Genomic DNA, 57,671 nt, shown 5'->3' with positions numbered 1-57,671 from the left:
CGGCTTTAAATGCGGTAAACGAGTATGGGAGACCAGAGATCATTCGTTTAGCCGTGCTGGTAGATAGAGGTCATCGGGAGTTACCAATTCATCCAGATTTTGTTGGTAAGCAATTACCCACTGCTAAAGAAGAGATTGTCAAAGTTTACTTAGACAATTGGGATAGACGTGATGCAGTGGAGTTAATTGGAGATTAGTTCCTTATCTTTCCTATCACTCCTTCAGCGCATAATTGGACTGGCGTGATGATGCACAAGATACCACTTACCACCTAGAAGCTCAAACATATTCGTCGCAATTGATTGTGCTTCTAGTCTTCTCTGACCGTTAATAATTTGAAGAACATTTTCTACAAGTACAACATAGGCGATGTGATCACGCACAACTGTCGTCACTATCTCCGTATTTATCTCAATGTAAGCAGTATTTTTGAAAATGTTAACCCAGGAGGAGCGAATCTCCTTCCAACCGCGCAGTACATTCCATCCGGGATGAACACAAAAACTACCAGTTCCTTGAGACCAGACAGTACTCATTGCCTCGATATCTTTTTTTTCAAAAGCTCGATAAAAAGCTGCGTTGACGGCTAAAACTTCAGAAGATTGGTTGCTCATTATTCTTCGTGGAGATTGGGAATAGCAAATGTTGTTTATTAATTGTTAGTAGTGACTAACTACTAACAATTAACGATTTCCCTTATTTTAATTCCCACTTTTGACAGCACTAATAGTCTGTAATAACTGCTTTGCGGTATACGGTTTAGATAAAAAGGCTTTAACACCCATGTTATTGACTGTATTCACCTTTTCACTAGAAGCGAGTCCACTAACGGCAATAATTTTGACTGCAGGATTCATTTTTTTTAAGGTCCGGATTGTGGTTATTCCATCCATAGAAGGCATAACCATATCTGTTAAGACCACAGAGATTTCATCCTGGTGTTCTGCATAAAGAGCGATCGCCTCAATGCCATCGCTAGCAATTATTGCTTTGTAATTATAGCTTTCTAGCGATGTTTTCGTAACATCTCGAATTGAATCTTCATCATCCACAACCAAAATGAGTTCTCCATTACCGTTTGGTAATTCCAAATCTTGTTCTTCTGGAGTTTCCGTAGCTTCTTGTGCTGGTAAAAACACCTTAAATCGGGTGCCTTTTCCTACCTCACTATACACATTCACAAAACCACCGTGGCTTTTAACAATCCCAAGTACAGTAGAAAGACCAAGTCCTGTTCCTTTGCCTAGGTCTTTCGTTGTAAAAAATGGTTCAAAAATGCGGTCTATAATTTCCTGTGGAATACCAATTCCAGTATCAGTAACAGTAATGACAACATAGGAACCAACTTGAGCATCAATATACATCTTGGCGTAATTTTTATCAATCATGAAATTTTCCGCCAAAATTGTCAATTGACCGCCATGAGGCATTGCGTCACGAGCATTAACGCACAAATTTATTAGGACTTGATGCAATTGAGTTGCATCACCTGAAACTGTCCAAAGGGTTTGGTCTTGTGAAGTAAAAACTTCAATAGATTTGGGAAACGTTTCTTTAACAATTTGCTGAATTTCTCTTATTAAGTGCTTTAATTGCAAGAGAGTGCGCTCGCCCTCAATCCCGCGAGTAAATGAAAGCACTTGTTTAACTAAACTTGCTCCTCGTTTCGCGTTAGATATTAATATTGGCAGCAGTCGTTTACTCCGCTGGTCATTCAGCTGCGATTCTAAAAGTTGAGCGGTCATTAAAATGGGTGCAAGAACATTATTGAGGTCGTGGGCAATACCGCTTGCTAAAGTTCCAATACTTTCCAAACGCTGAGCACGAAAAAATTGTGCTTCTAATTCTTTTTTTTCTGTAATATTAGTATTAACAACAAGAATTGATTGTCCCTGTTTATCAAACTCGCGCACAAGTGTCCAGCGACTTTCAACAATAATTTCTTTCTTCAATTTTGTTATCTGATGCAGCTCGCCTTCCCAGGAACCATTTTTCAATAAAGTTGCAAGAGCTTCTTGAAATTGTACTATATCTTTCTCATGCCAAAGTTCTGATGTATTCTTGCCAATCGCTTCAGTTGCTTTCCAACCATATAGTTGCTCGGCTGATTTATTCCAAAATAAAATTCTCTTGTTTAAATCGCGTACAAAAATGGCATCAGTCGCAACATCAAGGAGTGCGGCGTGTTCGCGAATCTTTTGTTCTGCTCGCTTGCGCTCAACTGCGTAACGAATAGAACGTTCAAGCATTGGAGCAGTCAACTGACTTTTTTCTAAATAATCTGCTGCACCTGCTTTCATTGCTTCAATGTCTATTTCCCTATCTCCTTTTCCTGTGAGTAAAATGATTGGGGAAGAGCAGCCTTGATGAATTGCTTCACGCAACAAATCTAGTCCGTTACTGGCACCCAAACGATAATCTACAAGACAGACATCGTATTGATTCTTAACAATTGCATCCATTGCTGCCTGATAACTATTTTTCCATTCCAATTCGCCACAAGCGACTTGAAATTCACCAAACCAATCACGAGTTAAAACGTAATCATCTTCATCATCATCAACAAGAAGAACTTTGAATGGACTTTCTTTCATTTCTGCCTCCTTTTGCTTATAGTGGCAGTTCCACGATGTTAAACCAGTACTTTCCTAGTGTTTTCATAACTTCCACCAAAGACGTGAAGGTGACAGGTTTGATGATGAATGAGTTGGCACCCAAATCGTAACTGCTATAAACATCTTCTTCTGCCTTGGAGGTCGTCAGAATAACAACGGGAATTTGCCTTAAATGTGGATCAGCTTTAATCTCTTTAAGCGCCTCACGACCATCTTTTTTGGGCATATTTAAATCTAACAAAATTATATGTGGTCGCGGTGCACTGCTTTTGTGGGTATACATACCACGATGATAAAGATAATCCATTAATTCTTCACCATCGTTAACGATGTGTAACTCGTTTGCCAATCGACTTTCTGCCAACGCCTCGCGAGCTAACATACAATCATCCTCATCATCATCAGCCATCAAAATTCTGATGGTTATTTGCCGACCCTTCACTGTGCATTTTCTCCTTTGCGTTGGTTTTAGGATTAATTGATTATTAAATCGCAACAGATGAATGAAGATAGGTTGCCAAATCCTCGACAACCTCTGGGCGTATGATAAAGCCTTTTAAGCAAGAGCATATTATGCAGGAGGATGCATTGGAAGTATGATGACAAATTTCGATCCTTGCCCTAATGTACTTTGTGCCGAGATGCTGCCGTTGTGACGTTCAACAATTTTCCGGCAGATAGCCAAACCTATACCAGTCCCTTCATATTCGCTACGACCATGCAGGCGTTGAAAAACGTTGAAGATGCGGTCAAGATACTTTTCATCAAAACCAATGCCATGATCTTCTACAATAATCTGACACACTTGGACAACATCTTGTTGGTTTAATATCTGGTAAATCTTAACAATAGGTGGTTCTTCTTTACGGCAGAATTTCAGAGCATTGCCGATGAGGTTTTGTAGTAGTTGACGCATCTGGAGCGGATCGGCATGAATGATAGGTAATTCGCCTACCTCCACATACGCCTGGGTTTGTTGGATACGTACTTCCAAATCAGACAAAACTTCTTTCGTAATTTGTGTCAAATTCACTGGGACAAAAGGCTGAGCCCTAGTAGTCACTCGTGAAAGTGTTAACAAATCTTCAACCAAAGCCTGCATTCTACGGGTTGCATTCTGCATCCGTTCTAGGTAATCTAGTCCTTGTTCTGTTAAAAGATGACCACAAGTCGCTTTCAAGCGATCGCCAAATGTTTTGATTTTACGCAATGGCTCTTGCAAATCGTGAGAGGCGACAAAGGCAAATTGTTGCAGCTCGTCATTAGAACGGATGAGTTCTTGGCGTTGACGAGTTTCTTGTTCCAAGAGTTGAGCTTGCGCAAGAGCAATGCCCATTTGATCCGCTAGATGTCGCAAAAGCTCAGTTTCCCAGCTCGTCCATTGACGAGGACGAGTACACTGATGGGCGATGAGCAGCCCCCAAAGTTGATTTTTTAGGAGAATAGGGACAATAAGGTTAGATCTAACATTAAGTTTTTTCAGAAATTCCATATAGCAAGGCTCAACACCACCTCCCTCAATATCGCTAACAGCACTAATCCGTCCATTGCAGTATTTCTGAACATAATCTTCGACAAAGCAAGGGTCATGGAGGTTTTGTCCGAGAACGGTAGGCACACCGGGAACCACAGCTTCTTGCACCACTATTCCAGAACGATCTGGAAGCAAGCGAAAAATGAGGACACGCTCAGCTTGCAGTAGCTTTTGTACCTCTGTGACACTGGTTTGGAGAATTTCATTAATTTGTAAGGACTGACGAATTTTTAAACTGATATTGGCAAACAATTGCGATCGCAAGTTCTGGCGCTGTAGCTCTTGTTGAACCCGCTTGCGTTCAGAAAAGTCTATCATTGCCCCAATCATTCGCACTGACTTGCCTGTGTTGTCATGAACAACATAACCACGCTCAAAAATGTAGGCATAAGAATTGTCAACACGGCGAAAGCGATATTCATTCGACCAGAAATGTTGATTGCTGTTGATCACAGCATGAATGTCAGAAATAATTCTGTTTCTATCATCTGGGTGTATATGCTCATGCCACCAAGTCACTTCACTTTTGACTTGCTCTGTTGAATAACCAAACAGAGTTTGTACGTTGTCATTCCACCACAGTTTATTTGTCAGTAAATCCCAATCCCAGACAGCATCATTCGTAGCACGAGCAAGTATTTGAAAACGCTTTTCGCTTTCTTGTAGTTTTTCGTCTGCCAGCTTACGTTCAGTAATATCTGTATGGGAGCCAGCCATTCGCACAACTGTACCTTCATCATCCCAGAGTGCTTGACCTCGATCCAAAATCCATTTGTAACTACCGTTTTTACACCGGATTCGATACTCACTAATGTAAAAAGAAGTAATTCTTGCAAAGTGGTCTTGAATGACTCGTGTTACCGAAATCATATCATCTGGATGCACGCGGTTCATCCATTCATCAAAATGATTGGGAATCTCATGCTCAGAGTAACCAAGCATTTGCTTCCAGCGAGTCGAGAAGAAGACTTCATTCGTTTTAACATTCCAGTCCCAAATACCATCATTATTGCCCCGCAAAGCTAACTGCCAGCGTTGCTCACTTTCTCTAAGAGCATCTTCGACTTTTTGACGCTCAATGGCTGTAGCTAACATATTAGCTACAGCTTGCAAAAAGTAAATGTCATCTTTGCTGAAGGTACGTTGTGTGGTTGTGTGTGCCCCTAAAACGCCAAAAGGACGCTCTTTGCCATGAATGATGACTGACAAACCGCTGACGACTTGATGCTTATGCAGCAGATGAGGTCCGTTGAATCTCTCTTCTGTGCGGAGATCATCAACAATTACTGGCTCTTGGGAAGACAGGGTATAACCAGCTTGAGAGTCCATTCCAGCACCAACAGTTGCATATCCTACAAGCCCTGGCTCCCAACCCACTCCCGCCCGTAGCAGTAAGGTGTTATTATCGCTACAGAGTTCCAAAACCTTGCAATACTCAACTTTCAGGCATTGAGCTACCAGGGCAACAGTTTCGTCCATCAGCGTGGTTAAGTCCACACCAGCTAGTGCTACTTGAGTGAGTTCTGCTACAAGTGCCTGCCGTTTGGCATAAACTTCTAACGCCTCCTCCGATTGCTTGCGTTTAGTGATGTCCATTCCTATTCCAGTCATCCGCACTGCGACTCCAGAAGAATCACGAAAAACGACACCTTTGCTTGCTACCCAACAAACCATACCGTTGTGCCAAACAACACGAAATTCGATGTCGTATTCTGTGCCTTCTTGGAGAGTCTGCATCACTGAACGGTTGACAAAATCTCGGTCTTGCGGATGAACGCGTTCAATAAAAGCTTCATAAGTAGCACTTTCCAAGCCAAATAGTGGTTTGAGGTTATCCGGCCAAGTTAATTTGTTATTCAGAATGTCCCAGTCCCAAGTAATCATGCTGGCTGCTTCTAATGCCATCACCAGTTGCGCCTCTCGACTCTGCGCCTGTTCCGTTTGCTCTCGCAATTTCTGTATGGCGTGATGAGCTTCCAAAAGACGACGCACTCTTTGACGCAAGACTTGCCACTTAATTGGCTTGGTAATGTAATCAATAGCACCAGAACCCCAAGCGCGTTCCACTGATGCTGATTCGTTGGGATCAGTCATCATTAAAATAGGTATTTCCGTAGCACCAGGAAGTGTTTGCAATTGCTCACAGCAGCTAATGCCATTCATCATTGGCATCATGGCATCCAGCAACACCATGTCTGGCTGTATTTTTATATACAATTCTAAAGCTTGATCAGAATTGATTGCCTCTGCTACTTGATACCCTTCTTTTTGTAGCAAAGTTCGTAGTTGTAACCGCGTCAAAGCGTCATCGTCTACAACCAGAATCAAATTAGTCATTAGATATTTATTATCAGTTATTTGTTATCAGCTATTTGTTATTCTCCCTCATCTTTTCCGACTTCAACAAAAAACGGCTGGAGTCAGCGATCCTTGAGAGTGGACAAGGTAAACGCCAGCCGTTTTAGTCATTAGTTATTAGTTTCGTGATAGATCACAGTCATTAAAAAATTAAAAATCTCAACTCTTTAACAAGGATATTTTCTTGTTTCCTAAGGACACTTGGAGTCATGATTAATGACTTTAAATCTATCGGCTTTTTGTGACTAGAAGCGTAAGGGTTGTTTTCACTTTCATTGTGGGATGAGTTAATTCTTAACTTTATCTAATGACGAGAAATAACCGAATGCAAAGTTTTTAGTAACTCCTGTGCTGTATGGGGCTTGGGTAAAAATGCTATTAACTCAGAGGCTTTGTCTAATACTATCTGTTCGCTTGTTGCTAGTCCACTAACAGCAATGATATGCAGCAGTGGGTTCATTTTGTGCAAGGTATTGATAGTCGTGATTCCATCCATATCTGGCATCATCATATCGACAATTGCCGCACTAATTTTATCTTTCTGCTGGGCATAGAGTGCGACTGCCTCTATACCATCACTGGCAGTCATTGCTTTGTAATTATTCTTTTCTAAAGAAACTTTTGTAATTTCTCTGATCGCAGGTTCGTCATCTACAACCAAAATACATTCTCCGTATCCGGTTGGTATACTTTCTCGATCTTCGGTTAACTGCATCGTAGCTGTCTTGATTGCTGGCAGGTAGACTTGAAATTTTGTGCCCTTGCCGACGCTACTAGATACAATCATGAACCCACCATGACCTTTAATAATACGCATGACAGTTGACAATCCAAGTCCGGTTCCCTGACCAAACTCTTTAGTTGTAAAAAATGGTTCAAAAATTTTATCTAAGAGTTCGTTGGGGATACCAATTCCTGTGTCAGAAACTGTGAGGACAATGTAAGAACCGACTTGAGCATCAAGATGCATTTTGGCAAAGTTTTGATCAATGAAAACATTCTTGGTAGAAATTTGCAAAGTTCCGCCATTTATCATCGCATCACGAGCATTGAGACACAAATTCATTAGCACTTGATAAATTTGTGTGCTATCACCATATAAAGGTAATAAATTTGACTGAATTTTCGTTTGGACGACTATTGATTTGGGAAAAGTTTGTTCAACAACTTGCGTCATTTCTGAAATCAATTCCTTCAATTGAAGTACAGTGCCAGCGCTCGTATACGCCCAGCCAATCGAAGATTGCCTCCCTGAAGGAACTTCAGTGCAGGCATTTCGTGCTTCGCCGCACCTATGGGAGGGACGCTTTGGATAATCACAGCCGACGCGATCGCCGAAGGCGGCTCCCTTCGGAGCATCATCCGTAGAGGGGCTGGATTTTACCCAATTGCCTTCAGTTCCGCTTGCAAATGACAGCACCTGTTTCACTAAATTGGCACCGCGTTTGGCATTATTTTCTACAATGGTTAGCACTTGCTGACTACGCTCATCATCGCAACTCGCTTTGAGCATTGGTACTGACATCAAAATTGGAGACAGCACATTATTTAAATCGTGAGCAATACCACTTGCGAGAGTACCTATACTCTCCAGACGCTGATTGCGTAAAAATTGCTTTTCTAATTGTTTTTTCTCTGTGATATCAGTATCAACTACAAGGATTGATTTCGGTTGAAAATACTCATCACGTACTAGTGTCCAACGACTTTCAACAATAATTTTTTTGCAAGATTTCGTGATTGTTTGTAACTCACCTTGCCATGAGCCAGATTCCAAAACATTTTTAGAAATTTCCCAGTATTGCGGCAAGGGTTCGTTAGAGAAAATTTCCTCTGTTTTTTTACCAAGAGTTTCTTCTGCTTTCCAACCGTAAAGGTTCTCGGCACTTTTATTCCACAGTAAAATTCTATTGCTACTTAAATCACGTACAATAATTGCGTCTGTAACAATATCGAGTAATTCTGCTTGTTCACGAACTTGCTGTTCTGCTAGTTTGCGTACCGTGATATCCTCAAAAATATATAGCTGTGCAAAATATTGGTCATTTTCATCTCGAATACCTTTAGAAAACCGTTTGATAATGCGACCATCATTCAAGAAAATTTCGTCCTCACGTATGCACGTTTGACTTGGAATTAATTGACAGGAAATGAAAGGCGAAACTTCTGTCAATTCGTCGCATTTGTTGATGACATCCTCATGTTTCAATTTGCCGAATTCAATTTGCTCTTTCAGGTGTTGAATGCCTAAAATTTCACCAAAGGATTCATTGACATATAAAATCTTACTAGTACGGTGATCAACAATGTAAAATGCTAGTGGAGAGACCCTAGTCATTGAGCGCAAAAGTGCTTCTTTCCAACACAATTTCTCTTCTGCTTGCTGATATTCTGCTTTTATACTACTTAGCTGAGTTAAATTTCGGCGTAACTCTAGTTGTCTGATCACTAAGCGGCTAATTGCTTTTAGCGACTCCACTTGTTCGGGGCTGATTTTCCTCGGTACGCGATCAACAACACATACAGTCCCTATTGCTTGTTCTTCTGATGTTACTAAAGGAACTCCAGCATAAAATCTCACATAAGGAGCAGACGTTACTATGGGATTAGTAGCAAACCGTTCATCACTCAAAGTATCAGGAATGATTAAAATATCACGTTGTTGGATACAAAGGGGACAAAACCCAATATCCAGAGGCATTTCTTCCACATCCAACCCGACTTTAGCTTTGAACCACTGACGGTTAGTGTCTATCAAATTTATTACTGCAATCGGTGTTGCGCAAGTCTGGGCGGCTAAGAATGCCAAATCGTCAAATGCTTGTTCTGGTGCTGTGTCGAGAATGTCATACTGATGGAGAGCCACAAGCCTTGCTGCTTCATTGTTAGACAATAAAAGATTCATTATATCTTTTCCTATAATATTGAATGATCGCTTGTCTTGATGTGATACAGGGTTCTCCAGATTCTTCAACAAGTGAAGTTTTAAGGTGACGGCATGAATTCAATGTTTACTCTAAGTCGGTTTGCAACTGCCATGTACATTTGCTTTTTAATTTCCAAAAACTAAACATACCTGAGTTGAAAGTTACCAGAGAGGGAGTGAGTGAATGTTAGCGGAGCGACGAGCCGTAGGCTGGGAGAAATATTTTCATATGTTTTGGTGAGGCAGTGCGCGGCTACACTTTCCCGACTTGTAGACGCCCACCGCAAGGCTATCGCAGTGAGACCGGAGGTCTTCCCCGATAGCTTTCTGGCGGGCCGTTCCTACTAAGGTGTACACAGTTCATGACGGCTACTTATACTACTTGCAACTGGTAGCTCGAACTAGGAACTTACCTTTAGGTAAAATTGGTACTTGCTGCACTTGATAGCTCGACGAAGTTACTATCGGATTCTCCATTTAAGTCACTTCATTATAGTAGTATGCCTAAAGGAGGATGACAAACTTTTTTATTTTCAGTGAGATTACGTAAAGTAAACCAAATTTATATAATTGTTGGTATTCTTTTTTAGAATTCAACTTAAAAGAATAAATTCCCCATACAGATAGAAATTATTCAGATGAACTTGGGTCTCGTAGCTTCTGTTACCTCTGCCATTCAGCCGAAAGCTGAAGATAGCTTTGCCGTTAGCTTTGCGCCATTGTCTATTGAAGAGGTTTATGGCAAAGCGGATAACTCAACAAATGGCGCTGTTGTGGTTATGAGTGGGATGGTTCGTAATCAAACAGATGGTAAACCTGTGATTGCTCTAGAATATCAAGCTTATGAACCGATGGCAATGCGGGTGTTTTATCAAATTGCTGCTGATATTCGTCAAAAATGGTCTATTGTGAACCGTGTCGTCATTTATCATCGTGTTGGACGGTTGCAAGTTGGTGAAATCAGCGTTTTAGTTGCCGTGGGTTGTCCTCATCGTTCTGAAGCGTTTGAAGCGTGTCGCTATGCGATAGATACTCTCAAACACAACGCTCCGATTTGGAAAAAAGAACATTGGGCTGATGGTTCAAGTAGCTGGGTGAGTATTGGCGCTTGTGAACACAACCCCTGAGAAAATCCCCGAATGTGTTGCCTATTCACGTGTCAGTTCTCGTGAACAGGCAGAGAATACACCAGCACTCAACCAGCAAATAGCTAGATTAAAAGCATATAGCGTTGAGTTAGTTTTGACAGATGTAGAATCTGGTAGAGAAGATAAAGAGTCTCAACGTCTACAGTTTCAAAAGCTTATGGATTGGGTAAGATTAGGATTAATAAAAAAAGTAATTGTCACTCCTATTAGATAGATTATCCCGTTCTTTACCTAGAAAAAAACATTGGGCAGACGGTTCAAATACCTGGGTGAGTATTGGTGCTTGTGAAGTTCAAGATTGTTAATAAATAACAATTAACAACAAACGACTAACAACAAACTTATAACTTATTTGCACTTATTTACAAAATTGGGAGTTATCTATTTCAGTTTGTAACTATTGGTTTATTCCAAAAGATTATTCCTTTAGACTGATCTCCTATAGATATAGAAAATTTTTGGGATATCAACGCATGCATTCAGTAAATTTAGTTTGTCACGATTTTTTTGTGCTTCTTTCCTTTATCGCTTGCATTACTGGTCTATTGTTACTATGGGAGCGCAAGCAAGAAAATAATGAAGTAGAAGAAACAGAGAAGATTCTGTTTAGAATGAGCTTTTCCTACTGGCTAGTTTACTGTGTTGCTTTCGCTATCCAAAAAATAGTTTTACCTGATTGGGAAACTGTAGTCATGAGTTTAAGGATAACGACGGCACTGTCATATTTCTTAACATTTTCTTGCATCGTCAGCCTTCCGCTACATAAATTTGCAGTCAGTCGTGTTCAGGAATAGTCATTAGTAGAATTAACCATTGGACTTTGGACACAAAGACTAGAAATTACTTTTTCATCGCAAAGGCGATCGCCTCCTCAAGTTGATTTTGATCCAAATTCGTCACAATAAACACCTCTTGCACTGTTTTGCCGTGGCGTGCGATCGCCTTAAACCCACCGCGAATTGGTACTGAAATCCGCAATTGTAAATGAGGGCTATGACCTTTGACTCGCCCAATTTGTCCCGGTGTTACGGTTTGAATCCCATCCTGACGTGTGAGACGTTCTAGGATTGGGATAAGACCACTAATGTGGGTTGAGTGATTCCAAACAAGTCTGCCCTCAGTGGGTTTTGTCATTTTCTTACAGTATTATGCGGCTTCAAGGGGAGCCATCGTCAAACCAGCTCTCGAAAGCTGCTGATGATAGAATTCAGCAGGTTCTTGGGGACCTGTCCAGACAATAGCTTGACCTTCGTTATGCACTTGGTTTGTCAGTTTCCAAGCGCGATCGCTAGTCATACCCGGAATATACTTTACCAAACAATCGTGAACGTGCTGGAAAGTATTAAAATCATCATCCAATACAATCACTTTATAATTTGGATATGGCTTGCGGGTCACTTGACTAGACCGTTCAGGAGCTTTAGTTGGTGCTGTTGCCATCCCGTAAACAGCTGCTGAAAGTCTTGTAACCATAGTACACCTAGCCAAAAAGCTTAACAAAACTAAACTACAATTAACTAGTGTAGTCCATAGTCAATAGTCTAATGACCAATGACTAATGACTAATGACTAATGACTAATTACTTCCAATCATCCCAATTTTGGTTAAAAATCGAGGTATCCGGGAAGGCAGTAGGGTTACCATTTTTCTCCAACAGCTGTTTGAGGAGTTGTAATCGCGGTTCTGGTAAGGGCAATTTATCTACGAGTTGGTAGGGTGCGATGCCATTTTTCAGGGCAAAAGCTGCTGTCGTGCCCGCTGCTGCACCCGCAGACCATTCAAAAGAGTGTACCCTGTATGCTGCTGCTGCGATGTGACTAGTTGCAATGCTTTTACCACCGACGAGTAAATTGTCGATTTTTTGAGGAATCATCGCCCTGAGTGCAATTTGGAAAGGATAAGCTTGCCCAGCACCACGTCTTTCACCGGCACGATCTGTATTTCCGGGCGTTTCTGGAGGGCTTTTGGTCATGCAAGGATGAAAGTCTATGGCGTAGTGACCGATACCCACAGCATCAGGGAAAATAGTGGAACGAGTACGCCGCGCTACCTTATCGGGACTGATCTGCCCTGAAAGAACTGATGCTGCTTCCAAACCTCCTAATGCGGCTTTTAGGCGGCGATACATATCTGGTGGTAGTGTTTTGCGGTAGTACTCGTCATTGTAGTTGCGACGAGAGATATCAATTTCCCAAATAGAAAAGCCTTCGGGTTGTCCCCAGCTAGGGCGTCCAATAATACGTCGTCCTTCTCGCATATATGGATGTTTCGACAAGCCATGCGCTGTCCCCATTGGGGAATCTAAGCCCGATAAAAAGCGGAGATTTGGTTGTGGCTGCTTGACACCATTGCCCAATTGAGAATCTGTATCCCCGGCGCTCAACCAGTAATAGTATCCTAAAGCATTTTCCTCAGCTTTGCGTAAAGATTCTGTTCGCAGTCCACCCATCCAACCTCCTGGCTTCAGTTGCCCACTCGCTTGTAACTGTTGACGAGTGTAAATGAGGTTATCAGCAGAAGTTCCAGGACGGTAATCATTGCCCCAAGTCCAGTTTTGCATTGAGATATCCCCTGGGGTGGGAGCGTTAAACTTGACACCACCAAATTCCATTGGTTGTCCTTTGGTGGGACTCCAAATGCGACGGTAGGTGAAAACCAAGGGAAAACTTGCTAAGCGCTTCAATTCATAACTATAATATGGAGAGTATTGTGGATAAAATGCGGGCATTGTTTGCGGTTGCGGGTCTTTGGTCGCCTCCATTGCAAAGGTGTAGGTAAAGCCCTGAGTACAAAAAGGATCGTTTTGAGGACTGGAAGAAGAAGGTTCCAAATAAGAACGAGCATCAATTCCTAGTCTGTAAGGAACGTCAGCAAGAGCGATAATTTCGCCAGTTTCTGAAGTGTCTACAACATACCAGTTAGGAGCGTTATTGCCAGCTTTACTTTTGGTTTGTTTGGGGGCGAGGCGGACAATAGTTTTGCTAAAGCGGGATGAGTTTTGGTAGGTATAAGTGTCTTCGATGGTTTGAGATAATGGAGTTGTGTTGAGGGGTGGTGCACCTTGAACTGGTTGATGTTGGATGGCGATCGCACTACTAATGAGCTTCCCGTCGCTACTATATTCCAATTCCTTAATCACCGTGTTCGGGAACCATTGCAACTTTCCTTTGCCTTTTTTTTCAGCATCTTTGAGCATTGAAGTCAAAATTTCATGACCATCGCGCGGCAGAAAACACGAGTCACTTACCCAACAGTTACCAGGGTTAATATTACCACGGTATTTGCTCTCAATACGTTTTCGCAGTTCTAAGTAACCGCGAGAGTAGAAGAGTTTGCGACGCTGAGTTGGTCGTTCATCAAGTGCAGCAGTTCCTTGCGAGGAGATTTGTCCTCCCAACCAATCAGTAATTTCGGTCAGGCACACCGTTTCGCCTGCCAATATTGCCTCATAAGCTGTGGCGACACCAGACAGTCCTCCACCTACAACAAGGATGTCACAGTTGACTGTTTTGTCTGGTGTTCTGGGTGGTGCAGCAACGACAGCGTATGGTACGAGAAAAGAGAAAAGAGTCAGTATAGATAGCGATCGCTTAATTCTTAACAAGATCCGTTCAACTCCTAAATCACCTTTTACAGCATTCTTCCCAAATTTCCTGGTGACTTTTTTTTCTTCAGCCAGACAAATTAAACAAATACATTTGCCTTAAGTGCATAAAAATCAAAAGTCACCCATATGAAATATCAGAAGCGGTTTCAATCAATGCCGCCACACAAACAAAAAAGGGAAACTGAAACAATGAACACCAAGATTTTACTTGAACAATGTAAGACAACTAATTTATCACAGAGTAAGCGCTTCACCACCCTCTGAGCTAGACCATTTGTGTTGTGTTGTTGTGCCCGCTAAAAGCGGGCTTTTTTTATTGCGATGACCGCGCATTCGGTGTAATATCATGTCCGGATGAACACTTATAAAAAACGAAGAACCTCAACCGCTTGCGGCACCCTCTGGTGTGGGTTCGCAGGGGTTGGGGTGATACCAATTCAAAATTCAAAGCTTCGACACAACGACAAGCTCAGTGCATCGCTTCGCTCAGCTTTGACGTCGAGCGGTTTACATTGAGCGAAGTCGAAATGAGCCGAGACGTCAAAATCACCGATAGCGTTGCAAGAGCGTGTCCCCTTGGGACGAGCGCGTGCCCGTAAGCGCAGCGTGTCCGTAAGGACTTAGGGCATAGATTTGAGCCTCGCTCCGCGTAGACGCGTAGCGGCTTCTCGTAAGAGTGGAGCTATCGCTTACGCAGGACTTACGCCAACGTGTACTAGTTCATATTTTGCACTTGGCGATTAAAATTGAGGGACACAGAACCCCGACTTCGTAAAAATTGTCGGGGTTTTTGTTTTTCACAAATGATTTAGAACTGCACTATCCCTCTTCTGTCACTTTCCGGGAAGGCGATTGCCCAAAGGGCAGACGCCAGAGGCGTATCGCTAGAAGCCTCATGAGGCAATCAATACAAGCTATGCTATTAGAAAAAAATGGGTCTTGTATTTGTTATTAGAAAAGAATTGCGCAATCGCTTGCTATACAAAAGCTCTAGAATTCAGAAATGGCAAATGTTTTCGGAGAGTGACAGAAGAGGGCTATTACCCTTGGTAAACAATAAAATGAGTTGGTTTGTAAGTGCGAATAAAGTTTGTCATAGTGTCTTTTTCCTCAACAGTTGGTGTGGCAAAACAACCTGCTGTACCACTGTTAGCATTTTGTAGCAAAGCTGATGGATCGTAGTGAATACCTATTTCTGAGCGTTCAGTTTTGAAAGTCGGCGTAACTGGAGACCAAACACCACCAAATTCTCCCCCTTTAAATTCTACTATTCCTGGATAGTTGAAAGTGTAAATTCCAAAAGGTAAAGGCGTTTGAGAACCCGCAATATCAGATGGAGTTTGCTTGTTCGCTCGACCAGAAACACCTCGTACTGTATTCACAACTTGATTTCTGCCATCAATGAGTCGAGTCTGGTATATCCTCAAACCACCACTGATGGTTTTTAACGAGCGATTAGCAACCACTCTCGCTCCTTTGATGATTTTTATAAACTCATTCGCTACCCAACGATTCGCTCCAATTTGTACCCAATTCCTGTTTCCTGCATATACAGGTTCGCTGCTTACAGTTACTTCAGTACCATTAATCAAAGAATCTATTTTTTCCCCGTCAGGAAGCTTGCGAACCGCGAGGGAGTCACCATCTTTTGTTGAAACGTAAGCAATGGAAGGCATTAAATTATATCCTAAAGCTAATTAACAATATTTCATCGAAAAGTTATTTTCGCACTGCTATTAAACTTCAACCCGTCCTGGGAAGATTACGGATATTTTGCCGTTTCACATCAAATCCGTTTGTATCAGAATTATTTCTCCTTCCTTTTTCTCTGGGACGCCAGTTGCTTTACGTTCTTATCGATGGGGTTCTTAATTTTGTTAGCGCAGCCGGGCGTTTGCGTAGCGCCCCTTAGGGGCTAGCAAGTGACTCAGCCATCATGCACAACTACTGAATTTCTCTAAAGGATAGCCGTGCTGTTGGTGCTTTTGGATCTTTACTTGCGAAAGCGCAGTATGCGTTTGGATTCACTTTTCCATAATCCCTGAGGAAGTTCAAACAACTAGAGCGATCACTAAAAGTAGTTACATAAACAACAAATAAATGCTTGTCAACCAAATTTGGATAATCTGGTATCCAAAACACACCTGTTTGAGAATAACCTGCCGCCTGCAAAATTTTCGTTTGCTTGACAGCATTTTGTAAATTTGGGAAGGTAGAGTCTGCTATAAAATGAAATGAACTAGGCAAAGCACCAGTCTCTATATTTTGTTGTTTTAGAATTTGTACCATTTGAGAACTGGGGTTTACAGAAGGAGATAATCTAAAAGGGGCATCTGATCCAGTTGGTTTTGTGACTAATCCAGAGGAGGGTTCTTTCTTATACGCTGTTGGTTGGCGAAAGTTTGTTAACAAAAGACCAATAATTATAGATGTACCGAATAATGCACCTATCATAAAAACGCTACCAATAAATATACTGTTCTGTCTTTTGTTTTCAGCGGCAGGCCTTAGAGTCGTAGGAAGAGTCTGGGTTGGTGGTTGAGTACGCTTACCCACCTGCTCAGATGCAAGAGAACTTGCTATGCTTTGTAAAGCATATATCATTGCTCTAGCGCTGGGATAGCGTTCCCTAATATTGTTGCGAATTGCTTTATCTAGGACTGCTGCTAAACTTGCACTGACTCCATCGCGCTGCCAGATACTCTCCCCAGTGTATAAGTCTGTCGTCATTTGTTGCGGCAATTGTCCTGTGAGCAAATAAATAGCTGTTAGTCCTAAACTATATAGATCACTGGCAAAAACTGGACGCCCTGCTGCTTGTTCATTAGGCATAAAACCCGCTGTACCAACAATAATTGAACTGCTGACAGATCCTTGAGAACTCACCACTGTCCCCATCGTTTCTCGCACTGCACCAAAATCAATCAACACTGGTTTGTGATCTGATGAGCGCAAAATGATGTTATCTGGCTTAATATCCCGATGGATGAGACCTTTGTCATGCACATATTCCAGCACATCTAACAAACAGATCAAAATGGAGACAACCTCGCTTTCGCTTAAACATCCACTTTGTTGGACTTTCTCAAACAGGGTTTGTCCGTCGATCCATTCCTGTACTAAATAGAATTGTCCAAACTTCTGAAAGTAAGCGTACAGAGTGGGAATTTGATGACTAGCAGCTCCAAGATCCTCTAAAGCGATAGCTTCCCGTCGAAATCGCTTTTGTATCTGTTCTTGAATCAGAGGACTGTCGTTGACTGGTTTGAGTTGTTTAATCACACAACGGCGTGCCGAGGGCATTTGGGTGTCTTCTGCTAAGAAAGTGTCGCAAAATCCACCAGATCCAAGTACGCTGATGATATGATAACGCTCACTCAGTAATGCTGGTATCGTTCTTTTTTCTTGATTCATATTAATTTTTGTGTTTTCTAAATGATTGACAAGACAAAATCGTAATTTTTACAAATCCAGTTATTGAGGATGTACAATTTCTGAGTTTTGTCAATGATTTTAATAGAATTTTCATAGAAAATTGTCAATAGCAGAATATTACAAGGAATTCCTACTTTGAGAAACAATTAAATTTTATATCAACTCAAGATTTTAAATTCAAAATAAGTTATTTAATTTTTGTCAACGGAGAATAATTGAAGAAGAAAATTATGAAAAAAGGAAAACTCAGAGAAATTTATATATCCCGAGCCAAATTATTTTGTTTGAGAGTAATTTAAGTTAATTATAACGCTTCTTTATGAGTCAGCAGACATTCTCTAAAAAAAGTGCAAAAATAGTGATGCTTTTAGTGGTATGGAAAGCTTAATCTATATGCATCAAACCACGAAAAAATAAAATTTAATCCATCATATACCTTGAGGTTAAGCTGATGCTTCAGGAAGATTTAGTTATCAGTAGTAGCCATGACTCACGGCTTGTAACGTTTTCCATTATCATTGCAGTTTTTGCATCATACACTGCTCTTGATTTAGCTGGGCGGGTCACGGCAGCCAAGGCATCGGCGAGAATGGCTTGGCTGATTGGCGGCGGGATTGTAATGGGAATCGGTATCTGGTCGATGCATTTTGTCGCGATGCTTGCCTTCAGTTTGCCGATACCGATGTTCTACGACATGTGGACTGTGGTGGTGTCAATACTGCCTGCCATCATTGCCTCGCTTGGCGCACTTTTTCTTGCCAGTCGCCGAGTGTTGAATCTCTGGCAATTGCTGATTGGTGGTACCCTCATGGGTATTGGTATTGCGTCGATGCACTACATTGGAATGTACGCGATGCGAATGGAAGCAACCACTGAGTATAACCCACTGCTGTTTATGCTTTCTGTGCTGATCGCCATTGGTGCGTCGATCATCGCACTATGGATTGCGTTTCAATTACGCATGCAGACGAGTAGCGTGGGGTGGACAAAGCTTGGCAGTGCAGTCGTCATGGGAGTAGCAATTGCTGGGATGCACTACACAGGAATGGCAGCGGCTCATTTTAAAGCCAGCAATTTACAAGTATTTACGAATTCCCAAGCAATAACTAACTCCCTAAGTTGGCTGGCTATTGGCATTGGTGTCGCCACTGTTGTTATCTTGGGTTTTGCATTGCTAACTTCGTTTGTCGATCAGCGTTTAGCAGCCTCAGGGAAGCTTTTGGAACAACAAGAAGTCGAAACGATACGTTCCCAGCAATTTATAGAAATTACTCTAGGCATCCGGCGATCGCTCAAATTAGATGATATTTTCGGTACAACCGTTAATGAAATTCGTCAAGCATTAACAACAGATCGTGTTGTGATTTATCACTTCAATTCTGACTGGAGTGGTACTATTATCGCGGAGTCAGTTGCAGAGGGTTTGGTGAAAACTTTAGGACAAAAAGTCAATGATTCATTTCGCGAAGATGAGATTGAAATGTACAAAAGTGGTAGAGTTCGAGCCACTAGCAACATTTATAAAGCAGATTTTACAGATAGTCAGAAAAATCTTTTAGAAAGTTTTCAAATTAAGGCAAATTTAGTTGCACCTATTTTAAAAAATTATCAGCTGACAGGTTTATTATGTGCCCATGAATGCTTAAGACCTCGAAAATGGCAAAAGTCTGAAATTGATTTATTTAGACAACTCGCAATTCAAGTTGGAATTGCCTTAGAACAAGCCAGTCTTTTTGATGAACTTCAACAGGCACAAAAAGTATTGCTGCTTCGTGATCGAGCAATTGCAGCTGCTAGTAACGCCATCTTTATTACCGACTCGCACCAAAGCGACAATCCGATCATTTTTTGCAACCCCGCTTTTGAAACAATCACAGGTTATTCACAAGAAGATGTGCTTGGATGCAACTACCGCTTTTTACTGGGAACCGACACAAATCAAACGACTGTTGAACAAATACGCGACGCTATGCGTGACTCGAGTGAATACCAAATTATTGTCAGGAGTTACCGCAAAGATAGCACCCCATTTTGGTGTGAATTAACAGTTTCTCCAGTACGAGACGCATTTGGACGCGTCACAAATTTTATTGGAGTGCTATCTGACATTACTTTACGCAAGCAAGCGGAAGAAGGATTTCGGCAGACTAAAGAAGTTCTTCAAAGGCAGCTTTTAGAACTTATTGGTGATGTTAAAGAAGCAACTCATGGTGATTTAACAGTTCGAGCTAAAATTTCAGTTGGTGAAATTGGTGTAGTGGCTGATTTTTTAAATACTATTATCGACAGTTTCCAGCGGATTGTAACTCAAGTCAAAACAGCTGCTGACCAACTGAGTGTTGCTATGGAGCCAAACTCTAGTGCTATCCAACACTTAGCAGATGAAGCACTCATACAGGTTAACGAAATTAACCACAGTCTTGAAGAAATGGATAACATGAGTGTGTCGATCCAAACAGTCGCACAGATTGCTCACCAAGCGACAGAAGTTATTGAAGCGACTTCTGATAAAGCACAGACGGCTGGTAAAGCAATGGATTTTACGCTCGATACTATTTGGAATTTACAACAAATTGTTGTGGAAACTGCGAACAGAGTCAAGTGTGTGGGCGAAACTTCTCAAAAAATTTCCTCCTTTGTATCCTTGATGAAGCAAATTGATATGCAAGTCAACTTGTTAGCTGTCAATGCTGGTGTTGAGGCTGCGTGGATGGGTGGAAATCCAATCTTTATCAAATTAGCAGAAGAAATTTCTCAATTGGTTGCGAAGTCTGCTGAAGTAACCAAAGAAATTTCACAAATTTTCGACAACATTCAATCGCAAACCAGGGAAGTTGTCAGAGGCATAGAACAAGGAACAACTCAGATGGTGGGTGGAGTAAAAGTTGTTGAAAATGCCAAGTATAATCTCAATCAGATTATAGACGTGTCCCGCCAGATTGATTCTTGCTTAGAGTTAATTCTTACAGAAACAGTTTCTCAGACAAAAACATCTCAAACAGTTGTGTCGTCCATAAAAGAGGTTGCTGAAGCTTGTGAACGTACTGCCGATTCGTCTGGTATAGTGTCTCATTCTCTGCAGCAAACACAAGAAGTAGCGCTAGAATTACAGGATTCAGTCGGTATCTTTAAAACAGGGTTAAGCACATGATACTCATTGAATCTAAAATTAATCAGACATATGTGTAAGAACGTTTACTGATAACTTTATTAGGAGCAACCGACTAGATTAGGAGCAACCGACTAGCGGCGCGCCACCCGTTATGAATGAAACAAACACCTTTTTCCCTGTTAAGCGTTAAGCGTTAAGCGTTCCCTGTTAAGCGTGTTTCTTGAAAGCAATTTTTAACAAAAGAACTCACGTGTCAGTCAAAAGAAGTCAGTGGGAAAGATGCAATACATATAATATTTTTAGTACTGCTCGCCTGGGCTGGTCAGTACATCACCCCAAAAGGAGATATTTTGATGAATTTAAAGGCAGTTGTAGAACTGTTCCAAGAGACATTCCAAGAATGGAGTAAGGATAAAGCGTCACGTTTAGCCGCAGCACTCTCTTATTACACTATTTTTTCTATTGCCCCATTACTGATTATTGTCATTGCGATCGCCGGTGCGGTATTTGGAGAAGCAGCGGCACAGGGCGCAATTGTAGAGCAACTTCAAGGTTTAGTCGGTAAACCTAGCGCACAAGTTATCCAGACAGCCATTCAAAATGCCAGCCAGCCGAAAGCGGGAACTATCGCTTCCATTATCAGCGTTGTCGTCCTGCTGTTTGGTGCTACTGGTTTATTTACCGAGTTGCAAGATGCCCTAAATACGATTTGGGAAGTGCAGCCAAAACCCGGACGGGTTATGAAAAACATAGTTCGCCAACGTGTGACATCGTTTGCGATGGTATTAGTTATTGGTTTTTTATTACTTGTGTCACTTGTGATTAGTGGAGTGTTAGTAGCGCTAGTTGGTTACTTTAAAAATGTCGTACCTGGTGTCGATTTTATCTGGCAGTTTCTCAACTTCATCATTGGTTTTGCCATCACCACATTACTATTTGGGCTAATTTTCAAAGTACTGCCAGATGTTAAAATTACTTGGAGTGATGTTTTAACCGGAGCTGCGCTCACCGCATTTTTGTTTTCTATTGGCAGGTATCTTTTGGGACAGTATCTGGGTAACGGCAGTTTTGGATCAGCCTACGGTGCTGCTGGCTCTGTGGTAATTATCTTGGCTTGGGTTAATTATGCTGCCCAGATTCTCTTTTTTGGTGCCGAGTTTACCCAGGTTTATGCGAGAAAGTATGGTTCCCGCATTATCCCCGATAAACATGCCATTCCTCTGACAGAAGATGCTCGCCTTAATCAAGGGATGAAACCAAAAAATAGGAATGAACGAACACAAAAGAGAAAACGCTCTGATGATGACTCTAACTAATAGCAATTCCAAAAATGTTTGTGACAGATAGTGCATTTAACCCGCAAGTCGTAGTCAGTCAACAAAGTAATTACTTATGGGGTAAGTTGAGCCAAGAGTTGAATCATCTTGGTTCACAAATTTTCCAACTAAAGTAGAGCAATAAAATTAAACGTAAGATGTACGCAACGACCAAAATGTACTGAAAGGAAGCAATCTTCTCAAATTATATGTTATTTTTTTTAGGTATAACTATTTATCAAGTAACGACAAAAAAACTTAAAAAAAACCTCTAGTTTTCTCTAGAGGCTTTAGTCGTAATTGAGAAGAGAAATGCTGGAGAAGCATAGTAGTTTTATTTTGCCTGATAGACTAACAATATACCCACATCCAGAAGGAATAGAATCAAAAAAGATAATTTTTATACTTAGAAATAAGAGAACTCTGAATTGTTGGAATTATACTCTACGCATAAATTATTCTACAAATACCAGCTTGTATTTTTTTATAGGTAAATAATAACACTGCAGTCTAGTGATATATACTTTAAAATGTGATAGTGTACACATTAAACAAGTCAATCTTATGAGTGCCCTTACACCCCTACACCCCTGTGTTTCTTCAAAGTAAGAGCAAACTTTTGATTAAAGTCTGCTACATACTCTTTATGAGTTCCCGCGTTCTTTGTACAATATGACGGTTGTACTAAGTGGCGGACTGTGATTGAGCGTTATACCTTGCCCGAGATGGGCAATCTCTGGACAGAAGCATATAAGCTAAAAACTTGGCTGCAAGTAGAAATTGCTGTTTGTGAGGCTCAAGCTGAGTTGGGTTATATTCCAACTACAGCGGTTGAGGAGATTAAGGCAAAGGCGAATTTTGATCCAAAGCGGGTGCTGGAAATTGAAGCTGAAGTCCGCCACGATGTGGTTGCTTTCTTGACAAATGTCAATGAATATGTTGGTGAGGTGGGGCGTTACATCCACTTGGGTTTAACGAGTTCTGATGTGCTGGATACGGCTTTGGCACTGCAACTTGTTGCTAGTCTGGATGTGTTGATGCAACGCCTAGAAGATTTGATTGAGGTTATTCGTCAAAAGGCTAAGGAACATCGCACCACGGTGATGATTGGACGTTCCCACGGTATTCACGCTGAACCTATCACTTTTGGTTTTAAGTTGGCTGGGTGGTTAGCAGAAGTGTTGCGACACCAAGAACGTTTGAAAATTTTGCGTGAAACAATCGCTGTGGGTAAGATGTCTGGTGCAGTGGGAACTTATGCCAATATTGAACCTCGGGTGGAGGCGATCGCCTGCGAAAAACTCGGACTCAAACCGGATACAGCATCGACACAGGTGATATCGCGCGATCGCCACGCCGACTTTGTGCAGCAACTAGCAATGCTTGCCGCATCCATAGAACGCTTCGCCGTCGAAATTCGCAACTTACAAAAAACAGACGTTCTAGAAGTCGAAGAATTCTTCTCCAAAGGGCAAAAAGGCTCCTCAGCCATGCCCCACAAACGCAACCCCATTCGTTCAGAAAGACTCACAGGAATGGCAAGATTAGTTCGCTCTCATGCTGGTGTTGCCCTGGAAAATATCGCATTATGGCATGAGAGAGATATTTCCCATAGTTCGGCAGAACGAGTGATTCTTCCCGACTCTTGCATTTTGACTCACTTTATGTTGAAAGAAATCACCGAGTTGGTGAAAAACCTACTGGTTTATCCAGACAACATGGAACGGAATATGTACTGTTATGGTGGCGTGGTATTCAGCCAGAGGGTGCTATTAGCACTGGTAGACAAAGGAATGAGCCGTGAAGATGCTTACGCAATTGTGCAGCAAAACGCTCACACCGCTTGGAACAAACCAGACGGTGATTTTCATGAGTTGATTGTCAAAGACTCTCGCGTTACCGAAAAATTATCGTCAGCAGAAATTGAAGAGTGTTTTGATGCACAGCAGCATTTAAAACATTTAGAGGAGGTTTATCAACGGCTGGGAATTTAGTTTTAAAACAGTGAACAGTGAACAGTGAACAGTAAACAGTGAACAAGGGGTGGACGAGTCCGTTTCCTACCTGATAACTGATAACTGATAACTGTTCACTGATAACTGATAACTGTTTACTGTTAAATTTCCTGAAATATTTTATAATTGCCACAGACGACTTCTACACAGATATCTCCTTCCAAACGAAAATAAATGAGTGATGAATCTGTCTCAATGCTTCCCTTTGAATCCTTAAATGGGTAAGACAAGGCTGATAAAATTTGACTTCCGCCTTCCTCGATTTTCTTGAGTTCCACTTCCCCTACCCAAAAGCAAAAATCTTCATCATCTGTATTTAGAGGCTGAGAAATCACAAGGTGAACGATTCGATAAAGTTCAATCTTCGCATCACCAGATTCGGGACCAAAGGTAAACTCAAGGCGCAATCCAAAATTTTGAGGAAGTAAGGAAATTCCAATGAGATCAGCGCTTTTCAAATCTTCCAAAAAGGTTGTTATATTTTGGGCAATGCTTATAGTCATGGAATCACAATTTCTCCGGTACTATGTGTATTTGCTCCAGGGATAAATTGTATTTGGCTACCAAATTGATCGTACCTACGACGGTAATATTTTCTATTATTACCTTTAATCTTTGGTCCGCTACGGACAATTTCTCCATTTGGTCTAATATGAATTACACTGCCATCTGGATGCTCATAAGTTTCATATCCGCCTGTTGTGGAGGTTTTAAATTCAAAGCCTTGAGAGATGAGTATTGTTCTTGCTTCTAACCTAGTTTTTCCTGTTAAATTAGTAAGCTGCTGGGCGGCTAGATTCATCAGTGAGAAAGCACAATTCGTTTTGTAATATTTGTTTTGTTCATTGAGTATTACACATCAGAGATACAATTACTTGTGTTTCCTCTGACCATGCAGTGTTAATCCCCTTGCGCTTAAGTGGATAATTTCAACTTTTGGATCGAATTGAGCAGGACTTGAAAATAATTGGTGATGGGCGATAGCTTCTCTACGAGACGCTGCGCGTAAGTCCCAAAGGGACACGCTTGCGCTTACGCGCTCTGCCCGGAGCGCAGATTGCATGAATAAACAGGTATTTTTCACTCACAATTCAATAGCCAGCAAGTTGACTTATTAGATTTGAACTAATCTGAAAACTGAAGCTAAAAATCCACTTATCACTATCAAACCGAGTATATATAGAATTTGGGTAGTACGTTGAGCCTTAACTAAGATTTCCTGGTAAGAAAGTTGATGATTTCTAATCAGAAAGAAGGCTGGAGGACTAAATATTTGGGGTAGCAGTCGATTGAGTAAAAATCGCAGCAAAGTGTTGATATTCCATAGCTTTGTGCGAAGGGGAGCTTGGTTATACTGCCAAGGAAAAGCAATTTGGGCAAGACGTATCAAAGCTTTGACATCAGCAAACCGTAAGGATTCGTACAAAGGCAGAGCACTAGAGATGTCATCATCATTTTTAGAAAGTGCTTCGTTGAGGACACACACATCTTCTAATGCAGAATTGACTCCTTGTCCGATGTCTGGAGGAAAGCAATGGATAGTGTCCCCTAACAAGACTACCCCAACGGTAGAAGAACGATCGCCTATTCCTTGATTTGCTTGTTTGTGTGTTAACTCGAAGTGCAATCCAGAACAATATTGAGGAGGAGGAAAGTAACCGCCTTCACTGGAAGCAAATCGAGCAGCTTCTTCAGGCGAAACTATTTGGTGTATGGGCAATTGTGGAAAGGCTTGCTCAAAAAAGTTATACACCTGTTCACTATTTTTTAATTCCCATATCTCATGATTTGGTAGTCTAATGATATTTGCACTACGAAATTCATTTGGATTTTTAATTGGTAATAAACCAAGGGACAGTGTTCGCCTGCGGTCTCGGAAAGCGCTACGAACTGCATATGACATAGTACATACAGCGTGTTCCTCACCACTCTTATCTAACGGAAAATTTGGAGGTAAACTTAAGACTTTATACCTCAAATTTGAGCTAGGCGAAGGAAAACACTTCATCTCAAATCTATCTGATGTAGGTTTGTCCCACTCTTTCAAAGTGTTTCGGACAATGGAGTAAATGCCATCACAACCAACCAGAAGCTGAGGCTCAAATTTGGCAACACTACCGTTCTGTGTTTGGGAAACAACTTCAAGCTGTTCACCCTCTGCGTTTTCTTGGGCTATCTTATTGATTTCAACACATGTTGTATTAAACAGTACAGTGATCTTGTCTTGCCAATTACGTTCAATTTCTTGATATAGCAAAAGAACAAATGCCCTTCGGGGAATCCAGTAAGCTGTTTTTTGCTTTGGATCTACAAAAGGTAATTTAAATGTTTTTTTGCTTCCGTTGGCTTTGATTTCTGTGAGATAAAATTCTGTATTTGGAACACTAATTTCTACTAGCTTGTCAGTCATTCCAAGGAAGTCAGTAAATTTTTGACCCCGACCATCAATGAGATAATTGAATGATTTATCGGGTTCATAGTAATCAGCAGTGGCGCGTTTTTCCAAAACTGTAATATTTGTCCAACCACGTTTGGCTAGCATTAATGCTGTGGCAAGTCCTGCTGGGCCTCCCCCAACAATCAATACATTTTGGCGAGAATGATTGGTTTTCTCTGCTGCACGAGTATCGGTAAGCATATTAATGTTCGTGTTGGCATCTGCGATTATTTTCAATATTAGATAATATATCTCGCTTTAACTCTTACTTTGGTTTTAATTCCCTTGCGGGGAAGTGGGTGATTTCAACTTGCGAATCCTTGTACAAGCCATATCCTGATGTTCTATTGTTTTAATCCCCTTAACGGGGAATAGAGAATTTCAACAAGCAAAAGATTATTATGAACCACTCATGCTTGGTAGTTTCAATCCCCTTAACGGGGAATAGAGAATTTCAACATGAGGTCAGAGACTTATATTATTATGCACATCCGTTTCAATCCCCTTAACGGGGAATAGAGAATTTCAACCTCAATCTAGCCGCAATTTGCTGGGCACTATCACTAGTTGTGTTTCAATCCCCTTAACGGGGAATAGAGAATTTCAACCTTTGTCCCAATTAGGAGATAACAATGGCAGCAGGTTTCAATCCCCTTAACGGGGAATAGAGAATTTCAACTTTGACGGATTTCATCCCTAAAATCACTCATGTATTAATATCTGTTTCAATCCCCTTAACGGGGAATAGAGAATTTCAACTATTAATGGAAGCCAAATAGGAGGTGACGTTAGTATGTTTCAATCCCCTTAACGTGGAATAGAGAATTTCAACTTAAAGAAAAATTATGTGTATTCCCTGTTAATGAAGTTTCAATCCCCTTAACGGGGAATAGAGAATTTCAACTACCTTAGAAGCGATCGCATCATCTTTAGGAGTATTGAAAGCTAGTTTCAATCCCCTTAACGGGGAATAGAGAATTTCAACACGACAACGTGGGCGGAATTGCAATTTTAGAAGATATTGTTTCAATCCCCTTAACGGGGAATAGAGAATTTCAACTTGCTTGCCTTCCATCACATTTAGAAAAGCTGATTCAGGTTTCAATCCCCTTAACGGGGAATAGAGAATTTCAACACAATTAGTGTCTCACCGAGCTATGTTTCCGGATCTCCTGTTTCAATCCCCTTAACGGGGAATAGAGAATTTCAACTAAGCCGTTTGCGCCGTCCTTTCATGCAAGTTCACGTTTCAATCCCCTTAACGGGGAATAGAGAATTTCAACGCTATGATTAATTCGTCCAACTTGATTAGTACTGTGTTTCAATCCCCTTAACGGGGAATAGAGAATTTCAACTGCAAGCGGTTGTTAATGCTTCAGACTCGAAGATTCTTGTTTCAATCCCCTTAACGGGGAATAGAGAATTTCAACCTAATGAGTTCTTCTTCCAGAGTTTCGTACAGCAGCGTTTCAATCCCCTTAACGGGGAATAGAGAATTTCAACTGAAGTGTCACCCAAGTTAGATGCTATGTTTTTGGTTTCAATCCCCTTAACGGGGAATAGAGAATTTCAACGAATGGCGGCAGGGTTAGGGGTTCGAGCCGTTGGGTTTCAATCCCCTTAACGGGGAATAGAGAATTTCAACGTGCTTTTTTTGTTGAAGCGACTTCTGGAAACATGTTTCAATCCCCTTAACGGGGAATAGAGAATTTCAACCAGATTACTACGACCGAAAAAGGAGAGAAGATGAAGTTTCAATCCCCTTAACGGGGAATAGAGAATTTCAACTGCGGTCATATAAAACCCATGACCTATTTAGTTTTCGAGGTGCGGTTGCGCGGATGTATAACAAAAGTAGCATTTCAGCGATCCGACGTCAAGTAGTGCCAATTTCAAAACAGCCTCAAACTTACTCCTGGTAAAGATTCTAGCGATCGCGCGGATCAAATTTTATCAAAAAACTCCCAAACTCAGAACTGATAAGCTTTTGAGCCGCAAATTTCCTATTGGCTTTTCAAACAGCTACCCATCCGCGCAGTCTTTCAAAATTCTGAGGTTTTATTAGGAGTAATATTACGTGGATAAGTCAATTTCCAGCTTTGTGGATCTTTTAATTCATTGTACATACCCTGAAGAATTAACCTGAAAGCCGTTCGAGTTCTAATGTAGTCCCGGATCAAATGCGTACCTGGTTCAGCAAAAATGCCATCAACTTCTTGTAACGTGCCAAATGGCTTTTCACAGTTGCTGCCAGCACCTTTTACAGTTAAAACAAAAAATGGGGCTTCCTTGTATTTATCTGGTACTTCAAAGATTCCATAAACATGATGTTCACCAAGCCACGGCTGAACAACGACTTTGGTAGCATACACATCGTATTTTCCGAATCTTGGTCTCAAAACTGCTTTGATGTTGCAATTAGAATCATCGACAGGAAACCATAAATAAAGTGTCGTCAGGCTAGTGACTAATAAAAGCAAGATAAAAGTAATATAGTTGTGTTTCCACCACATAAGGTTAAAGAATTCGTGATTCGTCAGGTAAGTGGGTCAAATTTAATATAAAACCTCACCCTGCCTCCTGCTTCCCTCTCCTTATCAAGGAGAGGGATTGAAAGTGAGGTCTTATCTTATATTTCATTAGCTACTAACTAAGTTAATGACGAATCACGAAAAATTGCACAGCGACTTGACTACAATAGCCCAACCATGTGCAGTAGACCGCGACCTGTAACGAGTTCGATAATTAATGCTATGAAGCCTAACATGGCAATACGACCATTCCAAACTTCTGCACTACTTGTCATACCCCACTCCCAACCTTCTGGCGGGTAAATTCTCACCTTCTTCTTCCATTGGCTGGCTTGGGAGAACTTCAGACTGGGGGCTTTTAATGCATCAATCACCAAATCAGCTAGTGCTTTGATAAACACCGGATGTGTGTTGAGTGCAGGTACGCGACGGAAGTTGTGAATTCCGGATTCTTCTGCAAGTTCGCGATACTCAATATCAATCTCTTGTAATGTCTCGATGTGTTCTGAGACAAAACTGATGGGTACGACAACCAAATCTTTGACACCTTTTTCCCCTAGTTCCGGGATTGCTTCTTCTGTATAGGGTTGCAGCCATTCCACCGGACCAACGCGGCTTTGGTAAGCTAAGACATGAGAGTTTGGTCGATTGAGGGTTTGCATAATCAGATGAGTGCATTCCTCAATTTCTTGCTGGTAAGGATCGCCTGCTTCGTCAACGTAACTTTTTGGAACGCCGTGGGCGCTGAAGAAAATTTGAGCTTCATCAGGATTGGGACACTGTTCTATTTCCTGATCGATCAGCTGCGCCATTGCTTGCAGGTAGCCTGTAGATTTGTACCAAGAAGGAATGACGGTGTAATCAATCAGCTGAAGTTTTGGGTTTTCTTGCCAAATTTTGTCTAAAAGCCGGAAGCTTGAACCACTAGTACTGATAGAGAATTGCGGATACAAGGGTAAGATGACAAGGCGATCAATGTTATCTTGGGTAATTTTGGCGATCGCCTCTTCGGTGTAAGGATGCCAGTAACGCATACCCACGTAAACACTAGCGTCCTGTCCCAAGCCACCCAACTGTTCTCTCAAGGCTTCTCCTTGAGCTTCGGTTATCCGTCGTAACGGTGAACCGCCGCCAATTTGCTTGTAATTCTCTTGAGATTTTTGAACACGCCTTGAGGAAATCCACCAAGCTAGGGGTTTCTGCAACCAGGTAAACGGTAGGCGAATAATTTCGGGATCAGAAAATAGGTTATAGAGAAATGGCCTAACATCTTCTAATTTGTCAGGACCACCGAGATTGAGTAATAACACGCCTACGCGACCCATAGCTATTAAAATCCCCCAATCTTTTCATCTTTTTTACTAATGTTAACAATATATCCTGAATAAATATCCAAGTTAACAATAAGGGGAAAGGTTGTGGCTACAATTTTGAGGGATTGGAGTTACCGCTACCAATGGCTCTACGATGGCATATCTGGTTTAGCGGCTCTGAGTGTAGGCGGTGAGGGGCGTTTGAGGCAATTAGCTTTGCAAGGATTAACAATTTCAAAAGATACGAAAGTTCTAGATTTATGTTGTGGTAGTGGTCAAGTCACACAGTTTTTAGTGAAATTGTCACAAAATGTAACAGGTTTAGATGCTTCCCCATTATCCCTAAAACGGGCACAGCAAAATGTTCCCCAAGCTAAATATGTGGAAGCTTTCGCGGAAGATATGCCATTTGCAGATAATGAGTTTGATGTGGTGCATACAAGCGTAGCACTGCATGAAATGGAGCAACAACAACTGCGGCAGATTCTCCAAGAAGTAAACAGAGTCTTGAAGCCAGGAGGCGTGTTTACACTCGTGGATTTTCACAATCCTACCAATCCCTTATTTCTGCCTGGAGTGTGGGTATTTTTGTTGTTGTTTGAAACACACACGGCTTGGCAATTGTTGAAAACTGATTTACCTGCGTTATTAACAGAGATTGGGTTTGAAGTTAGTGAACCGAAGTTGTATGCAGGTGGGAGTTTGCAGGTGATACAGGCGAAGAAATGAGATGAGGGGTGTTGGGGGATAGGGGTGTAAGGGGAGCCAGTGCCCTTCGGGCGTTGTAAGGTTGTGCTCACAGGTGTAGGTTTTTTACTTTTGGGTGTTGGCAAGACTTGGAGGACAAGCAAGGAAAGTAGACAAGGAAGTTTTTTTACGCCCAGATGATGAAAAAACAGTATATATACATAGAAATTATGTTTTTTCCTTGTCCTCTTTCCCCCCGTGTCTACCCGGTTTCACCCCATTCCAGATCTAAGTGTAAAAAACCTACACTTGTCAGGTAAGGATGTGGGGGTGTAAGGGATAAAATGATGATAACCTAGATGTTGAGCGAAGCAGTAAAAAAAGTAAGCAAGCTAGGCAAATAGACCTCTGGACAAAAATAGACCTCTAGAAGGGACTGGACTTTATGAATAACAACCCTCCTACCACTCCTGCACAATGTCCCTTCCGTGGAACCCGGATTGGCGGCGCGCTCGGTTCCAAGCCGCAAACTGATGATTGGTGGCCGAACCGACTTCAGGTCGAGCTACTTCACCAAAATTTGCCCCAGGCAAACCCGCTGCGAGATTTTGATTACAAGGGCGCTTTCGAGAAGATTGATTTTGAACAGTTGAAGAGCGATATCAAAGCGCTGCTGACGGATTCAAAAGACTGGTGGCCAGCCGACTATGGTAATTATGGGCCTCAGATGATTCGCATGGCGTGGCACGCCGCAGGCACCTACCGGATCGCAGATGGTCGTGGCGGAGCGTCTCAGGGCATGCAACGCTTCGCACCCATCAATTCGTGGTGGGACAATGGGAACACAGATAAATCACGACGGCTGCTCTGGCCAATCAAGCAGAAATATGGCGCGGCACTAAGCTGGGCCGATCTGATGACTCTGACTGGCAACTGCGCACTCGAAATCATGGGGTTTAAGACCTTCGGTTTTGGTGGCGGTCGCATTGATGCCTGGGAGGCAGATCGCGCGACATACTGGGGGCCGGAGTTCTGGAACGGCGATCCGGTTGACGATATCAAGGAATACCCTGGTCATCCTGACGAGATGGTCACTCGCACGATTCGGTGGGTTGGGAAGCCGAACGAGGAATACTACGACCTTGAGAACCCGCTAGCAGCTTCGCACCAGGCGCTAATTTACGTCAATCCAGAAGGTCCCAACGCCGAAGGCGACCCCCATGGCTCAGCGCGAGACATTCGCGAGACGTTTGCGCGTATGGGCATGAATGACGAAGAAACTGTCGCGCTCATTGCAGGTGGTCATGCCTTTGGCAAAAGTCACGGCATGGTCTCGCCGGACAAGATCGGTCCAGCGCCGGAAGCTGCGCCGATTCAGGCTATGGGCTTGGGGTGGCAGAACCCTGAAGGCACTGGGTTTGCCCAATATACGATGACAAACGGGATCGAAGGATCATGGACTCCAAACCCAACCCAGTGGGACAACAGTTACCTCACCAATCTTTTTAAGTACGACTGGGAACAGACAAAGAGTCCAACAGATGCCATTCAGTGGAAGCCGAGCAATCCTGATGCGCCAAAGACACCGGATGCCCATCAACCGGGCGTCGAGCACCCGTTGATGATGATGACTTCGGACATTGCGTTGAAGGTCGATCCGATCTATCACGAGATCTGTCAGCACTTCTTGGATGACTTCGATTACTTCAGCGATGCGTTCGCGCGCGCCTGGTATAAGCTGATCCATCGAGACATGGGGCCGAAAACGCGCTATATTGGTCCGGAAATCCCAGAGGAAGATCTGATCTGGCAAGATCCAATTCCGGCACTGGATCACGAGGTGGTTGATGTCGCCGATATCAATTCTCTCAAGGATAAGATTTTAGCGAGTGGGATCTCTGTTTCGGCGCTTGTGTCAGCCGCTTGGGCATCAGCATCGATCCACCGCCATTCCGACAAGCGCGGCGGCGCAAACGGGGCGCGCGTTCGCCTCAATCCCCAGAAAAACTGGGAAATTAACCGCCCGCAGGAGCTCGGCGAGGTCCTATCGACCCTTGAGCGAATTCAGGCGGACTTTAACGGTGCTCAGTCGGGCAGCAAAAAAATCTCGCTCGCGGATCTGATCGTCCTCGGTGGCTGTGCTGCGGTCGAGAAGGCCGCGCAAGACGCTGGGGTTTCTGTTACCGTCCCGTTTACTCCGGGTCGGATGGATACGACTCAGGAACTGACAGATGTTGAAATGTTTGAATGGCTGAAGCCAGTTTCGGACGGTTTCAGAAATTATCACAATGAGGCGGTCGGCTATAAAGTGAAACCGGAGCGGCTCTTCCTCGATCGGGCACAGCTCCTGACGCTGACTGCGCCTGAGTGGACGGTTCTGGTCGGCGGACTTCGCGCCCTCGATCAGAATTGGGACTATTCAAAGCACGGTAGCTTCACTGATCGACCCGGTGTTTTGACCAATGACTTTTTCCGTGTCCTGACCAGTATGGACTATGAGTGGAAGCCGATAGACAATCGCGAGATGCTTTTTAACATCTGCGATCGCAAAACGGGCGAAACGAAGTTCACCGCAACACGTTGCGATCTCATCTTCGGCTCGAACGCGGAGCTTCGTCAAATTACTGAAGTCTATGGCGCTGATGACGGTCACGAGCGTATGGTCAAGGACTTCGCCGCGGTCTGGAACAAAGTGATGATGCTTGATCGCTTCGACGTTCACGCTTAACAGACTAGTAGTCCACCAAGCTAACTTTGCTAGGTATATTTTTTGTAAAACTCTTTAAGAGTAAGCATTCCAAAATTTTTCACCCAGCAAAGTTTCTTTGGTCAAGCACTAGTGCAGCGTCACAGCTTATTTTTAGCTTCTTCGCCGTAAGCCCCGCGCTATAACGGTACTCCGTTTAGCGTCGGGATATAAGGCGGGGGATGAGTTAATAATATTCAATTCTCCATTTGATCAAACTCTACTTTCCCATAATCCAGTTTGATAATCCGGTCGGCTACATGAAAATAGCGGTCATCGTGGGTAATCGCCAGTACAGTTTTGCCTTGATATCTCAGTTTTGGTAAAAGTTGAGTGTAGAAAATTTCTTTAAACACTGGATCTTGGTCAGCAGCCCATTCATCAAATAGATAAATCGGTCTATCTTCTAAATATGCTGTCAGCAAAGCTAATCGTTTACGTTGTCCTTGTGATAGATTAGTAGTAGAAAGTTTGCCGTTTTCAATTTTGACTTTGTGGTCAAGTTGAAGTAGCTTCAGGTATTCTTGAGCTTGAGTATCTAAGTCAATATTATCTAATCCCAAAAGTTCTTCAAATAAATAGAAGTCAGAGAAAACCACAGAAAAGTGTTGACGATACCACTCTCGATTTTGTTCGGTAATTAATTCTCCATCAAACAAAATTTCTCCAGCTTCGGGAATGTAGAGTCCTGTAATGAGTTTGGCTAGAGTTGATTTACCGCTACCATTTCCCCCAACAATAAACACTAGTTCTTGCGGAGAAAATGTTAAATCCACTGGGCCAAAACTAAAGTTACTATCTTGTATATCTGTATGGTAAGTATGAGTCACACCTACAAGTTGTAAGCGCTGCCAAGTGGTGTTTATGGCAGATGGAACTGTTGATATTTCAGCCCGACTTGCCAGAGATAACCCCAGCGATTCTATTTTTTGCAAAGCAATGCTGGCTTTGCTTAACACAGGCAGTTTACTGATAATATTGTCCATTGGCAACATCAAGTATGTGAAGGTCAAGATGTAGCCAGAAAGAGTTTGGGGGTTGATGGTGAGGAAATGAGGCAGGGCGAACAGTACAAAACCGAGTGCAAAAAAGAATACGAGTTGACCCCAACTGGAAGTTGTCGCGAAAAGGGTCAAGCCGTGAACGTTGTGATGACGGAACTTGGTAGCGGTTGCTTGCAGTTGTTTTTCTAGAAAGACTTGACGTCGCTTGTAATGCAGCTTGAGTTCCTTGACACCTTGGCTGATGACACCCAAATGCTTAAATAATTGGTCTTCATCTTCACGCGCTAGGGCGAGCAATTTCTCTCCTCTGTTTAATAGCCATTGACAACTGGCGATCGCCACTACCGAAAGACCACAAACCATCAAAAGAACTAACCACGATAGCCAAGTTATATACGTCACGCAACCCAAGACGATTGCTAAATTAATACACAGAAACGGTATCTGATACACAGCATCAGCAACTGCTTGGACATCTTCTGTCAGAGTCGCCAAGACTCGTGAGTTCCCAAGCTGTTCTAAATGACTTAACTGTGTGGACAGAACTTGGCGACTCAAGCGCATTCTTAATTGCAAGACAGCACTTTGAGACAGGCGAATCAGCATCACCTGTGAAACGATACTAGTCACAAGTGTCACTAAAGCAAGCCCCGCAAAACCCCAAGCGATAGTTGTCAGGGGCTGACTGGCGGTGCGACTTGCTGCTGTGCTGATCAAGGCTATCAAACCAGCACTGCTACCGCCGCTGATAAACCCGGTGACAATTGCGATCGCCACCATTCCCCAAGAAGAACGCAACACAAAGTAAATCAAATTCATGACGGTAGATGACAAACCAATTCAGTTTGCGCTCCTAAAAACAAAGATATTTTATATACAAAAAATTTTATTTCATCACCCAAAAGTCGTAATTTTGTCATAATAAAGTCATATATTTTACATTTTAAGGTCATAAACTAAATCCAAGTCCTATACGAAAATGCGCATATTGGTCGCGCACTCAGACAGTCAATGCATACTTCTACTGTGTTACTAACTTCTGCTAATCTGAATTTCATTGATTTTTTACTATTAATCCTGTGTATATCGGCTGTCTTATTCTACTGCTATGGAATTTATGCAGCGTTCGCTTTTTTCCTTGATCCCCAACCCGCGCAAGCTAATTTCCACCCAAGCGTTACTATCCTCAAGCCCATTTGTGGTATGGACGACGAAACATACAACAACTTGGTTTCTTTTTGCCAACAGAAGTACGACAACTATCAAGTTATCTTTAGTGTTCGCGATCCACTAGACTGTGGGATAGCAGTTGTCAAGCAAATCATTCACGACTTTCCAGAATTAGATATTCAGTTAGTCGTCTGCGAAGACACCATTGGAACTAACCCCAAGGTAAGTAATTTGGCTAACGCCGTCACCAAAGCTAAACATGAAATCTTGATTATTGCTGATAGCGATATCCGAGTTGGGATAGACTATCTCCAAAGAGTCATCCAGCCACTACAAGACAAGAGTGTTGGTGTTGTCACTTGTTTATACCGTTCTGTAGCCAAAGGATGGGTAACCATTTTAGAAGCTATTGGAACTGCTACTGATTTCCATCCTGGTGTCTTAGTCAGCAATTCCCTAGAAGGTATCAAGTTTGCCTTTGGTTCAACAATTGTCATCCGCAAACAAGTGCTAGATGAAATTGGGGGATTTCGGGCGATCGCCGATTATCTGGCAGACGATTTTCAACTTGGCTACTTAAGCGCACAAGCAGGCTACAAGGTTGTACTTTCCGATTATGTGGTTGACCATGTATTGGGATCTAGCACTATAACAGATTCTATCCAGCGTCAAATTCGCTGGGCACGTTGTATACGAGTTTCTCGCCCTTGGGGTTATCTGGGACTGATTTTTACTTATGGTACTGTCACAAGCTTACTACTGCTGATGGCTACAGGTGGATCAACAATCGGTTGTGCTGTGTTAGCTACCACTTGGGTGATGCGATTAGTCATGGGCTGGGTTGTTGGCGTTAGCTACCTTCAAGACTCTTGTGTGCGAAACTTTTTCTGGATTGTTCCTCTACGCGACGTTATAGCCTTTGTCATCTGGTGTTGTGGCTTATTCGGCAGCACAATTGAATGGCGCGGGCGACGACTAAAGCAGACAAAAGACGGTAAGCTAGTGGAAATAACAGACGATTTTGCAAAAGTCTTGTCAAGTTAGCGATTGAGATTTGTGGAGTGCATGCAGTATGAATGGTGAGGTAATGTCACGAGAAAAACCCCTTTCTCAAAAGACGACTCGGAACACTCCCTACATTCCGCGCCATCATAAACGCATCTTATGCATCTTTCCCAAGTACAGCCGCTCGTTTGGAACCTTTCATCATGCATACCCCTTGAGAGGAAATGTTCGGGCTTTTATGCCACCACAAGGGATTTTGGTTGTCGCATCTTATTTACCAAAAGAGTGGGAAGTCCGCTTTATTGATGAAAATGTGCGATCGGCAATCAGGGCTGACTTTGTCTGGGCTGATGTGGTGATTGTGAGTGGGATGCATATCCAGCGACCACAGATGAATCAAATTAATGAACTTGCCCACCGAGAAGGTAAAATCACTGTTGTGGGTGGTCCTTCGGTGTCTGGTTGTCCTGAATATTACCCAGAGTTTGATATTTTACAGCTGGGTGAATTGGGAGATGCAACTGACCAAATGATTGAGTATTTGGATTTGCACAGCAATCGCCCCCAAAAGCAAATTCGCTTTGAAACCAAAGAACGCTTACCCCTAAATGAATTTCCGATTCCGGCTTATCACCTGCTGAATTTCGATCAATATTTCCTTGCCAATATTCAATTCTCCAGTGGTTGCCCTTATCACTGCGAGTTTTGTGACATCCCTGCATTATATGGAAACAACCCCCGTCTGAAAACTCCAGAGCAAGTTCTCGCTGAACTAGATGCGATGCTGCAATACGGAAACCCAGGGGCAGTGTATTTTGTCGATGATAACTTTGTGGGTAATCGCCGTGCCCTCATGCAGTTGCTTCCTCACCTGATTGACTGGCAAAAGCGCAATGGCTATCCGATTCAATTTGCCTGCGAAGCCACATTGAATTTAGCGCAGAGTCCCAAACTTTTGGAAATGATGCGCGAAGCGTATTTTTGTACAGTTTTCTGCGGTATTGAAACGCCAGAAACGGAAGCCCTCCAAGCTATTTCCAAAACTCACAACCTGAGTATGCCGATTCTTGAGGCAGTGAAAGTTCTCAATAGTTATGGGATGGAAGTTGTCTCAGGAATCATCATCGGGTTTGATACAGATACACCAGAAACCGCAGACAAAATTCTGGAATTTATTAATCTGTCTCAAATTCCTATGTTGACAATAAACCTACTTCATGCATTACCGAAAACTGCATTGTGGAGTAGGTTAGAAAAAGCAGGACGACTTGTGTTTGATGAAGGTCGCGAGTCGAATATCGAATTTCTCATGCCTTATGAACAGGTTGTTGAGATGTGGCGTCGCTGTGTGACAACCGCATATGAGCCGGAATTTCTTTATCAGCGGTATGCCTACAATATGGAGCATACCTACTCTAACCGGATAGACGTTCCTAATAGCCCTGCTCGTACTTCTTGGGCAAATATTAAGAAAGGTTTAACAATTATGAGCAATCTCCTGCTGCGAGTAGGTCTATTCGGTAACTATCGCAAAACTTTTTGGAACATGGCACTACCAGCATTGAAAGCTGGTAAAATCGAGCAACTGATTCACGTTGGATTGGTCGGGCACCATCTAATTAAGTTTACGACCGAATGCGCCAAGAAGGAAGAATCAGCTTCTTTCTATTCCCAAAAAATACGCAAGACCGTTCACACCTGACCATACCTATGACCAACAAATCTTGGGATGCTCAACTTGCTTACTGGTTAGTGAAACCTTTGAAAAACAGTTGGATACATCCCAATCATCTGACGACAGTTAGGCTGGTAACTGGGCTTTTGGCAACAGCAGCGTTTGCAGTTGGTAGCCTTGAGTGGGTTAATATTGGGGCTTGGTTGTTCGTGTTATCTAACTTTTTGGATCACACGGATGGTGAATTGGCTCGGCTGAGCACAAAAAGTAGCAAATGGGGACACCAGTACGATCTTGCCAGTGACGCGATCGTCCACATTGTATTGTTTGTGGGTATTGGCTATGGTCTGATGAATAGCAAACTTGGTTCTTGGGCTTTACTCATGGGTACAGTCTCTGGCGTTTGTGTTGCTTACATTTTCCACTTGCGAACCCAGATGGAACAGCAAATCGGTACAGATGCAACCCATCAACCTAATTTCGCTGGTTTCGATATGGAAGACATACTGTATTTGTTTCCAATTGTGACTTTGCTCAATGGATTAGTACCGTTGCTGATTACAGCCACTATCGGTGCGCCAATCTTTGCAGTATGGTTCTTTTGGCAGTACCGCTCACTCCTACACTCACAAAGCGCAATAACGAGAAATTGACCAACAAAGGGGTGTAGGGGAGCCAGTACTGCAGGAGGGTCTCCCTCCGTAGGTATCTGGCGTGTATGGGGGTGTAAGGGTGTAAGGGAAAAAGGTGTTTCTTTTATATTTTGCTGACGGCTTCTTTGTCAGTCGGACGCTCACAAAGTGCAATAACCAGATATTGACCACAGATGTTGAAATTCTTTTCTCAAGCCGAACTAGAAACCTTCAAGCAACAGGGATTTTTAGTTGTTAGAGATATGTATGGAGGAAAAATAGAACAGATCAAAGCCTGGGTAGATGAGGTTCAGTCGTTGCCAGAAATTCCAGGGAAATACATGATGTATTTTGAGGACAGCTTGCTTGAATCAGGGAAGCGGGTGCTGTCGCGCATCGAGAATTTCTGTCCCTACCATCAGGGTTTTGATGAGCTGATAAATGGAGAAGAAATGCTACAGCGAGTATCAGAACTCTTTGGCGAACCAGCAGTTCTATTTAAAGAAAAAATTAATTTCAAAATGCCGGGTGGAAATGGCTTTACGCCCCATCAGGATGCCCAGGCTGGATGGAATGATTATGCTAGTCTATTTATCACAGTTCTGATTAGCATTGATGAGTCTACGGTAGAAAATGGCTGTCTGGAGTTAGCTGGTGGTCATCATCAACGCGGTTTGATTGGAGAACTTTGGAAACCGCTCACAGAAGAAAACATTCAAGACATGGAATTCATTCCTATACCCGCGAAACCAGGTGATGCTGTGTTCTTCGACTCCTACGCACCTCATCGTTCCCGTCCAAACTTGACAACAGATGCCCGTCGAGTGCTTTATCTGACTTACAATCGTGCTTCTGAGGGAGATCATCGCCTCCAGTACTATGCTGATAAGCGCAAAAGTTACCCACCGGATATTGAGCGATCGCCTGATCAAAAATACGTGTTCAAGGTATAAAGCAACCTTGCAAGAAAAAAATGATATGGCTTGCCTTGTCGTCCAATAACTTTGACGTATTTTCTTGAGCTAGGGATATATTACTTACGTGGAACTACTGTTATAGCAGGGAGCAGGCGTGTGAAAGTCCCGTGGTTTCTGTGTTTTCTCATTAGTTGATGTCCTAATCTACCTGGCAACTCCTATACCTCACTATAGAGGAATAAAAAAAAGCCCGCCTGTTCGGCGGGGTGGCGTGCTTACCTGCCTATACTTAGGTGCAAACAAATCAACTTATGCACATGCCGTGAAAAGTCAGGTAAAAATGAAGGGGCAACAAGTTTGAACAAGGCTGCTCATTGAAACAAGAATCCCCACGCTCAGGCAATGCCCTGCTGGGGAGCGTCAACTAGGGAGGATTAGTCAATCAGTTGTGGAGTGGGAGTTTGCGTATCAATATCTGCTTGAGACAAAGTAGGGATTAGCCAGTTGATTTCACCCGCCTTGTATACTTTGGCAGGTTCAACATTCAATTCAATAACACCAGTTGCTGGATTAGCTCTAGCAATAGACTGTGTACCATCGACAAACTTAACAGCGATTGGTTCACTCAGCTCTTGTGGTTGAGCATTTGGACTCAGAACGACCTGAGTAAGAGCCGGCAAGTAGATGCCATCGCAATCCCAATCATCATCCGTGATTTTCCCTGCCCCTAAATAGTAGAGTTGAGTTGGAGATTTTTTCGGTTTATTGGCATAAACAGCTAACGTCTTTCCAGTTTCATTGCGGCACTGTGCCCGTTTTCTGGCTGTTTCTATGACATTCTTCTGAAACTGCAATTGTGCCAACCGCTGCTGAAATTGCTCAGGCGTATAGCCAGCTTGCTCCGGGGCATTTTTCACACTTAGAAGTTGATTGAGCGCCTGAGTGACTTCAGCATAGTCAGCCCCCTTGGTGAAATCCTTGCCTGCCCAAGAGGGCTGAGCAATCACCAAGTTCACGATAAACACGAGCGCGACAAGAACAATTTTGAGAAACTGCATATTTTCTCCTTTGTTTGAGATTAGTATTTGTTCTAACAAAAAATGTGATGAGGAAGTTGGAAGCTGTTTAATACTTCAGTAAGAGAGTATTTAGCCATAATTATTGTAAGGTTAATGATTTTCTACATCTTTCTGAGTGACTTCTATTGGTTTATTAGCCTGGAGAAACTGGATGTAAGTGTACATTTTACTGGATTTATGATAACTTTACTTTAACCAAGTTAATCAATAAAAACAAATACTCTTAGTTGTTGATTCAATAAATCTAATTGATGAATTTCTGAGCCAATATTTAAAGTTTGAAAATATATAGTTCATGTCACTGACACTAGAAGATGCTATGGTGGATTTTGAGGAGACTTTGAAAGCTTTATAAGGGTGAACAGTTTTATAGTTCGCTTGATTGATACTTACTTCAATCAGTTATCAGTTATCACTGTTCACTTCTTCAAGACTGGAGACATTTTTAAGCTTGTTTCGATTTACCCAACGATTGATAAATCCGTTGTTTTTTTTGCGTACCTTAATTTGTACTTGCTTGTCGCCTAACTTGACTACTTCAGCAGGAATTTTGTGGACATTAGCAGAGTCTGAACGAGCCTTATAAAGCCAAACGACTTTTTGCCCAACTTCAAAATAATCAGAATTACTAACTAAGGAAGGAAGAGTTGTTGCCCAGGAGGGGAAAGCAATTATTAAATTAATCACAAGTACTAAGACTACTAAAGAGATTTGGAAAAGTTTCATATTTTTTACGATGACAAACTTTGAGTTTTGAATTTGGAAATTTGAATTGTTTTGATAAGTCCCATTAAACATAGGCAAATAGCTGCCAAAATAATTGGAGTTAGCGCGGCACTGTCTAAGATAATAAAGACGCCTAAGCCTATCAATACAAAAGGAACAAGATTATTGCCATAGCACTTTAGCAGATTGGCGAGTGCTCTTTGGCAGGTAAGTTTGTATGTCAGGTAGCACCAAACCCCAACTAGTAACAAGAAGACTGCAACTATCACCAGCAACTCAGAAAAAGTACTGTTAGCAAACAATGGCATATAGATCCCTACATTGTCACTCCCATTGGCGATAGTAATAGCCGCCACACTATAAGCTTGGGGAGACACAAAACTAGCGAAGGCAGAAGAATGAGAAAATTCGGTTTCGGTTTCGGTCTCAGCAGATGCATCGCTTTCTGGATTTAGCAGACAATTTAGTCCAATGGTGATGGGTACTAAACCCAGAAGCCCAATCCAATGGGATGGCAAGACCAAGCCTCCTAGAAAACCAACTAAGCTGGCAACAACCAGAGTACAAAAGCCCAGGTACTGACCAATCACAATGTGCCGACGACGGAAAGTTGCATTCACCTGAGAGAACAACAGCGTGAGAATGACCAAATCATCTAAGTTTGTGGCTATAAAAGCTGTGATGCCCGTGGGAATTGCAGTGATAAGTTCGTTCATTTCTATCTCTCTTCAATCTTCATACTATTGCTGTCTGACGCTAGGCGTATTGCAGTGATAAGTTCGTTCACTTTTATCTCTGCTCAATCTTCATAATGTTGCTGTCTGAGGCTAGCGTCGGGCTATATCTGCAAATGCTTGGGAAACTGCTACTTAGTGAAGCATGGAGGTGTAGCATCTCCAATTCAACTGATAGGCTGTACTCGCTTAGGATGAAGTGCTTTCATGTATCATTTCCGTCGGTGAAATTGCTTTATCAAAGCAAGTATTCTTTTTTCTCAAAATGCTTTAAGGATAATTTTGATAAGAGTCAAAAGAGTCTAGAGTCTAAGAATGTTATGCATTTGGGCAAGTTATATTCAGACTCTCCTGCTGTCGAGGAGTAAAAAAGCATTTTTCCCTCACTCTTATCGACGAATCAATTCTCATCAGTTTTGTTATTGTTATCAATTTGCTTGTTAACACTTATAAGTTTATAACTGGAAGCTTGCTTGGAGAATTTGCTATTGATTTGGGCATGGCGTCCTGGTAATATATGTAATTTAACCTCTTTGGATTGCGGAACTAAAGTTACTTTTAGCTCATTGAGAGATTGCTGCTGCTCTTTGATAATTTGAGTCAGTTCGTTTAGCCGTTGAGTGTGTAATTCATCCAATTTTTCATGAAGTAGTTCAATGTTTTGTCCAGCTTTGAGATTCACTTGGTGGTCAATATCGGCATTTCTGCGGTCTGTATCAGACTGGCGGTTCTGACTCATCAAGACAATAGGGGCTGTGTAAGCTGAAGCAAATGAAAACACTAAGTTGAGCATCATGAATGGGGAGTTATCCCAGTGAGGAATACCAGGCATAGCATTTAGACCTACCCAGCCCGCCAAAATTGCGCTTTGACCGATGAGAAATCCCCAAGAACCTACTTGTGCTGCTAATTTATCGGCAAGGCGCTGCCCGTAAGTTAATTCTTTAGTAGATATGTTTTCGACTGCTAAATGCTGTTTCTTTACCTGAGAAGAATTTTGAATAACTTTTGGATCAACACTGTTTGATAATGTTTTTTTGGTAGGATTCATATTGCACCTCTTTGCGTCATTTCGTTTGTGTTTCACCTGATGTTTTTCAATGTACGCTGACCAAACGATAAGAGCAAACAGTCTTTTTTTTTGAAACGATAGAGAAAAGTGATTGTTAACTAATTCGCCGTAACTATTAACCGTAAGCGCAAAGCGCACGCAATCATGCGTTAGCCGTAAGGCGTGCCGTAGGCATACGCGCAGCGTGTCTGTAAGGATTCAGGGCAGACGCCTGTATGCGTATCGTGAAAACCGAAGCAGAGAGTATGGTTGAACCTCGCTCGCCTACACCTACAGTAAAATTTGTAGATGAGTACTGTCAGTTGTATCAAAAGCTGTTTCCAGAAGTGAGAAGCTTTGAAGCTTTCAAAGAAACTTTACATCTAGGCATCGTAAAGACTATCCGTGGCTTTCATCTGTTGCCACCATGCTAAGAGTTTTCAGTCTATTCTGTTATAACTATTCTTTTGTCACTTACTGGAAAAATGGAAACTGGATTACAACCCAATAAAACCGGAGGCGGTGATACAAGCAGCAACTCTTGGACACATCGTCTGGCTCGTCCTTTGATACGACCACTGATTGATACAGCAGTGACTCCAAACCATCTCACTACGCTACGACTGCTCACTGGTTTGGCTGCATGTGCTGGTTTAGCGGTGGGCAATTTCACAGGAGAAATATGGGGTGGAATCATCTGGGTTCTCTCCGCCTTTCTCGATCGCGCCGATGGCGAACTTGCCCGCATCAGCGGTCAAACGAGTTCTTGGGGACATACGTATGATTACTGGTCGGATGTTGCAATCAGCTCGCTGTTTTTCGTTGCGATCGGCATCGGTTTGCGCGGTAGTGTACTCGGTTGGTGGGCGATACCGATGGGGCTAGTCTCCGGTGCGGCTGTAGCAGCAATATCAGTTCTTGCTGAGGAACTTGAGCAGCGTGATGGTTCGGGAAAAAAAGCCATTTCTGGTTTTGGTGGATTCGATGCAGACGATGTCTACTACCTTTTTGCTCCTGTTGCTTGGTTTGGGTTGCTGCTCCCTTTGCTCGTGGGAGCCACGGTTGGTGCAACGGTAGTTGCACTCATAATGTGGTGGCAACTTGTGCAGATGTCCAACCAGTCGTCTTTACCGCCAAGCTGAGACTTTATAAATTGATTAAGAATTAATTAACAAATATTGTATTCAGCAAGAGATTGCTGGTATAAAATTCAGAACATCCGCAAGAATTTCCGGATTTCTTAGTGTCTTAGCTCAGTTGGTAACTTAACGATGAAGGCAATCATATTAGCTGCTGGCGTTGGACGACGCTTGGGGGAACAAGGGCAAGTTCAACCCAAATGCTTGCTGAGATTTAACGGTAAATCTCTACTGCAACGCCATTTAGAGTATCTGCGTGATTACCAGATAACAGAAGTGGTTATTGCTGTCGGTTACCAGGCTCAAATGATTGAGGAAGAAATCAAAGCATTGGGAGCCGAAAATAAGGTCAAGACTGTTTACAATCTTAACTACACAAAAGGGAGTGTGATCAGCCTTTGGACGTTAAGGGAGCACTTAGCTGCAGGTGATGACTTGTTATTAATGGATGCAGATGTTTTGTGCGATCGCCGCATCATTGAGCGACTCATGAAAACAAATATCCCTAACTGCTTCTTACTGGATCGGGATTTTGAACCAGGGGAGGAACCAGTCAAGCTTTGTGTGCAAGACACAACTCTTGTAGAGTTTCGTAAACAAATCCCTGCGGATCTTTCTTATGATTTTGCTGGCGAATCTGTGGGGTTTTTTCGCTTTGATAGTGCACTCGCCCGTCGTCTTGCTTCTCGTACAGAATACTATGTCGCGGCCGGACTGCATCAAGAACCGTATGAGGAAGCAATTCGGGATTTGCTATTGGAAACCCCCTCAGCATTTGGGTACGAAGACATCACAGGTTTACCTTGGATAGAAATCGATTTTCCCGAAGATATAAAACGCGCTCAAAACGAGATTTTACCTCAATTATAAGCATAGATGTACCAAATATCTCCACCTGTTGTCACCAGTTCAAAACCAAGCAAGTGCGCTCAGTTGCGGGGGTTACTCGAATCGCCTCAACTCGAATTCATCATGGAAGCACACAATGGTATCAGCGCCCGCATTGTGGAAGAAGCTGGATTTAAAGGGATTTGGGCAAGTGGACTTGCTGTTTCTGCTCAATATGGAGTACGAGACAACAATGAAGCCAGTTGGACTCAAATTGTGGAAATGCTGGAGTTCATGTCCGACATCACCCAGATTCCTATCTTGTTAGATGGGGATACGGGTTATGGTAACTTTAATAATATGCGTCGTCTCGTTAGGAAGCTAGAGCAGCGAGGTATTGCCGGAGTCTGTATTGAAGATAAGCTTTTCCCGAAGACCAATAGTTTTATTAATGGTGATCGCCAACCCCTGGCTGATATCGATGAATTCTGCGGCAAAATCAAGGCAGGCAAGGACAGTCAACAAGATCCAGATTTCAGCATCATCGCTCGTGTCGAAGCTTTGATTGCTGGTTGGGATTTATCGGAAGCATTGCGCCGAGCAGAACTATACCACACAGCCGGAGCAGACGCAATTGTGATTCACAGCAAATTATCCCGTCCTGACCAAGTGCTAGAGTTTGCTAAAGAGTGGGCGGGGCGCTCTGCGTTGGTTATTATTCCAACAAAATATTACAGCACTCCAACCGATGTCTTTCGTAAAGCCGGGATTAGTTTGGTTATCTGGGCAAACCACATGATTCGCGCCGCTGTTGCTAGTATGCAAGCGATCGCCCGCGAAGTTCACACCAACGAAACCCTGATCAACATTGAAGACGAGATTGCTTCTGTTAAAGAAATTTTCCGGCTACAGGGAGCAGATGAACTGCAAGAGGCGGAAAAACGCTACTTCACCAATGGACGCCAGCATACTCAGGCGATCGTTCTTGCTGCAACCAGAGGACAAGAATTTGCTGGGTTGACTCAAGATAAACCCAAAGTCATGTTACCTCTTGGAGGGAAACCCCTGCTCAGGCATTTGGTGGACAAATTCAAAAAACTTGCCATCAACGATATTACGGTTGTCGCGGGTTATAAAGCAGAAACCATCAATGTTCCTGGGACTAAAGTTATCCGTAACTTAAAGTATGAAACCACAGGAGAATTAGCATCTTTAGCCTGTTCCCAAGCCAGCTTTAGCGACGATATGCTGGTAGTTTACGGCGATTTACTTTTTAGAAGCTATATTTTGCGAGATTTATTAGATTGTCCTGGAGAAATTGTCGCTGTGGTTGATTCTACGATGAACAGCAAATCAGTCAGCGGTTCTCCTGACTATGCTTATTGCTCAATCACAGACGATCTTTCCCTGTTTGGACAGGATGTCAACCTTTTGCACATCTCCAAAGCAACGCAAACAGAATCGGGACAATCCTGTGGACGGTGGATTGGGATGCTAAAATTCCGCAGCCAAGGCAGACAGTGGTTGGATCAAGCACTGGGTGAGTTACAAACAAGACCAGATTTTAACAGCTTGGGTATGCCAGAATTATGTAATTACTTAATTGAGCAGGGGAAACCGATTAAGGTTCTTTATATTCGCGGTAACTGGCTAGATGTTAACTCTTTGGAAGACCTCGATCTCGCTTTTCAGTTGAAAAAATAAGTATACGACTCCTCCGCAGATTTTTGCTGGGTGCATCCCAGTTTTTATTTTGTAATCATAAAATAACTTGTCATTGCGAGGAGGGACGACGAAGCAATCCCACAATCTCTCACTGAGCACCAGTTGATAGGATTGCCACGCTCCACTTCGTTGCGTATGCCCTCCGGGCACGCTACGCTAACGCAATGACAGGCAAAAAAGTGGGATGCTCCCGAATCGTACAGGACATTTTTGGGAGAAAAGATATCATAGCAGTGGCTTTGATAAAAATGATTATAAAAGGGCATTAAACACGCTGCGATACATTCATGCTAATCCTAAAGCATCGGGAATGCGGTCAGGATTTTTCTATGATTTTAGTAATTATGGAACTCACGATAGGCTAACTGATGATGGGCTGACTGAATGGCATCCGGCGTTTTTAGCATTGGGGAAATCGCTAGAAGAATGTGCGGCTAAATATCGGGGGTTTTGTAAGAAATATAAACCACAGCCGAAACCCGAAAATAGTTATCGTTGGGGAAGTAAGTTGTTACCCAAGGTGGTGAAGGGGAAGAAGAAAAAGACATCACCAGGGCAGATGAAATTACCTTGGGCAGAATGGGAGCTATTAACGACAGAAGTTCAGGCGGTTGCAGAAAAGTTTGTACTTGCTAATTGTTATGACCGGAAAATAGCGATGAAGTTATTTGTTCAGGACGGTGCCAGGTATTGAAATTGCACCAAATGCCTATGAATTCGTAGAAAGTATTTCAGAGAACAAATCCTTATAAAAGGCAGTAGTGCTTATGTGTTATTATTCCATTCCTTAAACATTATCTTTATATGTGTTATTATCAACGCCACGTAAACAATTTTTCCTTTATTTCTGCCCCATCCCAACTCAAAATAGGTGTGGTGTATTGTGGTACTTTTTGTTTGAATACCGTGGTGTTAAGTGGTACTTCTTGTTGTGCTGGACATGGATAATTTTGTTTTGGATAATTTTCTGGTGGTGTAGTGGTGTATATTGTTGGTGTTCGGTGATCTGTGATTGTGAGCGGAAAATTTGCGTCGGTGTCAACAACAGTGCTAGATTCGTTTACAGTGCTAGATTCGTTTAGCTGCACTGTTACTGTTAAGTTAAGTTTCCTCCTTACTTCTTCCACTAGCTGCAGTACAAGTTCCCTCCTTACTTCTTCCTGCAGTAAATCCATTCTTTCTGCTTCTTTCTGCACTAGTTTCCTGCTTACTTCTTCGTGCAGTAAATCTACTCCCGATTTTGTTTCTTCGTGATCATCGTAAGTAAGTTTTGTTTCTTCGTGAACGTTGGTAAAATCTTCGTGAACGCCTTCATAGGCATTTTCGATGGTGTATACACCAGGCTTTACCTCTTTGACTATCAACTTGTCATTCTTTGGTTGAATTCCGCTTGGGTCTATCATAATCTCATCCTCTATCTTAATATTCCTGATAGAATACTAGCTTTTACCATTATACTGCGGTAAACATTTCCAAATCTTTGAGAATTAAGTATATCCCGAGTAGGAGTGCTGGTATCTATACACAGAATTCCAATCAGAGCATATTGGTCAATAATATCTTGGAAATTTTGAAAATTAGAATTTTGAAACTCTTCATATTGATTATCTGTAAGTTCCGTAATTATTTTCCAGTCAAATATGGGAACAACAACTGTAGTCTTTTTATCCTTTGGTATTTTGTTGACTTGAGCTTTGGTAATGTTATATTCAGAAATGTTTTTTCTAAGAACTTCAATATTTTGAAGATTAGGTTTTCGATTATTCCAAATCTCCGACCAAGCCCCTCCATTATTCATTTCTATTTCCCAATCAATATCTGGATCATCATCCATACCGTACTGATAGACAACAGCGAATTTACCTTCGTCAGTTGGCAACATAATATAGGAACGACAATTACTGAGTCTAGGGCTTTCTTCCAGTTCTCTCACAACTGTTTTTAGTATAGGTTGAACCAGACGCGGAGGAGCATGTAGGGCTTGCAGTCGTTCTACGGTATTTTTGGCTTGTTTCCATACAAATAAATTGGTTACTATGAAGCTCGAAGTAACACTATGTCCTTTATCAAAAAGTTGTTTTCTTTTCTCTTTATCAATTGAAAAGTCAAGTGTATCTATATCTTTTCGTAAAGGAATGCGTACATGATAAATATTATCTATCACCTGCCTTAGTAAGTCATCGCTTGACTCTAGTACTGTTGCCAGCATATCTCCAAGCAACTCACCTAGTTGATATTCTTTCGTCTTGTTAGTCTGAGCAGCGATGTTATCTTCCTCGTCACACAAATCAAATGCTATTACTGGTTTGTGATCAATAGACCTCTCTTTCTGAAAGAGGAATATTGGCAAGTTGCTACTTAACCCACCATCTACCAAGACACTGCCATTTTCTTGTCTAACTGGAGTAAAAACAAACGGGAAACACATCGACGCCCGTACTGCTTTAATAACGGAATAATTTAAAGCCTCTTCTCCTTCATCTTGTGGGTATATTACAGCTTTCTGGCTTATAAGATCGGAAGCAACAACTTTGAGAGGGTCACATTTTAACTTTTTGAGATCTTGGAAATTAATATCTGTTGCTTTTTCGATTTTTTTTCTTAAATCTGAATTACTGTTTTGTACTTTGGGGCTATCTTTGATTTTTTCTAAAAGAAATTTAGTAAGTGTTATGGCATCGCATAGTCCTAATTTTTCATTAAGCTTGTCAATTAAATCTTTATTTTGCCATAAAAAGAGATTTTTAAAAAAAGAAGTGAGAAATCCTTTAGGAAATTTTTTGAAACGTTCCAAGTCTTTGTCAGTACCATCCAAAAAATCATTAAAATTAATTTCCTCAATCATTATCTCTTTGATATCTTCTGGGGAATATCCGACACTAGCTAGTAAGGCTACAATACTTCCAGCGGATGTACCGCCATAGCCTATAAACTTAATGCCGTGATCTTTTGCCGCCTGAAGACATCCTACCAGCGCAGCACCCTTAACCCCGCCACCGTCTAATATAGCGTAAGCTTCCATAGGCATAGACAAGTCCCCGCACGTATTGTCTTAAAAATATTTCTAATATAGCAATAAGTACTAATGCAAAATTAAATATACATTAATTCAAACTGAAGGTATTTTATTCTCATGATCCAAGCCGAGGAATTTGTAGAAGCTGCTCGCAATTTAGGCTTTCAGTGGTATGCTGGTGTACCCTGTTCCTTTCTCACCCCTTTCATCAACTACGTCATCAATGATGTCAAACTCACTTATATCTCCTCAGCAAATGAAGGAGACGCTTTAGCAACGGCGGCGGGAGCAGCAATTGGTGGCAAAAAAGCCGTTGTCATGATGCAAAACTCTGGGTTGGGTAATGCAGTTAACCCATTGACTTCCCTTGCTTATATCTTTCGCATTCCACTGCTACTTATCTGTACACTGCGCGGTGATCCACAGTTCCAAGATGAACCACAGCATGAACTCATGGGGCAGATTACAGATAAATTGTTAGAAACAATGACTGTTCCTTGGGAATATTTTCCTCAAGAAGCAGCAGAGATAGAACGTGTCCTGCAACGAGCTGAAGCTTATATGAAACAAGAACGCCGCCCTTACGCCTTAATTATGCGGAAGGGAACAGTTGCACCCCATAAGCTTGTCCGTGCTTCTATCCCATCGCGGAACCAAGAGGAAAGCCATAACAATGCTGTTCCCAAAAACTTTTTTATCGGTGACAAAGAGCAACGTATCTCCCGAAGTGAAGCACTGGCTCGAATTGTGGAACTTACTGATTCTGAAAATACAGTAATAATTGCAACCACCGGATATACAGGACGCGAACTCTTTGCCAGTTGCGTTACGCGCAGCGTCAAGCCAGAGGCTTATCGCTCCTCACATCTCTATATGGTAGGCTCAATGGGCTGTGCTTCATCTCTGGGACTTGGACTCTCCTTAGCACGTCCAGACTTAAAAGTTGTGGTCATTGATGGGGATGGTGCAGCACTTATGCGTATGGGTAATTTTGCAACCATCGGAACTTATGGCGGTTCTAATTTGATTCATATTCTCTTAGACAATGAATGTCACGATTCTACAGGCGCTCAAGCAACTGTATCTTCAGGTATCTCTTTTGCTAAAATTGCCGAAGCGTGCGGATATGGGATCACATTACAAGGAGACGACCCTTTGCTTTTAGATGCACTATTTGCAGCACAAATCAACAATAAACCCAAATTCGGTCACCTCAAAATCCGTCCGGGAACGCTCAACAACTTACCCCGACCTAATATATCACCGGAAGCAGTTTTACAACGCCTGATGACTCATATTAATTCTCGTTTCTAATTCCATGATAATTTTATTAAATCCTGGTCCTGTTAATCTTAGCGATCGCGTCAGAAATGCTCTGTTACGTCCCGATTTGTGTCACCGTGAAGTGGAATTTTCCCAACTTCAAAGCCAAATCCGCGAAAAACTACTTCAAGTCTACGATCTGCCGGGGGAACGCTGGGCAGCAGTTTTGCTGACAGGTTCTGGGACAGCAGCAATGGAAGCTATGGTTACTAGTCTAGTTCCAAAAAACGGCAAGTTGCTGGTGATTGAAAACGGCGTGTATGGTGAAAGACTCTCCAAAATTGCTACCATCCACGGAATTGAATATCTGACACTGCACCATCCTTGGGGTGACGAAATCAATATCAAGGATTTGGTAACACTTCTAGATGAAAACAACGACATCACTCACCTCGCCGTTGTTCATCACGAAACCACAACAGGGCGTCTGAATAATTTGGCTCAAGTAGGTACAATTTGTCAGGAACGAAATATCCAACTTTTGGTAGATGCGGTTAGCAGTTTTGGTGCTGAAGAACTGAATTTTGAATCTTGGGGAATCACAGCTTGCGCGGCTACAGCAAATAAGTGTCTGCATGGAATTCCTGGAACATCTTTTGTCATCGTGCGGCGGGATGCGCTGGCAGGTGCAGACACAATCCCACGCACCTTATATTTAGATTTGCGGACTTATTGTCAACAGCAAGACAAAGGCGGTACTCCTTTTACCCAATCTGTTCAAGCATTCTATGCTTTAGCAGAAGCTTTGCAAGAACTGGAAGAACAAGGGGGCTGGCGTGCAAGACATAGCTATTACAGCCAACTTGTCAGTTTAGTGCGGAACGGGTTACTCGCAATGGGAATTGAACCCTTACTTTCTGCAACAAGTTCATCTGTTGTCCTGAATGCCTTTAACTTACCAGATAATTTGAGCTATGACGAGTTCCACGACCAACTGAAAGCGCAGGGCTTTGTGATTTATGCTGGACAAGGAACTTTAGCCAAATCAATCTTTAGAGTCTCGACAATGGGAGCGATCGCCCATGCTGACATGGAACGTTTTCTTGCTGTTGTCAGGCAAATTATCACACAAATTAAAGTAACCTAAGCGTTATCTCACCCTAACCGCCCGTCCATTTTCACACTTGTACTCTCTGCCATTAACAGTCGCTGTTGTAGTCACCTCATTATCTGGTGAACTGGAGGAACAATTCATTCTAACTTCACCATTCCTAATTTCTGTTGTTTGATTAACTTCTGAAGAGTTCGAGTCACTATAACTTTCATCCTTGCTGCAAGCGGTTGTCATGACCAGCAAGGAAAAAAGTAAGCCAGGTACAATTATTTTATTAAAAAGGCATTTGGGCATGAGAAAATTCCTAGTCGTTATTATAAATTTCTATCTACTATTCTAAAAACTTTCAAAAAGCCATTTCCCATAAAAAACTAAGAAAACCTTTCATTCTTCACCAATATTTTTCTATAGTGATTTATATTTTTTCTATCCTGGGTATTTTATTTAACAACCTGATAGCAAGGTAAACGACCAATGACAATTCGAGCGTTTGTGACTGGTACTACTGGTTTTGTTGGTGCTAACTTGGCACGCTTGCTGCTTCAAGAAGGCTATGCAGTCCGGGCTTTAGTTCGTCCTAACAGCTCCTTGAACAATTTACAGAATTTAGATGTAGAGATTGTCAAAGGTGACTTGAACGATCCTGATTTATACCAGAAAATACAGGGCGCTCAGGTACTCTTTCACGTTGCGGCTCACTATTCCCTTTGGCAAGCTGACCAAGATGTACTATACCAGAATAACGTTTTGGGAACACGCAATGTGTTGGCGGCTGCTCGTCAAGCAGGTGTTGAACGCACTGTTTACACAAGTTCCGTTGCTGCTATTGGGGTAGGTGAACTAGGGAAGGTAGTGGATGAAACTCATCAAAGTCCTCTTGAGGAACTAATTGGTCAGTATAAGAAGTCTAAGTATCTAGCTGAGCAGGAAGCAAAACAAGCCGTAAAACAGGGTCAAGATATCGTGATAGTCAATCCAAGCACTCCAATTGGTCCTTGGGATATAAAACCAACTCCCACTGGGGATATCATTCTCCGATTTCTGCGAAGGCAAATGCCTTTCTATTTGAATACGGGTTTAAATTTTATCGATGTGGGCGATGTGGCGAGGGGACACCTATTAGCTTTGGAAAAAGGAAAAACGGGAGAGCGTTATATCTTAGGCAACCAAAACCTTACTCTTAAAGAGCTACTAGACCAACTTGCCGAAATCACAGGTTTGAGTGCTCCTCAAAAATCTGTACCAGCGTGGCTACCCTTGAGTTTAGCTTGGATTGATGAACGAATTCTCGCGCCTTTAGGCAAACCGCCTTCGATTCCTTTAGATGGTGTTCGCATGGCGCATCAACCTATGTATTACGATGCTTCCAAAGCAGTCCGAGAACTAGGTTTACCTCAAACGTCAATCAAAACAGCTTTACAAGACGCCGTAAATTGGTTTGTAGCTGAGAAATACCTTGAGGTAGCATAAAATTAGAGACTTTTGGGATTATTATCATAACCATGCAAAATTGTCATCGGGCATTTTGCTCATGGGTTCAATGCAGACTGCTGCTGGCTAGAGTTTATATCAAAGTGGTGTAGAGGACAGTTATGGGAATTCATTTACAACAAGCTATTGAAATAGGTAAGTACATAGTGACTCAACGTGTGTTGGGTCGCAAACGGTTCCCCTTGGTTCTGATGTTAGAACCTTTATTCCGGTGTAATTTGGCTTGTCCAGGTTGTGGCAAAATCCAGCATCCTAAAGAAATACTCAAGCAACACTTGACTCCTGAGCAATGCTTTGCTGCAGTGGAAGAGTGTGGCGCACCAGTTGTCTCCATTCCTGGAGGCGAACCCCTGCTCCATCCTCAAATTGATGAAATTGTCCGAGGTTTGGTTGCACGCAAAAAGTTTATTGTCTTATGTACAAATGGCTTGTTGCTAGAAAAAAGTCTGCACAAGTTTAAACCTTCCCCATATCTGACCTTCAGTGTGCATTTAGACGGGACGAAGGAGTGGCACGATCATTGTGTGGATCGCAAAGGTGTCTTTGATACTGCAATTAGCGCGATTCGTGCGGCAAAAGCAAAAGGATTTCGTGTTGGGACAAACACTACGGTTTTTGACGGTAGTGATCCCAAAGAATTGCAGGACTTGTTTGATTTGCTCACCTCCCTAGGTGTTGATGGGATGACGATCTCCCCTGGCTATAGTTACGAATGGGCACCGGATCAAGATCATTTTCTCAAACGCGAACAAACACGGGCACTCTTCCGGCAAATTTTTGCTCCCTACAAAGCAGGCAAGAAAAACTGGGATTTTATTAATAGCCCATTGTTTTTAGATTTTCTCATTGGTGAGAAAGACTACGATTGTACTCCTTGGGGTAGTCCCAGCTATAGTGTTCTTGGTTGGCAAAAGCCTTGTTATCTTCTAAATGAAGGTCACTACAAAACTTTCCAAGAACTATTAGATAAAACCGACTGGAGTCAATACGGTCAGGCTAGCAAAAATCCCAAGTGTAGAGATTGCATGGTACATTGCGGTTATGAACCCACCGCTGCAATCGATGCGATGCAGCCAACAAATATCGGGCGATCGGTTAAGGCGCTTTTGGGTATGGGGAACTAATCTGCTTTCAAGAAACACAGGGGGTATAGGGCTGTAAGGGTGTAAGGGTGTAGGGGAGCCAGCGCTGCAGGAGGGTTTCCCTCCGTAGGCGACTGGCGAACCCGAAGGGCGTGAAAAGAGTGTTTTTCCATTTAACCCACACTCCGCACCCAGCACTATCACAATCAGTTTTTTTGTTCAAGCTAGACTAGTTTTTATAGCCAAAATTCCTATTTCTAAGTGGTTGTCTGTGTATGGCTACTTTTGCAGCGGTTACTCCCAAACGTTTTACAATAGCTGACTATCACCGCCTAATTGAGTTGGGGTTTCTTACAGAAAATGACCGGGTAGAGTTAATTCGCGGAGAACTCATGCAGATGGTAGCTAAAGGAACGCCTCATACTGTTTGCAATACACGCTTGGTTAGAGAATTGATAATACTCCTACAAGGACAGGCAATAGTCCGAGGACAGGAACCGATTACTCTAGCTACAAATAGTGAACCAGAACCGGACTTGGTGATAGCGCGTTATCGTCCTGACGATTACCTAGCAGCACATCCTCAAGAAGCAGATATTTTGCTAGTGGCTGAAGTTGCAGATGCTACGCTCAAGTATGATCAGGAAGTGAAGTTACCACTCTACGCAGAATCTGGAATTTCAAATTACTGGATATTCAATTTGGTGGCAAGTTGTTTGGAAGTTTACACTCAGCCCTATCAAGACTTGCAAGGCAACTTTGGCTATGCGAACAAGCAGATTTTTTTGCCTCATGCTGTTGTGACTCTCCCTGGTTTCCCGGATTTATCTGTTGATTTGTCTAAGGTGTTTCCCTGAAGTTGTGATAAGTCTTTTGTGCGATCGCGTTCGCGTAGCGTGCGCTTTACGCTCAGCGGCTCCTCTGGAGCATCGCCCCTTGATATCATATCCAGCAAAATACTTGTGATATGTCATTGCGAATGGAGCGAAGCGCAATGAAGCAATCCCAAGCACTTGCGATTGCTTCGCTTCACTCCGTTACGTATGCCCTCCGGGCACGCTGCGCTAACGCAATGACAAGCATTAAATCAATCTAAATCAAAAAGCGAAAAGACAAAATCTAAAATCGTATGTGGCGCTTCACAAATGCCCATATCGGTATGAATTTCACTAACTCAGGATAGACGGGAATCAAAGGCTTGCCCCGCTTGCTGAGTAGTCCTTGCTTGCTGAATCGAACCGCTAATGTCCTTGCTGAGATAAATATGTCACTATCATAAATGTTTATTTCAGGAAATTGGATCAGCTTTGCCAAAGTTTCTGGATTGCCAATCTCACCCAAAGCTTCTGCCGCTTTGCATCTTACGTACCAGTCTGAGTGGTTGAGAACAGCAATTAAAGCATCCACCGCTTGGGAGGAGCCAATTTCACCCAAAGCTTCTGCCGCGTACCTTCTCACGTCTGAGTCTGAGTGGTTGAGAGCAGCAATTAAAGCATCCACTGCTTGGCAGTTGTCAATCTTACCCAAAACATATATTGCGTACCTTCTCACGTCTGAGTTTGAGTGGTTGAGGGCAGCAATTAAAGCATCTACTGCTTGCCAGTTGTCAATCTTACCCAAAGCTTCTGCCACCTTCCATCCCACGTCCGAGTCTGAGTGGTTGAGGGCAGCAATTAAAGCATCTACTACTTGGGAGTAGTCAATTTTACTCAAAGCATATGCCGCGTTCCATCTCACGTCCGAGTCTGAGTGGTTGAGAGCAGCAATTAAAGCATCCACTGCTTGGGAGGAGCCAATCTTACACAAAGCTTCTGCCACCTTCCATTTCAGATCCGAGTCTGAGTCGTTGAAGGCAGCAATTAAAGCATCCACTGCTTGGGAGTAGTCAATTTTACTCAAAGCATATGCCGCGTTCCATCTCACGTTCGAGTCTGAGTCGTTGAAGGCAGCAATTAAAGCATCCACTGCTTGGGAGGAGCCAATCTTACCCAAAGCTTGTGCCGCTTTGCATCTTACGTACCAGTCTGAGTGGTTGAGAGCAGCAATTAAAGCATCCACTGCTCGGGAGTTGCCAATATTACCCAAAGCAGATGCCGCGTTGCTTCTCATGTACGAGCCTGAGTGGTTGAGGGCTTCTTGTAGCTTCTGGTACATCTGCAAGTTTACTTGACCAAGTGTCACGACAAAGGACGGAACGTACCGAATACTGAAAGTACCTACTATTGCAGATAGAGCATGG

At 42.5% G+C, this 57,671-nt stretch carries 47 protein-coding genes, 1 pseudogene and 1 CRISPR repeat array (1 of these 49 running past the window's edge); of the genes and pseudogenes, 24 read left to right on the top strand and 24 right to left on the bottom strand.

Annotated features, from left to right (window positions below):
- A protein-coding gene (pyrR, locus tag AC5JM2_RS04390; RefSeq protein ID WP_495833694.1) for a bifunctional pyr operon transcriptional regulator/uracil phosphoribosyltransferase PyrR crosses the window boundary here: on the top strand, positions 1–197 show its 3' end. It extends 352 nt beyond the left edge of the window; 197 of the gene's 549 nt are visible here — the last part of the coding sequence; its start codon lies beyond the left edge, outside the window; its stop codon occupies positions 195–197.
- A gap of 24 nt (positions 198–221) precedes the next feature.
- Here pyrR and AC5JM2_RS04385 read toward each other — a convergent pair whose 3' ends face one another.
- The 5 genes from AC5JM2_RS04385 to AC5JM2_RS04365 form a co-directional block, all read right to left on the bottom strand.
- Positions 222–614: a nuclear transport factor 2 family protein gene (locus tag AC5JM2_RS04385; RefSeq protein ID WP_495833693.1), complete on the bottom strand. Its 393-nt coding sequence runs from the start codon at positions 612–614 to the stop codon at positions 222–224.
- Between the two features lie 87 nt (positions 615–701).
- Positions 702–2,594 carry a hybrid sensor histidine kinase/response regulator gene (locus AC5JM2_RS04380; protein WP_495833692.1) on the bottom strand — a complete coding sequence of 631 codons (1,893 nt, stop codon included), beginning with the start codon at positions 2,592–2,594 and terminating at the stop codon, positions 702–704.
- A gap of 16 nt (positions 2,595–2,610) precedes the next feature.
- Entirely contained in the window at positions 2,611–3,057 is a 447-nt protein-coding gene (locus AC5JM2_RS04375) for a response regulator (RefSeq protein ID WP_495833691.1), read from the bottom strand.
- A gap of 129 nt (positions 3,058–3,186) precedes the next feature.
- Positions 3,187–6,486: a PAS domain-containing protein gene (locus tag AC5JM2_RS04370; protein ID WP_495833690.1), complete on the bottom strand. Its 3,300-nt coding sequence runs from the start codon at positions 6,484–6,486 to the stop codon at positions 3,187–3,189.
- A 325-nt stretch (positions 6,487–6,811) separates the two neighbouring features.
- Complete coding sequence (locus tag AC5JM2_RS04365) at positions 6,812–9,412, bottom strand: hybrid sensor histidine kinase/response regulator (protein WP_495833689.1); 2,601 nt, start codon at positions 9,410–9,412, stop codon at positions 6,812–6,814.
- A gap of 659 nt (positions 9,413–10,071) precedes the next feature.
- On the opposite strand from AC5JM2_RS04365, the gene AC5JM2_RS04360 reads away from it, so the two are divergent.
- From AC5JM2_RS04360 to AC5JM2_RS04350, 3 genes are all read left to right on the top strand, one after another.
- Positions 10,072–10,560 (top strand): molybdenum cofactor biosynthesis protein MoaE, encoded by a 489-nt coding sequence (locus AC5JM2_RS04360; protein WP_495833688.1) that lies wholly within the window; start codon positions 10,072–10,074, stop codon positions 10,558–10,560.
- Positions 10,544–10,795 carry a recombinase family protein gene (locus AC5JM2_RS04355; RefSeq protein WP_495833687.1) on the top strand — a complete coding sequence of 84 codons (252 nt, stop codon included), beginning with the start codon at positions 10,544–10,546 and terminating at the stop codon, positions 10,793–10,795. Before AC5JM2_RS04360 ends, AC5JM2_RS04355 begins: the two co-directional genes overlap by 17 nt.
- Positions 10,796–11,054: 259 nt before the next feature.
- Positions 11,055–11,375: a hypothetical protein gene (locus AC5JM2_RS04350; RefSeq protein ID WP_495833686.1), complete on the top strand. Its 321-nt coding sequence runs from the start codon at positions 11,055–11,057 to the stop codon at positions 11,373–11,375.
- Positions 11,376–11,421: 46 nt separating this feature from the next.
- On the opposite strand, the gene AC5JM2_RS04345 is transcribed toward AC5JM2_RS04350, so the two are convergent.
- The 5 genes from AC5JM2_RS04345 to AC5JM2_RS04325 all read right to left on the bottom strand — a co-directional run bounded on the left by AC5JM2_RS04345 (position 11,422) and on the right by AC5JM2_RS04325 (position 17,603).
- A complete protein-coding gene (locus tag AC5JM2_RS04345; protein WP_495833685.1) occupies positions 11,422–11,715 on the bottom strand; it encodes a DUF2103 domain-containing protein in 294 nt (97 codons plus the stop codon).
- A 12-nt stretch (positions 11,716–11,727) separates the two neighbouring features.
- Positions 11,728–12,054 (bottom strand): ATP-dependent Clp protease adapter ClpS, encoded by a 327-nt coding sequence (gene clpS, locus AC5JM2_RS04340; protein WP_495833684.1) that lies wholly within the window; start codon positions 12,052–12,054, stop codon positions 11,728–11,730.
- A gap of 107 nt (positions 12,055–12,161) precedes the next feature.
- Positions 12,162–14,177, bottom strand: a complete 2,016-nt coding sequence (locus AC5JM2_RS04335) for an FAD-dependent oxidoreductase (protein ID WP_495833705.1) — start codon at positions 14,175–14,177, stop codon at positions 12,162–12,164.
- A 1,052-nt stretch (positions 14,178–15,229) separates the two neighbouring features.
- Positions 15,230–15,865 carry an SH3 domain-containing protein gene (locus AC5JM2_RS04330; RefSeq protein ID WP_495833683.1) on the bottom strand — a complete coding sequence of 212 codons (636 nt, stop codon included), beginning with the start codon at positions 15,863–15,865 and terminating at the stop codon, positions 15,230–15,232.
- A gap of 268 nt (positions 15,866–16,133) precedes the next feature.
- The gene (locus AC5JM2_RS04325; RefSeq protein ID WP_495833682.1) at positions 16,134–17,603 is read right to left on the bottom strand and encodes a protein kinase domain-containing protein; all 1,470 of its coding nucleotides are present in this window, start codon (positions 17,601–17,603) and stop codon (positions 16,134–16,136) included.
- A 472-nt stretch (positions 17,604–18,075) separates the two neighbouring features.
- Between AC5JM2_RS04325 and AC5JM2_RS04320 the strand changes: the two genes are divergently transcribed.
- From AC5JM2_RS04320 to purB, 4 genes are all read left to right on the top strand, one after another.
- Positions 18,076–20,775, top strand: a complete 2,700-nt coding sequence (locus AC5JM2_RS04320) for an MHYT domain-containing protein (protein ID WP_495833681.1) — start codon at positions 18,076–18,078, stop codon at positions 20,773–20,775.
- 314 nt (positions 20,776–21,089) lie between these two features.
- Positions 21,090–22,052: a YihY/virulence factor BrkB family protein gene (locus AC5JM2_RS04315; RefSeq protein ID WP_495833680.1), complete on the top strand. Its 963-nt coding sequence runs from the start codon at positions 21,090–21,092 to the stop codon at positions 22,050–22,052.
- Positions 22,053–22,066: 14 nt separating this feature from the next.
- A complete protein-coding gene (locus AC5JM2_RS04310; protein WP_495833679.1) occupies positions 22,067–22,189 on the top strand; it encodes a hypothetical protein in 123 nt (40 codons plus the stop codon).
- 561 nt (positions 22,190–22,750) lie between these two features.
- Positions 22,751–24,046 (top strand): adenylosuccinate lyase, encoded by a 1,296-nt coding sequence (purB, locus tag AC5JM2_RS04305; protein WP_495833678.1) that lies wholly within the window; start codon positions 22,751–22,753, stop codon positions 24,044–24,046.
- Positions 24,047–24,168: 122 nt separating this feature from the next.
- Here purB and AC5JM2_RS04300 read toward each other — a convergent pair whose 3' ends face one another.
- The 5 genes from AC5JM2_RS04300 to hemH all read right to left on the bottom strand — a co-directional run bounded on the left by AC5JM2_RS04300 (position 24,169) and on the right by hemH (position 30,360).
- Complete coding sequence (locus tag AC5JM2_RS04300) at positions 24,169–24,570, bottom strand: hypothetical protein (RefSeq protein ID WP_495833677.1); 402 nt, start codon at positions 24,568–24,570, stop codon at positions 24,169–24,171.
- Entirely contained in the window at positions 24,567–24,869 is a 303-nt protein-coding gene (locus tag AC5JM2_RS04295; protein WP_495833676.1) for a PASTA domain-containing protein, read from the bottom strand. Before AC5JM2_RS04295 ends, AC5JM2_RS04300 begins: the two co-directional genes overlap by 4 nt.
- Positions 24,870–25,181: 312 nt before the next feature.
- Entirely contained in the window at positions 25,182–26,705 is a 1,524-nt protein-coding gene (locus AC5JM2_RS04290) for an FAD-dependent oxidoreductase (protein WP_495833704.1), read from the bottom strand.
- 148 nt (positions 26,706–26,853) lie between these two features.
- Positions 26,854–28,292: direct repeats of the CRISPR family, unit length 37 nt; unit sequence GTTTCAATCCCCTTAACGGGGAATAGAGAATTTCAAC.
- Between the two features lie 254 nt (positions 28,293–28,546).
- On the bottom strand, positions 28,547–29,017 hold the full coding sequence (locus tag AC5JM2_RS04285) for a hypothetical protein (RefSeq protein ID WP_495833675.1): 471 nt from the start codon (positions 29,015–29,017) through the stop codon (positions 28,547–28,549).
- 179 nt (positions 29,018–29,196) lie between these two features.
- Complete coding sequence (hemH, locus tag AC5JM2_RS04280; RefSeq protein ID WP_495833674.1) at positions 29,197–30,360, bottom strand: ferrochelatase; 1,164 nt, start codon at positions 30,358–30,360, stop codon at positions 29,197–29,199.
- 93 nt (positions 30,361–30,453) lie between these two features.
- Here hemH and AC5JM2_RS04275 point away from each other — a divergent pair, with 93 nt between their 5' ends.
- A complete protein-coding gene (locus AC5JM2_RS04275) occupies positions 30,454–31,077 on the top strand; it encodes a class I SAM-dependent methyltransferase (RefSeq protein ID WP_495833673.1) in 624 nt (207 codons plus the stop codon).
- A 403-nt stretch (positions 31,078–31,480) separates the two neighbouring features.
- Positions 31,481–33,763: a catalase/peroxidase HPI gene (gene katG / locus AC5JM2_RS04270; RefSeq protein WP_495833672.1), complete on the top strand. Its 2,283-nt coding sequence runs from the start codon at positions 31,481–31,483 to the stop codon at positions 33,761–33,763.
- A 215-nt stretch (positions 33,764–33,978) separates the two neighbouring features.
- Here katG and AC5JM2_RS04265 read toward each other — a convergent pair whose 3' ends face one another.
- Positions 33,979–35,604: a cyclic peptide export ABC transporter gene (locus tag AC5JM2_RS04265; protein ID WP_495833671.1), complete on the bottom strand. Its 1,626-nt coding sequence runs from the start codon at positions 35,602–35,604 to the stop codon at positions 33,979–33,981.
- A gap of 192 nt (positions 35,605–35,796) precedes the next feature.
- On the opposite strand from AC5JM2_RS04265, the gene hpnI reads away from it, so the two are divergent.
- The 4 genes from hpnI (at position 35,797) to AC5JM2_RS04245 (ending at position 40,220) form a co-directional block, all read left to right on the top strand.
- Positions 35,797–36,999, top strand: a complete 1,203-nt coding sequence (gene hpnI / locus AC5JM2_RS04260) for a bacteriohopanetetrol glucosamine biosynthesis glycosyltransferase HpnI (RefSeq protein ID WP_495833670.1) — start codon at positions 35,797–35,799, stop codon at positions 36,997–36,999.
- Between the two features lie 28 nt (positions 37,000–37,027).
- Positions 37,028–38,662, top strand: coding sequence for a B12-binding domain-containing radical SAM protein (locus tag AC5JM2_RS04255; protein ID WP_495833669.1), 1,635 nt, complete (start codon positions 37,028–37,030; stop codon positions 38,660–38,662).
- An 8-nt stretch (positions 38,663–38,670) separates the two neighbouring features.
- Positions 38,671–39,288 carry a CDP-alcohol phosphatidyltransferase family protein gene (locus AC5JM2_RS04250; protein WP_495833668.1) on the top strand — a complete coding sequence of 206 codons (618 nt, stop codon included), beginning with the start codon at positions 38,671–38,673 and terminating at the stop codon, positions 39,286–39,288.
- A 173-nt stretch (positions 39,289–39,461) separates the two neighbouring features.
- Positions 39,462–40,220: a phytanoyl-CoA dioxygenase family protein gene (locus tag AC5JM2_RS04245; protein ID WP_495833667.1), complete on the top strand. Its 759-nt coding sequence runs from the start codon at positions 39,462–39,464 to the stop codon at positions 40,218–40,220.
- Positions 40,221–40,618: 398 nt separating this feature from the next.
- On the opposite strand, the gene AC5JM2_RS04240 is transcribed toward AC5JM2_RS04245, so the two are convergent.
- The 4 genes from AC5JM2_RS04240 to AC5JM2_RS04225 form a co-directional block, all read right to left on the bottom strand.
- Complete coding sequence (locus AC5JM2_RS04240) at positions 40,619–41,242, bottom strand: hypothetical protein (protein ID WP_495833666.1); 624 nt, start codon at positions 41,240–41,242, stop codon at positions 40,619–40,621.
- A 426-nt stretch (positions 41,243–41,668) separates the two neighbouring features.
- Positions 41,669–41,989 (bottom strand): hypothetical protein, encoded by a 321-nt coding sequence (locus AC5JM2_RS04235; RefSeq protein WP_495833665.1) that lies wholly within the window; start codon positions 41,987–41,989, stop codon positions 41,669–41,671.
- 5 nt (positions 41,990–41,994) lie between these two features.
- Positions 41,995–42,705, bottom strand: coding sequence for a cadmium resistance transporter (locus tag AC5JM2_RS04230; RefSeq protein ID WP_495833664.1), 711 nt, complete (start codon positions 42,703–42,705; stop codon positions 41,995–41,997).
- A gap of 418 nt (positions 42,706–43,123) precedes the next feature.
- Positions 43,124–43,774 carry a DUF1003 domain-containing protein gene (locus AC5JM2_RS04225; RefSeq protein ID WP_495833663.1) on the bottom strand — a complete coding sequence of 217 codons (651 nt, stop codon included), beginning with the start codon at positions 43,772–43,774 and terminating at the stop codon, positions 43,124–43,126.
- Positions 43,775–44,040: 266 nt separating this feature from the next.
- Between AC5JM2_RS04225 and AC5JM2_RS04220 the strand changes: the two are divergent.
- The 5 genes and pseudogenes from AC5JM2_RS04220 to AC5JM2_RS04200 form a co-directional block, all read left to right on the top strand.
- Positions 44,041–44,181, top strand: a pseudogene (locus AC5JM2_RS04220) (IS701 family transposase); the annotation flags it as partial.
- A gap of 78 nt (positions 44,182–44,259) precedes the next feature.
- On the top strand, positions 44,260–44,916 hold the full coding sequence (locus AC5JM2_RS04215; protein WP_495833662.1) for a CDP-alcohol phosphatidyltransferase family protein: 657 nt from the start codon (positions 44,260–44,262) through the stop codon (positions 44,914–44,916).
- Positions 44,917–45,045: 129 nt separating this feature from the next.
- Positions 45,046–45,783: a phosphocholine cytidylyltransferase family protein gene (locus tag AC5JM2_RS04210; RefSeq protein ID WP_495833661.1), complete on the top strand. Its 738-nt coding sequence runs from the start codon at positions 45,046–45,048 to the stop codon at positions 45,781–45,783.
- A 6-nt stretch (positions 45,784–45,789) separates the two neighbouring features.
- On the top strand, positions 45,790–47,445 hold the full coding sequence (gene aepX, locus AC5JM2_RS04205; protein ID WP_495833660.1) for a phosphoenolpyruvate mutase: 1,656 nt from the start codon (positions 45,790–45,792) through the stop codon (positions 47,443–47,445).
- A 205-nt stretch (positions 47,446–47,650) separates the two neighbouring features.
- Complete coding sequence (locus tag AC5JM2_RS04200) at positions 47,651–48,160, top strand: transposase (protein WP_495833659.1); 510 nt, start codon at positions 47,651–47,653, stop codon at positions 48,158–48,160.
- A 121-nt stretch (positions 48,161–48,281) separates the two neighbouring features.
- On the opposite strand, the gene AC5JM2_RS04195 is transcribed toward AC5JM2_RS04200, so the two are convergent.
- Positions 48,282–48,869 carry a hypothetical protein gene (locus tag AC5JM2_RS04195; protein WP_495833658.1) on the bottom strand — a complete coding sequence of 196 codons (588 nt, stop codon included), beginning with the start codon at positions 48,867–48,869 and terminating at the stop codon, positions 48,282–48,284.
- 11 nt (positions 48,870–48,880) lie between these two features.
- Positions 48,881–50,494, bottom strand: a complete 1,614-nt coding sequence (locus AC5JM2_RS04190) for a patatin-like phospholipase family protein (protein WP_495833657.1) — start codon at positions 50,492–50,494, stop codon at positions 48,881–48,883.
- A gap of 105 nt (positions 50,495–50,599) precedes the next feature.
- On the opposite strand from AC5JM2_RS04190, the gene aepY reads away from it, so the two are divergent.
- Together aepY and AC5JM2_RS04180 are read left to right on the top strand one after the other, a co-directional pair.
- A complete protein-coding gene (gene aepY, locus AC5JM2_RS04185; RefSeq protein WP_495833656.1) occupies positions 50,600–51,796 on the top strand; it encodes a phosphonopyruvate decarboxylase in 1,197 nt (398 codons plus the stop codon).
- A 4-nt stretch (positions 51,797–51,800) separates the two neighbouring features.
- The gene (locus AC5JM2_RS04180) at positions 51,801–52,892 is read left to right on the top strand and encodes a 2-aminoethylphosphonate aminotransferase (protein WP_495833655.1); all 1,092 of its coding nucleotides are present in this window, start codon (positions 51,801–51,803) and stop codon (positions 52,890–52,892) included.
- 3 nt (positions 52,893–52,895) lie between these two features.
- Here AC5JM2_RS04180 and AC5JM2_RS04175 read toward each other — a convergent pair whose 3' ends face one another.
- A complete protein-coding gene (locus AC5JM2_RS04175; RefSeq protein ID WP_318560265.1) occupies positions 52,896–53,153 on the bottom strand; it encodes a hypothetical protein in 258 nt (85 codons plus the stop codon).
- A 186-nt stretch (positions 53,154–53,339) separates the two neighbouring features.
- Here AC5JM2_RS04175 and hpnA point away from each other — a divergent pair, with 186 nt between their 5' ends.
- The 3 genes from hpnA to AC5JM2_RS04160 all read left to right on the top strand — a co-directional run bounded on the left by hpnA (position 53,340) and on the right by AC5JM2_RS04160 (position 56,289).
- Positions 53,340–54,329, top strand: a complete 990-nt coding sequence (gene hpnA / locus AC5JM2_RS04170) for a hopanoid-associated sugar epimerase (RefSeq protein ID WP_495833703.1) — start codon at positions 53,340–53,342, stop codon at positions 54,327–54,329.
- Between the two features lie 122 nt (positions 54,330–54,451).
- Complete coding sequence (gene hpnH, locus AC5JM2_RS04165) at positions 54,452–55,474, top strand: adenosyl-hopene transferase HpnH (RefSeq protein WP_495833654.1); 1,023 nt, start codon at positions 54,452–54,454, stop codon at positions 55,472–55,474.
- 233 nt (positions 55,475–55,707) lie between these two features.
- Positions 55,708–56,289 (top strand): Uma2 family endonuclease, encoded by a 582-nt coding sequence (locus tag AC5JM2_RS04160; protein WP_495833653.1) that lies wholly within the window; start codon positions 55,708–55,710, stop codon positions 56,287–56,289.
- Positions 56,290–56,551: 262 nt separating this feature from the next.
- Here the strand turns inward: AC5JM2_RS04160 and AC5JM2_RS04155 are convergent.
- Positions 56,552–57,671, bottom strand: a 1,120-nt coding sequence (locus AC5JM2_RS04155) for a HEAT repeat domain-containing protein (protein WP_495833652.1), incomplete at its 5' end; no start/stop codon positions are given.

The organism is Brasilonema angustatum (genome assembly GCF_059505445.1).
This window is presented reverse-complemented; position numbering and strand designations above follow the sequence as displayed.

Coding starts and splice junctions, on each gene's coding strand:
- AC5JM2_RS04370 (WP_495833690.1), bottom strand. CDS start 6,486: ATGACTAATTTGATTCTGGTTGTAGACGATGACGCTTTGACGCGGTTA.
- AC5JM2_RS04330 (WP_495833683.1), bottom strand. CDS start 15,865: ATGCCTTCCATTGCTTACGTTTCAACAAAAGATGGTGACTCCCTCGCG.
- AC5JM2_RS04215 (WP_495833662.1), top strand. CDS start 44,260: ATGGAAACTGGATTACAACCCAATAAAACCGGAGGCGGTGATACAAGC.
- AC5JM2_RS04190 (WP_495833657.1), bottom strand. CDS start 50,494: ATGCCTATGGAAGCTTACGCTATATTAGACGGTGGCGGGGTTAAGGGT.
- AC5JM2_RS04300 (WP_495833677.1), bottom strand. CDS start 24,570: ATGACTATAAGCATTGCCCAAAATATAACAACCTTTTTGGAAGATTTG.
- AC5JM2_RS04160 (WP_495833653.1), top strand. CDS start 55,708: ATGGCTACTTTTGCAGCGGTTACTCCCAAACGTTTTACAATAGCTGAC.
- AC5JM2_RS04200 (WP_495833659.1), top strand. CDS start 47,651: ATGCTCCCGAATCGTACAGGACATTTTTGGGAGAAAAGATATCATAGC.
- aepY (WP_495833656.1), top strand. CDS start 50,600: ATGATCCAAGCCGAGGAATTTGTAGAAGCTGCTCGCAATTTAGGCTTT.
- AC5JM2_RS04350 (WP_495833686.1), top strand. CDS start 11,055: ATGCATTCAGTAAATTTAGTTTGTCACGATTTTTTTGTGCTTCTTTCC.
- clpS (WP_495833684.1), bottom strand. CDS start 12,054: ATGGTTACAAGACTTTCAGCAGCTGTTTACGGGATGGCAACAGCACCA.
- AC5JM2_RS04310 (WP_495833679.1), top strand. CDS start 22,067: ATGTTTGTGACAGATAGTGCATTTAACCCGCAAGTCGTAGTCAGTCAA.
- AC5JM2_RS04385 (WP_495833693.1), bottom strand. CDS start 614: ATGAGCAACCAATCTTCTGAAGTTTTAGCCGTCAACGCAGCTTTTTAT.
- katG (WP_495833672.1), top strand. CDS start 31,481: ATGAATAACAACCCTCCTACCACTCCTGCACAATGTCCCTTCCGTGGA.
- AC5JM2_RS04180 (WP_495833655.1), top strand. CDS start 51,801: ATGATAATTTTATTAAATCCTGGTCCTGTTAATCTTAGCGATCGCGTC.
- AC5JM2_RS04315 (WP_495833680.1), top strand. CDS start 21,090: ATGAATTTAAAGGCAGTTGTAGAACTGTTCCAAGAGACATTCCAAGAA.
- AC5JM2_RS04235 (WP_495833665.1), bottom strand. CDS start 41,989: ATGAAACTTTTCCAAATCTCTTTAGTAGTCTTAGTACTTGTGATTAAT.
- AC5JM2_RS04255 (WP_495833669.1), top strand. CDS start 37,028: ATGAATGGTGAGGTAATGTCACGAGAAAAACCCCTTTCTCAAAAGACG.
- hpnI (WP_495833670.1), top strand. CDS start 35,797: ATGCATACTTCTACTGTGTTACTAACTTCTGCTAATCTGAATTTCATT.
- AC5JM2_RS04285 (WP_495833675.1), bottom strand. CDS start 29,017: ATGTGGTGGAAACACAACTATATTACTTTTATCTTGCTTTTATTAGTC.
- AC5JM2_RS04295 (WP_495833676.1), bottom strand. CDS start 24,869: ATGAATCTAGCCGCCCAGCAGCTTACTAATTTAACAGGAAAAACTAGG.
- AC5JM2_RS04195 (WP_495833658.1), bottom strand. CDS start 48,869: ATGATAGACCCAAGCGGAATTCAACCAAAGAATGACAAGTTGATAGTC.
- AC5JM2_RS04210 (WP_495833661.1), top strand. CDS start 45,046: ATGAAGGCAATCATATTAGCTGCTGGCGTTGGACGACGCTTGGGGGAA.
- AC5JM2_RS04380 (WP_495833692.1), bottom strand. CDS start 2,594: ATGAAAGAAAGTCCATTCAAAGTTCTTCTTGTTGATGATGATGAAGAT.
- AC5JM2_RS04360 (WP_495833688.1), top strand. CDS start 10,072: ATGAACTTGGGTCTCGTAGCTTCTGTTACCTCTGCCATTCAGCCGAAA.
- AC5JM2_RS04325 (WP_495833682.1), bottom strand. CDS start 17,603: ATGAATCAAGAAAAAAGAACGATACCAGCATTACTGAGTGAGCGTTAT.
- AC5JM2_RS04320 (WP_495833681.1), top strand. CDS start 18,076: ATGCTTCAGGAAGATTTAGTTATCAGTAGTAGCCATGACTCACGGCTT.
- AC5JM2_RS04345 (WP_495833685.1), bottom strand. CDS start 11,715: ATGACAAAACCCACTGAGGGCAGACTTGTTTGGAATCACTCAACCCAC.
- hemH (WP_495833674.1), bottom strand. CDS start 30,360: ATGGGTCGCGTAGGCGTGTTATTACTCAATCTCGGTGGTCCTGACAAA.
- aepX (WP_495833660.1), top strand. CDS start 45,790: ATGTACCAAATATCTCCACCTGTTGTCACCAGTTCAAAACCAAGCAAG.
- AC5JM2_RS04365 (WP_495833689.1), bottom strand. CDS start 9,412: ATGAATCTTTTATTGTCTAACAATGAAGCAGCAAGGCTTGTGGCTCTC.
- AC5JM2_RS04290 (WP_495833704.1), bottom strand. CDS start 26,705: ATGCTTACCGATACTCGTGCAGCAGAGAAAACCAATCATTCTCGCCAA.
- hpnH (WP_495833654.1), top strand. CDS start 54,452: ATGGGAATTCATTTACAACAAGCTATTGAAATAGGTAAGTACATAGTG.
- AC5JM2_RS04245 (WP_495833667.1), top strand. CDS start 39,462: ATGTTGAAATTCTTTTCTCAAGCCGAACTAGAAACCTTCAAGCAACAG.
- AC5JM2_RS04250 (WP_495833668.1), top strand. CDS start 38,671: ATGACCAACAAATCTTGGGATGCTCAACTTGCTTACTGGTTAGTGAAA.
- AC5JM2_RS04230 (WP_495833664.1), bottom strand. CDS start 42,705: ATGAACGAACTTATCACTGCAATTCCCACGGGCATCACAGCTTTTATA.
- AC5JM2_RS04175 (WP_318560265.1), bottom strand. CDS start 53,153: ATGCCCAAATGCCTTTTTAATAAAATAATTGTACCTGGCTTACTTTTT.
- AC5JM2_RS04240 (WP_495833666.1), bottom strand. CDS start 41,242: ATGCAGTTTCTCAAAATTGTTCTTGTCGCGCTCGTGTTTATCGTGAAC.
- AC5JM2_RS04265 (WP_495833671.1), bottom strand. CDS start 35,604: ATGAATTTGATTTACTTTGTGTTGCGTTCTTCTTGGGGAATGGTGGCG.
- AC5JM2_RS04225 (WP_495833663.1), bottom strand. CDS start 43,774: ATGAATCCTACCAAAAAAACATTATCAAACAGTGTTGATCCAAAAGTT.